We start from the raw sequence: 52,299 nt of genomic DNA, 5'->3' as shown, positions 1-52,299 counted from the left end.
GGGGAGCTTGTGTAATGACCCTGTGCCACAGGACCCCCGCATCCCGCGGGCCACGGTCGGGGGCCGGCCCCCGAACCCCCGCTCCTCAAACGCCGGAGGGGCTGGGTTTGCTCAGGTCGCCGGAGGGGCCGAGGCCGCCAGCAAGGCTGGAGCTGCCCGGGTCACCGGAGAAGCCGAGGCCGCCAGCAAGGCTGGAGCTGCCCGGGTCGCCGGAGAAGCCGAGGGGTGCGGCACACGCGCCCGGAGGGGCTGGGGTGGTGTGCCTCGGGGCGCCGGAGGGGCTGGATCTTGTGCCTCGGGTCGCCTGGAAGGGCTGGGTTTCGTGCCTCGGCGCCGGGCGGAGGCGGTGGTGTGCGCGGGGCCCCGGTGAGGGCAGGCGGCGGCAGGGCTACTCCGCAGGGGCGTGGGCCGGTTTCCTGGGGGCGGGGGGCGCGGGGCGCCCCACCCGGTTCAGGTCGATGTCCCGGGTCTCGCGCATCGCGAGATAGACGACCAGCGAAACCGCCGCACACCCAGCCACATACCAATAGAACCCCGACTCCACCCCGGAATCCTTGAACCACAGCGCCACATACTCCGCCGTCCCCCCGAACAGCGCGTTGGCGATGGCGTACGGCAGCGCCACCCCCAGTGCCCGCACCCCGGTCGGGAACAGCTCCGCCTTCACACAGGCGTTGATCGACGTGTAGCCCGTCACCACCACCAGCGCCAGCAGCGCCAGCCCCAGCGCCGGCCAGAAGGAGTCCGCGTGCTTCAGCATGGTCATGATCGGCACGGTGAGGAAGGTGGAGCCCAGCGCGAAGGTGATCAGCAGCGGGCGCCGGCCGATCCGGTCGGAGAGCGCCCCGGCGAGCGGCTGGAGGCAGGCGAAGACGATCAGGGCGCAGAACGACACCAGGGTCGCGGTCTGCTTCTCCATCCCGGCGGAGTTGGAGAGGTACTTGGTGAGATAGGTCGTGTACGTGTAGTACGCGACGGTGCCGCCCATGGTCAGCGCGATGACGAGGAACGCCTCCCGCTTGTGGACCAGCAGCGCCCTGACGGTGCCGCGCTCGGCGGCCGGGGTGTCGTCGCCGGACTCCTCGTACACCTCCGTCTCCAGCATGTTGCGGCGCAGATAGAAGACGACGGCCGCGCCGAGCGCGCCGATGATGAACGGGATGCGCCAGCCCCAGCTGTGCAGCGCCTCGTCGGACATGGTGCGCTGGAGGACGATCAGCAGCCCCAGGCCGAGGATCTGGCCCACCGTCATGGAGACGTACTGGAAGCTGGAGGCGAGCCCCCGGTGGCGGGGGGCGGAGGCCTCGGTGAGATAGGTGGCGCTGGCGGCGTACTCCCCGCCGACGGAGAGACCCTGGAGGAGCCGGGCGACCAGGAGGACGGCGGCGCCGCCGTACCCCGCGACGGCGTAGGTGGGCGCGATGGCGATGAGCAGCGCGGAGGCCGACATCAGGGTGACGGTGAGGGTCAGCGCGGCCTTGCGGCCCTTGCGGTCGCCGACCCGGCCGAGCAGCCAGCCGCCGACCGGGCGCATGAAGAAGCCGACGGCGAAGATACCGGCGGTGTTCATCAGCTTGGCGGTGTCGTTCCCCTCGGGGAAGAACGCTCCGGCGAAGTAGGTGGCGAAGCTCGCGTAGACGAACCAGTCGAACCACTCGACCATGTTGCCCGCCGAGCCGATCCAGATCTTCTTCCAGTGCTCTCGTCCCATGGGGGGAAACCGTGCCGGGCGGCGCGGGGGGCCGACAAGGGGAGGCGGGGCAACGATCGGGAGTACTTGCGTGCGTTGCGTTCCCGGCGGGGTGCCGGGCTCGGTGCGCGGGGAGCGCGCTCCGGAGCGAGCGCGGCCCGAGTGCTTCAGCGCGCCGGGGCGAAGAGGGTTTCGGCGAGGAATTCGCCCACGTGCGCGAGGACTTGCGGCCGTCCGGTCCCGGGGAGGCCGACCGCGACATGGACGCTGAAGCCGTCGAGCAGCGCCCGCAGCCGGGTGGCGTAGCGGTCCGGGTCGACGGCCCGGAAGTCGCCCCGGGAGCTGCCCTCGGCGAGCAGGGCGACGAGGTCCCGGTGCCAGGCGCCCTCGATGGCCGCCTGGCGGGCGCGGGCGTCCTCCCCCGCGTTCTGGGAGCGGTTCCAGACCTCGAGCCACAGCGCCCAGTGGGGGTCGCCCGGTCCTTCGGGGAGGTAGAGCCCGACATAGCCGGTGAGCCGCTCGGCGGTGGGCGCGGGCCCGGAGAGCAGGGCGGCGCGCTCGGCGCCGAGGCGGCCCTCGCTCCACTCCAGGGTGCGCAGCAGGAGTTCGTCCTTGGTGCGGAAGTAGTAGAGGAGGTGTCCGCTGCTCATGCCGACCTCGCGGCCGAGCCCCGCCATGGTGAGCCGGTCGAGTCCATGGGCCGCGATGGTGGCCATGGCGGCGGCGAGCACGGACTCACGGGGCGGGGCGACATTGCGCCGTCGGGCGGGCGGGGTCATTCGGGTGCCTCCACGCGGGGAGCCGCGGTCGTCCGGGGGTGTGACGGCGGGCCGGGGCGGGCGGGCGTCCGGTGGTCACGGACGGCGCACGGCGGCACGGCCGTCCGCGCGCCGCCGTCCATGCGCTGTCATCCGTACGTTGTACCTGATCCGCCGGGAGACTCAAGGGGCGGGCCGGTCTCCCGGGGTACCCGGGGCTGCTGTTGTGTGATGCAGTGGATGCCGCCGCCGCCCGCGAAGACGGTCCGGGCGTCGACCAGGACCACTTCGCGGTCCGGGTGGAGCCGGCGGAAGATCTCCGCCGCGTGCTCGTCGCGCGGGTCGTCGAAGGCGCAGAGGACGACCGCGCCGTTGCAGAGGTAGTGGTTGATGTACGAGTAGTCGGCCCAGCCGCCGCTCTCGTCGCGCAGGGCGGTCGGGGCGGGGACCTCGATCACCTCGATCGGGCGGCCCCGGGCGTCGGTGCTGCTCCGGAGGAGGCCGACGTTCTCCCGGCAGAGGTCGTGGTCGGGGTGGGCGGGGTCCGGCTGGGTGTGGGCGACGATCGTGCCGGGGCGGGCGAAGGCGGCGACGATGTCGACATGGCCGAGGGTGCCGTAGCCGTGCGGCGGGTAGTCCGCCGTCAGACCGCGCCGGAGCCAGATCGCCTTGGTGGTGCCGAGCCGGGCGTGGATCTCGGCCTCGACCTGCTCCCTGGTCCAGCCCGGGTTGCGCTCGGGGCCGAGCTGGACGGTCTCGGTCAGCAGCACCGTGCCCTCGCCGTCGACATGGATGCCGCCGCCCTCGTTGGTGAGGGGTGAGCTGTGCACGGGGACACCGGCCAGGGCGGCGACATGGCGGGCGAGTGAGGCGTCGTGCTCCCAGCTCGCCCACTCCTGGGCTCCCCAGCCGTTGAAGACCCAGTCCACGGCGGCCAGCCGGGTGCCGTCGGTGACGAAGGTGGGGCCGGTGTCCCGCATCCAGGCGTCGTCCAGCTCGCGCTCCACGATCTCGGTCCCCGGGCCGAGGAGGGCGCGCGCCTCCGCCGTCCCGCCGGGGCCGACGACCATCGTCACCGGTTCGAAGCGCCCCACCACACGGGCGACCTCCGCCCAGGCGCGGCGGGCGGCGGCGAGGTCGTCGCCGGTGAAGGTGGGGTTGGCGACCGGCCAGGCCATCCAGGTGCGCTCGTGCGGGGCCCATTCGGGCGGCATGCGGAACATCGTCCGTCCTAGAGGAGCTAGAGGAGCCAGAGGCGCCAGAGATAAGAGAGATAAGAGAGATAAGAGAGGTACTAGAGGAAGTAGAGGCGGTTGAGGGAGACCGACTCGGCGGGCGAGGAGCGGACCGGGGCGCCGTCGAGGGTGACCGCCCCGGTGCGGGCGTCGACGGCCACCTCGCCGATCCGGGAGTTCAGCAGCAGATCGGCGGGGCCTTTCCCCCGGGTGTTCCGGACGGCGACCCGCCGCCGGCGGGTCGGCATCCGGTCCCCGCCGAGGTCGGCGGCGGCCCGGGCGACAAAGGCGACGGACAGCTCGGCAGGGGCCGCTCCATGGGCGCCGAACTGGGGGCCGAGGAGCAGGGGTTCGCAGGTGTCCGTGGCCGCGTTGGGGTCACCGGTCACTCCGTACGCGGGGAAGCCGGACTTCAGTACGAGCTGGGGTTTGGCCCCGAAGAACTCCGGGCGCCACAGCACGATGTCGGCCATCTTCCCCCTCTCCACGGAGCCGATCTCATGGGCGAGGCCGTGGGCGATGGCGGGGTTGATGGTGAGCTTGGCCAGATAGCGCAGCACCCGGCCGTTGTCGTCGTGGGCGCCGTCGCCCTCCGCGGGGCCGAGTTCGGCCTTCATCTTCCCGGCCATGGCGAAGGTGCGGCGGACGGTCTCGCCCGCGCGGCCCATGCCCTGGGCGTCGGAGGAGGTGATGCCGATCGCGCCGAGGTCGTGCAGCACGTCCTCGGCGCCCATCGTCCCGGCGCGGATGCGGTCCCGGGCCATGGCGGCGTCCCCGGGCAGATCGGTCTTGAGGTCGTGTACGGAGACGATCATGCCGTAGTGCTCGGCGACGGCGTCCCGGCCGAAGGGGAGGGTCGGGTTGGTGGACGAGCCGATGACGTTCGGCACGCCCGCCATTCTCAGGACGTTGGGGACATGGCCGCCACCGCACCCCTCGATGTGGAAGGCGTGGATGGTCCGGCCGTCCAGGACGCGGAGGGTGTCCTCGACGGAGAGGCACTCGTTGAGTCCGTCGCTGTGCAGCGCGACCTGGACATCGTGCTCCTCGGCGACGCGCAGGGCGGTGTCCAGGGCACGGGTGTGGGCGCCCATGTCCTCGTGGACCTTGAATCCGCTGGCGCCGCCCTCGGCGAGGGCCTCGGTCAGCGGGGCCGGGTCGGACGAGGAGCCCCGGGCGAGGAAGCCGATGTTGACGGGCCAGGCGTCGAAGGCGGCGAAGGCGTGCCGCAGGGCCCAGGGGGAGTTGACCCCGACACCCCAGACGGGGCCGAACTCCTGGCCGATGACGGTGGTGACCCCGGAGGCGAGGGAGGCCTCCATGATGCGCGGCGAGAGCAGATGGACATGGGTGTCGACGGCGCCGGCGGTGGCGATCAGGCCCTCGCCGGAGACGATGGCCGTGCCGGTGCCGGTGACGACATCGACCCCGTCGAGGGTGTCGGGGTTGCCGGCGCGGCCGATGCCCGCGATCCGGCCCTCGCGGATGCCGATGGAGACCTTGCGGATGCCCTGGACGGCGTCGATGAGCAGGACGTTGCTGATGACGAGGTCGCAGGTGTCACGGACGGCGGCGGCCTTGAGGTGGAGTCCGTCGCGGGCGGTCTTGCCGAAGCCGGCGAGGAACTCGTCGCCGGGTTTCTGCGCGTCGGACTCGACGCGCACCACGAGCCCGGTGTCGCCGAGCACGACCCGGTCACCGGCGCGGGGGCCGTGGACGGCGGCGTACTCGGCGGGGTCGATTCCGGTCATGGGCTCCGCTCCTTCTTCCGGGGCTGTCCGGGGCGCCCGGGCCGGGCGGGCCGGGCGGGCCGGGCGGGCCGGGCGGGCCGGGCGGTGGCGGCCCTGCGGGCGGCGGTTCCCGCGCGCGGCGAGAGCAGCCCGGTCACCGCGGTCACGGCGGCCACCGCGAGGACGACCGTCAGCAGGGAGTACGAGGGCAGTTGGGGGGCCGGGGAGGTCTGGCCGGGCGGCTCGGGCCGGGCGACCACCGCGATCACCGGAATGACCGCGATCACCGCTCGGCGCCCAGATACCCGCAGGCGGCGGCCCTGCGCAGGGCCTCCTCCCTGGCTCCCGGGGCGTCCAGCTCCCCGTCGACCAGCCCTGCGAAGCCGATGGCGATCCGGGCGCCGCCGATGGGGAGGAGACCCACCTCGGACTCGGCTCCGGGGTCGAAGCGGACGGTGGAGCCGGCCGGGACGCACAGCCGCATGCCGTAGGCGGCGGACCGGTCGAAGTCCAGCCGGGGGTTGGCCTCGAAGAAGTGGAAGTGGGAGGTGACGCTCACCGGTACGGGCGCGGTGTTCCGCACCGTCAGCCGCAGCTCCGGCTCCGGCCCGGGCAGCGCGGGCCCGGGGAGCACCGCGCCGGGGGCGGCGGCGCCCAGACCGCCGCCGCCGATCGGGTCGGCAACCACCGCGAGCCGGGAGCCGTCGTCGAAGACCGCCTCGACATGGACCTCGGTCACCACATCGGCGACCCCGGGCAGCACGTCATCGGGCCCGAGGACGGAACGGGCCGCCTCGATCGCCTCGGCCAGCCGCCGCCCGTCGCGCGCGGCCTCGCAGACGGTGTCCGCGATCAGCGCGGTCGCCTCGGGCACATTGAGCCGCAGCCCCCGCGCTCTGCGGGCCCGCGCCAGCTCGGCGGCGCTGAAGAGCAGCAGCCGGTCCCGCTCGGTCGGGGTGAGTCGCACAGCGTGACCTCCTTCTTGGAACGGCACTCTAATCATGAGGCCCGAAAAGTGGAAGGCCACAGCTTGATTCATTGAACCCGGCTCGAATATCCAACGGCCGGGGGCTCAGTCGACTGCTCCGTCCAGATCCTTGGCACAGGCCGAGACCGCCGCGCGGAACGGACGCGCCGAGGGGTCGTCGTCCCGTTTCCGCTCGGGGTCCTCCCCCCGTGACGCGCCCATGCCCCCGTCCTCACCGAAACGGGAGGACAGGGGCATGGACAGCGGGGCGGAATCGGTCAGCCCAGGTCGTGCATCCAGCCGTGCTCGTCCGGGGTGACGCCGCGCTGGATGTCCAGCAGGGCCTGGCGGAGCCGGAGCGTCAGCTCGCCCGGGCGGCCGTCGCCCTGGGTCCACTCGGCGTTCGCCGACTTCACCGAGCCGACGGGGGTGATCACCGCGGCCGTGCCGCAGGCGAAGACCTCGGTCAGGGTGCCGTTCTCGGTGTCGCGCCGCCAGTCCTCGGTGGAGATCCTGCCCTCCTCCGACTCGTACCCCAGGTCCTCGGCGAGCTTGAGCAGCGAGTCCCGGGTGATGCCGGCGAGCAGGGAGCCGGTCAGCTCGGGGGTGACGATGCGGTTCCCGTACACGAAGTACAGATTCATCCCGCCCATCTCCTCGACCCACCGGTGCTCCAGGGCGTCCAGCCAGACGACCTGGTCGCAGCCCTTCTGGGCGGCTTCGGCCTGGGCGAGCAGGGAGGCGGCGTAGTTGCCGCCGGTCTTGGCGAAGCCCATGCCGCCGGGGACCGCGCGGACATAGTTCTCGGAGAGCCAGACGGAGACCGGCTGGACGCCGCCGGGGAAGTACGCGGCGGCGGGGCAGGCGATCACGATGAAGAGGTACTCGTTGGCCGGCCGGACCCCGAGGCCGACCTCGGTGGCGATCATGAACGGGCGCAGATAGAGGGAGGCCTCGCCGCCGTGCGCGGGGACCCATGCCTTGTCCTGGCGGACCAGCGCGTCACACGCCTCGATGAACAGCTCGGTGGGCAGTTCGGGCATGGCGAGCCGGCGGGCGGAGCGCTGGAAGCGCTCGGCGTTGGCGTCCGGGCGGAAGGTGGCGACGGAGCCGTCGGGGCGGCGGTAGGCCTTGAGTCCCTCGAAGATCTCCTGCGCGTAGTGCAGCGTCATGTTCGCGGGGTCGAGCGAGAGCGGCGCGTACGGGGTGAGCTGGGCGTCGTGCCAGCCGACACCCTCCGACCACTTGATGGTCACCATGTGGTCGGTGAAGTGGCGGCCGAACCCGGGGTCGGCCATGATCGCCTCTCGCTCCGCGTCGGAGAGCGGGTGCGACGAGGGCTTCAGCTCGATCGTGGGCGTCGTCATGAGTGCAAATGTCCTTCACCGTTGATTGTGACGGACCGCGCTCACGCCGCTACTGATGCTAGGACGTCCGAGCATTCCCGTATGCCACGGCCCGGTTCGATTATCGCTCGAAGGTACCGGTGCGAGAAAGCAGGGTGGAACGGGTGAAAGCGGTCCCGGTCAGATGATGCACCCGGGGCCGCACAGGAGGAAGCCGCCGGGTGCGTGTGCGACCCGGCGGCTTCCGTGGAAGCGTCGGGTCAGCCGGCTACTCGTACGGCGAGCGCGTCGCCGATCTCCTCCGTGGTACGGAAGGTGCCATCGCGCTCCGCGAGGTCGGCGGAGACGGCCTGCTCGATGCGCGCGGCCTCGGGCTCGAAGCCGAGGTGACGCAGGAGGAGGGCGACGGAGAGAACGGTGGCCGTCGGGTCCGCCTTGCCCGTGCCCGCGATGTCGGGGGCCGAGCCGTGCACGGGCTCGAACATCGACGGGAAGGCGCCCGAGGGGTTGATGTTGCCGGAGGCGGCGAGGCCGATCCCGCCGGTGACGGCGGCGGCCAGGTCGGTGAGGATGTCACCGAAGAGGTTGTCCGTGACGATGACGTCGAAGCGCTCCGGCTGGGTGACGAAGAAGATCGTCGCCGCGTCGACGTGCAGATAGTCGGTGGTGACCTCGGGGTACTCCTGGCCGACCCGGTCGAAGATGTTCTTCCACAGATGGCCCGCGTAGACGAGGACGTTGTTCTTGTGGACCAGCGTCAGCTTCTTGCGGGGGCGGGAGTTGGCCCGCTCGTACGCGTCACGGACGACGCGCTCCACTCCGTACGCCGTGTTCAGGCTGACCTCGGTGGCCACCTCGGCGGGCGTGCCGGTGCGCAGCGAGCCGCCGTTGCCGGTGTAGGGGCCCTCGGTGCCCTCGCGGACGACGACGAAGTCGATCTCGGGGCGGCCGGCCAGCGGGGTCGCGGTGTTCGGGAAGAGCTTCGACGGGCGCAGGTTGACGTAGTGGTCGAAGGCGAAGCGCAGCTTGAGCAGCAGCCCGCGCTCCAGCACCCCGGAGGGGACGGAGGGGTCGCCGATGGCGCCGAGGAGGAGGGCGTCATGACCCTTGAGGGCCTCCAGCTCCGCGTCGGGGAGGGTCTCACCCGTGCGGTGCCAGCGCTGGGCGCCGAGGTCGTACTCCTTGGTCTCCAGCTTCACATCCTGCGGGAGGACCGAGGAGAGGACTTTCAGGCCCTGGGCCACGACCTCCCGGCCGATGCCGTCACCGGGGATCACTGCGATGTTGAGGCTGCGAGACATGTCGGGCACCCTACTCTTCGTCCCATCCCATGACATCGCGCGTCCAGAATATGGACGCGCCCGGTTACCGGACCCACGGCCGGCGCTCAGCGCGCCCGGGCGCCGGGCGCCGCGGCCCGCCGGTCAGTGCCCGGCGGAGCCTCCGTTGTCGCGGCGGTCCAGGGCGCGCTGGAGCGCCGCCGCGGCGTTCTTCCGGTCGGACTCGGACAGATGGCGGGCGGCGTGGCGGACACGGCGGACGGTCGCTGCGGGCATGGTGATCGACTCCTCGGAGATCGCGGGGATTTCGAAGGCGCCGGGCGGGGCGGGGAGCGGGCCACAGGGGTTGCCTGCGCGGGCACCGGCTCACAGCCGCCATTCGCTGGATCGAGCGATTCGTTCGGCTGCCACCACGCTAAGGCAGCGGCCTCTCACTGTCTCCACAAATAGTCGGACTTCCTAGTATCTGAGACGGAGATCATGGAACCCGCAGGTCACAGAGGTACGTCCAGGGGCCGTCCAGGGCGCTTCCTGGGACCAGGCCGGATCAGGGAGCGGGCCCCCAGGGCGTGCGAGCCCGGCACGATCCACAGGACGCCTCAGGTCCGGGGCGCCCGTGGCTCCCGGCCGGCACGCGCATGCGCCCGCACCCCCTGCACATCGAAGAGAACGAGGAGTTCCGCCGCCCGGCCGTCCGCGCTGCCCATCCAGTGCGGTACGGAGGTGTCGAACTCGACGGCGCTGTCCGCCCGTACGGTCAGATCCCGCTCCCCGACCACCAGCCGCAGGGTGCCGCTGAGGACATACAGCCACTCATGGCCCTCATGGGTCCGCAGGGTCGGCTCCAGCGGTTCCGCCCGCGCCGGAATGATCATCTTGAACGCCTGGGTGCCGCCCGGGCGCCGGGACAGCGGAACGAGCGTCACGCCGAACCGGCTGATCGGCCTCAGATGAATCCGGGGGTCGCCGGCCCGGGGGGCGCCCACGAGATCGTCCAGCGGGATGTCGTAGGCGCCGGAGAGCCGCAGCAGCAGTTCCAGGGTGGCCCGGCGCAGACCGCCCTCCAGCCGGGACAGGGTGCTCTCCGAGACCCCGGTGGCCGCGGAGAGCTCCCCGAGGGTGAGGCCGCGCGAGAGCCGCAGCGCGCGCAGCCTCGGCCCGACCGCGTTCAGTACGTCTTCCCTTGCGGAATGGTCCATGGGGCCAGCTTGCCGAAACAGCAAGGATCGGTGCGACACCGGGGCACCGCCGCCGAGACTGGCCGCCCGGAACCCACCCGGGAGTCCGAAGGCGAGGAAGGGACCTCATGGAGCACTCCGAAGCGGCACGTTACTGGGACCAGGTGTACGCGGAACGGCCCGCGCCGACCGATCCCCGGCCGAACGACCGGCTGGTCGAGACGGTCGGCGCACTGCCCCCGGGGGACGCGCTGGACCTCGGCTGCGGGGGCGGCGGCGACGCGCTCTGGCTCGCGGGCCGGGGCTGGCGGGTCACCGCCCTGGACATCTCGGCCGTGGCGACCACCCGCCTCGCCGGGCTGGCCCGGGCACGCGGCCTCGACGATCTGATCACCGCCGAACAGCACGACATGCGCGCCTCACTGCCCGCGGCGCCCCGCGATCTGGTCACCGCCCACTACTTCCACACCCCGTACGCACAGGACCGGACGGCCATCCTCCGCTCCGCCGCGGAGCTGTTGCGCCCGGACGGACGGCTCCTGGTCGTCGACCACGGATCAACCGCGCCGTGGTCGTGGAACCAGGACCCGGAGGCGCGCTATCCCTCTCCCCACGAGGTGGCCGCCCTGATGGACCTCTCCCCCGCGCGGTGGACGGTCGAGCGCGCGGACGCGGCGCGCCGGATCGCGGCCGGCCCCGACGGCAGCACCGCCGAGGTCGTCGACCACATCCTGCTCATCCGCCGGACCGGGTGACACCCGGGCGGGCCGCCGGTCCGGTCAGGGGTGGGCGGGGCGCTCCCAGACCAGGAGATAGCGCCAGAGCACCAGCCGCCGGTAGCGGCAGCCGGGCAGCGCGGCGGACGCCTCCGCGCGCACCCGGGACCAGCTCATCTCCGCGTCGCGCACGGGCATCCCCGCCGGGCCCCCGTCACCGCCGTGCCGGCGGGCGTGCAGCCGGTGGGCCACCGCTCCCGCCCCGCTGGTGAGCCAGTCGCCCGGTGTCCGGTCCCGGCCCAGACCGAGGACGGCGAGCCGGCCGCCGGGGGCGAGCAGCTCCGACAGTCTGGTGAGGGCGGCGGTGAAGGGGACATGGTGGAGCACGGCGACCGCGCTGATGAAGTCATAGCCCGCCGAGGGGAGGCCGGAGCCCGCCGGGTCGAGGAAGTCCGCCTCCCGGAAGGTGAGTCCGGGCACCCCCGCGCCGCGCTCGCGGGCGAGACGGATCATCTCGGGCGAGCGGTCGATCCCGGTGACCGCCCCGGCCCGCCGGGTCAGCCGGTGCGCCAGTAATCCGTCGCCGCAGCCGATGTCGAGGGCGGTACGGGCACCCGGCGGCACGGCGGCCAGGAGTCGCGGGTGATAGTGGACGTTGTGGTTCCAGTAGTCGGTCATCGGATCACCGTAGACAGCGGGGTCCCCGTAGCCGGCCATCGGGTCACCGTGGACAGTGGGGCGGCGCCGTCGCGAGCCATCGGCGCCCGCCCCGGGCCCTGCCCCCCGGCGCCCAACCACCCGGCGCCCAACCACCCGACCGCCCGGCCGCCGCCCCCGCCCCCGCGCCCGGGTACCCGACCGCCCGGCCGCCCGCCCCCGCGCCCGGGTCCCCGGCCGCCCGGTGTCCGATCCGGTCGCTCACACATACTCAGGAACGGTTGAGTATCCGGCCCGTGGTGGGGATTCGGCCACCGGACGAGAGTGAGCGCCATGAACGGCCTCTACGCTCTCAAGCCCTGGTACGCGGCCCGGCTCTCCGGAGTCCGGGGCGCGCTCGTCCGGCGGCAGGTGTCGCCCGACACCCTCACGGTCGCGGGTGTGGTGTGCGCGGCCGGTGCCGCCGCTGCGCTCGCCTGGCTGCCGGCGCCCCTCGCCGCCGCGCCGGTCGCGGTGCTGCTCGCCGCGCGGCTCGCCTTCGCCAATCTCGACGGCGCGCTCGCCCGGGACACCGGCCGCGCCACCCGGCGCGGCTCGGTGCTCAATGAACTCGGCGACCGGGCGGCCGATCTGCTGGCCCTGGCCGGATTCCTCAGCCTCGCGCCGCTGTGGCTGGTGGCCGTCGCCGGACTCGCCGCGACGCTGCCCTCCTGGGTGTCGCTGGCGGGCGCGGCGGCCGGCGGTCCCCGGCTCAACGGCGGCCCCGTGGGCAAGACCGAGCGCTGTCTGCTGGTGGTCGTGGCCGCGGCCACCGGCTGGGCGGTCCCCGTGCTGGCCGTCATCGCCGCCGGGTCCGCGCTCACCGCGCTGCTCCGGCTGGGACGGCTCCGGAAGGAGCTCGCGCGATGAGCGGGGTGATGGTCGCGGGCGACGCGGTGGGGCGGGCCCTGCCGCTGGTGGCCGGGGCGCTGGGGGCGGGCGGGATCGCGGTCGCCGCACTGCCCGCGCGGATACGGGCGCGGGCCGAGCTGCGCCGTCGCTGGCGCACCTGGGCGCTGGCCGCCCCGGTCTTCCTGGGGGCGCTGTTCCTCGGCGGGGGCGGGGCGTTCGCCCTGGCCGCCGGGCTCGGGGTGATCGCGGTGGGCGAGTACGTCCGGATGGCGGGGCTGCGCACCGCCGATCACGCGGTGCTCGTGGTGGCGTCGGTGCTGCTGCCGGGGCTCGCCTGGCTCGCGCCACAGGCCCTGGATTCGCGGACGGCGGGCCTGCTGCTGCTCGCCGCCGCGCTGCCGCCGCTGCTGTCGGGGGACACCGGCGCGGGCTTCACCCGGGCCGCCCGCTCGGTCTTCGCCCTGCTGTGGATTCCGGTCGCGCTGACGGGTCTGGTGACGCTCGGGGAGACGGCGGTCGCGGTGGGGCTCGCGGTGGCGCTCGGCGATGTGGGCGCGTGGTGCGGGGGTACGGCCCTGGGCCGGCGCGGCCCGCTCGCCCGGCCGCTCTCCCCGCTCTCCCCCAACAAGACCTGGGCGGGTGTGGTGGGGGCCGCCGCGGCGACGGCCCTGGTGCTGGTCGCGGTCGGTGCCTTCGGCTGGCTGCTGTGGGCGGCGGTGCTGGCGGGGGGCGTGCTCGGGGATCTGCTGGAGTCGATGGTGAAGCGCGAGTCGGGTGTGAAGGACGCCGGGACCTGGCTGCCGGGGTTCGGCGGCCTCCTGGACCGGATCGACTCCCTGCTGCCGGCGCTGCTGCTGACGATGGTGGTGACGGTCCGATGACCCCGGTCACCGCCGGCGGCGGCGCGCCGTCCCCCGCCGGGCGGCGGCGCCCCGAGGTCCCGGCCGGGGCCTCCGGCCCGGGTGCCGCCGGACGCGGGCGCGGTTCCCTGGGCGGGGCGCTGCTGCGGCGGGCGCTGTGGTGGCTGGTGCTCACCCTCACCGGAGGGATCGAGCGGCGCGGGCGGCTGCCGCGCGGGGGGTGCGTGGTGGTGGCCAACCACGCCTCGCACGCCGACACCGCCGCCCTCCTCGCCGCCCTCGACGCCCGCCACACCCCCGCGATCGGCGCTGCCGCCGACTACTGGTTCGCCTCGCCGTGGCGGAGCCGGATCTGCGGCAGGCTCGCGGCCGGCTTCCCGGTGCGGCGGACCGGCGGCGGGATGGACGATCTGCTGGCGATGGCGGACGGGCTGCGGGCCGGGCGGGCGGTCGTCCTCTTCCCCGAGGGCACGCGCGGCGGCGACGGCCCGGTGGGCGCCTTCCACCGGGGGGCACTGGTGCTGGCCGCCGAGGCGGGGGTTCCGGTGATCCCGGTCGGCATCGCGGGGACGGACCGGCTGCTGCCCAAGCACGGGCGGCTGCGCTCCTCGCTGGTCAGGGTGCGGATCGGCGTACCGCTGCCGCCGTCGGCCACGCCCGGGGAGGCGCGCGCGGCCGTCACGGCGCTGCACCGCAGGACGCGTGCCGAGTCGCTGCGGGACTCGGCGGCCCGGCGCCGGGTCGCCGCGTGGGCCGTCTCCCGGCTGGGGCTCCTGACCGCCTTCGTCTGGGCCTTCGCTGAGGCGCTGAGCTGGCCCCTGATGCCCGAACTGCTGCTGGGCGCGGCCTGTGTGGCGGCGCCCGGGGCCGCTCTGCGGCTCTCGGTGACCGCTCTCGCGGGCAGCCTCGCGGGCTCGCTGCTCGCGCTCCAGCTGGCGGGCGCCGGTCTCGCGCCGCCGGCGCCGCTGACGACGGACCGGATGCGGAGCGAGGTCCGGCGGCACATGTCGTCCGAGTCGGCGGACGCGGTGCGCCGGCAGCCCTGGAACGGCATCCCGTTCAAGGTGTACGCGGCCGAGGCGGGCCGGGCGGACATCCCGGCGGGCGAGTGGCTGGCGTCATCGGCCGCGGCGCGGGGCTCGCGGACCCTGACGGTGGGTCTGGGATTCGCGGCGCTGGGGCTGCTGCTGCGCCGCTGGCGGCGGTGGTACGGCGGATATCTGGTGCTGCTGGGCGGTGTCTTCGCGGTGGGCCTCGCCCTGATCGTCCGCGGCTGGCACTGACCGCCGGATTCGCGCAACCGACCGGTTGCGGATGGATCGGCCAGGTGCAACCCTGGAGTAGCACGTCACGAGAGATCCACCGAAGGAGGCGGCCACCATGACCGCGGACCGCATCGAGAAGGAGATCACCATCGCCGCGCCCGTCCAGCGGGTGTGGGCGGTCCTCACGGAGCCGGAGCACGTCGGCGCCTGGTTCGGCCAGGGCGAGCCGACACCCGTGGACCTGCGCCCCGGCGGGACGATGTTCCTGGACCACGGCGAGTACGGACAGTTCCCCACCACCATCGTGACGGTGGAGCCCCCGCACCGCTTCTCCTACCGCTGGGCGGCCGGATTCCCCGGCGAGCAGGCCACCGAGTCCAACTCCACCCTGGTCGAGTTCACCCTGACCCCCGAGGGCGACGGCACCCGGCTGCGGGTGGTGGAGACCGGCTTCGCCTCGCTCACCGTCCCCGAGGAGCGGCGGCAGAACGCCTCGTACGAGAGCCACGACGCCGGCTGGGCCGACCAGGTGGTCAACATCCGGACGTACGCGGAACGACCGGCGGCATGACGGAGGAGCCGATAGCCGCGACGGAGCGGTCCGGCGCCGACGGGACGGCGGAGGCCGCGGTCTCCGCCGTCCTGTCGGCGCTGGCCGACCCCACCCGCCGCCGGATACTGGACGCCCTCGCCGCCCGCGGCCGCGCCACCGCGACCGTGCTCGCCGGCGAGATGCCGGTGAGCCGGCAGGCCGTCGTCAAACATCTGGCCGTCCTCGCCGCCGCGGGGCTGGTCTCCGGCCGCCGGGAGGGCCGGGAGACGCTCTACACGGTCCTGCCCGCCCCGCTCGGGGTCACCGCCCGGTGGATGGAGCGGGTCGCGTCCGACTGGGACTCCCGGCTGGCGGCCGTCAAACGGCTGGCGGAGGCGGAGCGGGAACGGGACAGCCCCGCGGGAGCGCCGGGCGGCCGGGATGACCGGGGGTGACCGGACGGCCGGGGGTGACCGGGTCACCGGGTCACCGGGTCACCGGGTCACCGGGTCACCGGGTCACCGGGTCACCGGGTCACCGGGTCACCGGGTCACCGGGTCACCGGGAGCATGGAACCGCCCCCGTTCCGGCGTGGGGGCCGGAACGGGGGCGGGATCAGGGGGGCGGCCCGAGGGCTCAGCCCATGTGCGGGTAGCCGTACTCGGTCGGCGGCACCAGCGTCTCCTTGATGGCGCGGGTCAGCGTCCAGCGCATCAGGTTCTGCGGCGCGCCCGCCTTGTCGTTGGTGCCCGAGGCCCGGCCGCCGCCGAAGGGCTGCTGGCCGACGACGGCACCGGTCGACTTGTCGTTGATGTAGAAGTTGCCCGCGGCGAAGCGGAGCTTCTCCATCGTGTGCGCGGCGGCGGCGCGGTCGTTGGAGATGACCGCACCGGTCAGCGCGTAGTCCGAGACCGACTCCATCTGGTCCAGCATGGCGTCGTAGCGGTCGTCCTCGTAGACATGGACCGCGAGGATCGGACCGAAGTACTCCGCCTTGAAGACCTCGTTCTCCGGGTCGGAGCACTCGATGACGGTCGGGCGGACGAAGTAGCCGACCGAGTCGTCACAGGTGCCGCCGGCGATGATCGTGCACGCCGGGTCGGCGGCGGCACGGTCGATCGCGGCCTTGTTCTTGGCGAAGGAGCGCTCGTCGATCACGGCGCCGATGAAGTTCGACAGATCGGTGACATCACCCATGGCGATGCCGTCGACCTCGGCCGCGAACTCCTCCTTGAACCCGTCGTTCCAGATGGAGGCCGGAACGTACGCACGCGAGGAAGCGGAGCACTTCTGGCCCTGGAACTCGAAGGAGCCGCGGGTCAGCGCGGTCTTCAGCACGGCGCGGTCGGCGCTCGGGTGCGCGACCACGAAGTCCTTGCCGCCGGTCTCGCCGACGATCCGCGGGTAGGAGCGGTACTTCTCGATGTTGTTGCCGACCGTCCTCCACAGGTGCTGGAAGGTCCGGGTCGAGCCGGTGAAGTGGATACCGGCCAGGTCGCGGTGGTTCAGCGCCACCTCGGAGACGGCGATGCCGTCACCGGTCACCAGGTTGATGACGCCCTTGGGCAGGCCCGCCTCCTCCAGGAGCCGCATCAGCAGCACGGCGGAGTGGGTCTGGGTCGGGGACGGCTTCCACACCACGACATTGCCCATGAGGGCGGGGGCGGTGGGGAGGTTGCCCGCGATGGCGGTGAAGTTGAAGGGCGTGATCGCGTAGACGAAGCCCTCCAGCGGGCGGTGGTCCATGCGGTTCCACACACCCGGGGAGTTGGCCGGGGGCTGCTCGGCCAGGATGTCGCGGGCGTAGGCGACATTGAAGCGCCAGAAGTCGATCAGCTCACAGGGAGTGTCGATCTCGGCCTGCTGGGCGGTCTTGGACTGGCCCAGCATGGTGGAGGCGGCCAGCGTCTCGCGCCAGGGGCCGGAGAGCAGCTCGGCGGCGCGCAGAATGATCGCGGCGCGGTCGTCGAAGGACATGGCGCGCCAGGCGGGGGCCGCGGCCAGGGCGGCGTCGATCGCGTCCTGGGCGTCCTGCTCGGTGGCGCCGGCGAAGGTGCCGAGCACCGCGCCGTGGTTGTGCGGCTGCACGACGTCGACCCGCTCGCCGCCACCCATCCGCCGTACGCCGCCGATGGTCATCGGCAGGTCGATCGGGTTCTCGGCCAGCTCCTTGAGCCTGGCCTCCAGACGGGCGCGCTCGGGGGAGCCGGGGGCGTAGCCGTGCACCGGCTCGTTGACCGGCGCGGGAACCTTGGTCACAGCGTCCATGGGTGCCGAATCTCCTTAAGCAGTAGGTCGGTTGTGGGGGTTCAGCCGCGGCTGACCAGCGAGCGCAGGAAGAACGCCAGGTTGGCGGGGCGCTCCGCGAGGCGGCGCATGAAGTAGCCGTACCAGTCGGTGCCGTACGCGATGTAGACGCGCACGCGGTGGCCCTCGGCCGCCAGCCGGTGCTGCTCGGCCTCACGGATGCCGTACAGCATCTGGAACTCGTACTCGTCGAGCTTACGTCCGGCGCGGCGGGCCAGCTCCTGGCTGATGGAGATGATGCGCGGGTCGTGGGACCCGATCATCGGGTAGCCCTCGCCCTCCATCAGGATCTTCAGGCAGCGGATGTACGCCTTGTCGACCTCGGCCTTGTCCTGGTGGGCGACGGTCTCGGGCTCCTTGTAGGCGCCCTTGACCAGCCGGACCCGGGAGCCCGCGTCGGCGAGCGCGCGGCAGTCGTCCTCGGTGCGGAAGAGGTACGACTGGACCACGGCGCCCGTCTGGGGGAACCGCTCGCGCAGCTCGGCGTGGATCGCCAGGGTCGAGTCGACGGTGGTGTGGTCCTCCATGTCGAGGGTGACCGTGGTGCCGATCTCGGCGGCGGCCTCGACCACCGGAGTGACATTCCGCAGCGCCAGCTCGTGGCCGCCGGTGAGGGCCTGGCCGAAGGAGGAGAGCTTCACCGACATCTCGGCGCGGACCCCGAGGTCCAGCGGCTTGAGGGCCTCGATCAGCTCCAGATAGGCGTCACGGGCGCGCAGCGCCTCGGCCGGGTCGGTGATGTCCTCGCCGAGGACATCGAGCGTGATCTCCAGACCCCGGGCGGCGGTCTCCTGGACGACGGGGACCGTCTCCAGGACCGACTCACCGGCGATGAAACGGTTCACCACGGGCTTGGTGACCGGAGCGGCCGAGACAATCCGGCGCATCTGGTCGCTGCGCGAGGCGGCGAGGATCACGGGACCCAGCACGGGGACCTCCATCGAGAAGTACGGACGGCGCCGGGCACGGATCACGGGAAACGCGTCCGGAACGGCACGAAGAACCACCGTGAAATCTAAGGATCGCTCCGGCGCCCGGCCATCGACAGCTGTCACGCATCCGTGGCCGGGATCTCAGACATATGTCTGAGAGACATGCCAGAATGTCCTGATGAAGGGCGATTACCAGGATCTCGTCGATGAGATCTCCGGTCTGCTGGAGGCCCCGGCGACACTGGAGAACCGCGATTTCGGGCTGATCGCCTTCGGCGCGCACGACAGCGACGACGACAGCGCGATGGACCCGGTCAGGACCCGCTCGATCCTCACCCGGAAGTCCGCCCCCGCCGTCCGCGCCTGGTTCGAGGGGTTCGGCATCGCCCGCGCGACGGGCCCCGTCCGCATCCCCGCCGCCCCGGACGCCGGGGTGGTCCGGGGCCGGATCTGTCTCCCGGTACGGCACCGGGGCGTCGTCCTCGGCTATGTCTGGCTGCTCGACTCCACCCCCGGCCCCACCGACGACCGGCTGGCGGCGGCGATGGAGGTCGCCGAGCGGATCGGGAGCCTGCTGGCGGACGAGGAGCGGGCGGGCGCGGATCTCTCCCGGGAGCTGCGGGCGGTGCTGACGGCCCGGCGCGGCTGGCAGTACGACATGGCGGTGGCCGCGCTGCGGACCGCGCTCGGCGGGGACGAGCGGGGGGCGGACGGGCCGCACGCCGTGGTCTGTGTGACCCCGTGGCCCTCGGCCGACGCACCGCCGGCCCGCTCGCTGCCGGGTGCGGCGGCCGTCTGCACCATGCCCCTGCCCGGCCCCGGCGAGCCGGAGCCCGCCGGCCCGCCGCCCGCGCCGGGGGCGGCGGGACCGGCCGGCGGCGCCCCTCCCGGGGCGGCTCCCACCGGCCCCGGGGCATCCGGATCTCCCGGCTCCGGGGACCGTCCGGCCGGGCACACGGCCCACGCCCTGGCCGTGCTGGTGCGCCTGCGCGCCGCCGACACCCCCGCCCCCGCGCTGGCGGCGGCCGAACGCCTGCGCACCACGGCGGGCGGCCCGGCGACCGGAGGCGTCGGCGCCTCCCGGCGCGGGCTCACCGGGCTGGGCGAGGGCTGGCGGGAGGCGCTGGCGGCGGCCCGGGCGGCCCGGGCCCAGCCCCGGCTCGGCCCGGTCGCCCCGTGGTCGGGCATCGGCCCCTACCGCCTGCTGGCCGCCCTCCCCCACGGCGCCCCGCCGGACCGCTCCGTACGGGAGCTGCTGGAGCGCTCCCACACGGAACTGGCCCGCACCGCCGAGGTGTTCCTCGACTGCGCGGGCCAGGCGGGCCGCACGGCGTCCGCGCTCGGCATCCACCGGCAGACGCTGTACTACCGGCTCTCCCGGGTGGAGCAGCTGACCGGTCTCGATCTCGCGGACGGCGAGGACCGGCTGCTCCTCCACATGGCGCTGAAGGCCGCCCGTCTGTAGCGGGACCGGCCGGTACGGGTGAGGGCCCGGCGCGCCGGGAGGCCCGAGCCTCCGGTGCGCCGGGCCCTCACCCGTACGGTCGTGCGCCGTGCGGCGGGAACGGCTCAGTCGGTGAGGTTCACCGAGCGGGCCGAGACCGCGCCGATCTCCTCGGCGATCTCCGTGAGCACGGACTGGGGCACGGTGTCGTCGACGGTCAGCACGACCAGCGCCTCCCCGCCCTCCTCCGCGCGCGAGACCTGCATGCCCGCGATGTTCAGCCCGGCCTCGCCGAGAATCCGGCCGACGGTGCCGACGACACCGGGGCGGTCCTCGTACCGCAGCACGGCCATGTGGTCGGCGAGCGCCAGATCCACGCCGTGGTCACCGATGGCGACGATCTTCTGGTGGTTCTTGGGGCCGGCGAGGGTGCCGGAGACCGAGACCTCCTCGCCGCCGGAGAGCGTGCCGCGCACGGTGACGACATTGCGGTGCTCCGGGGACTCGGAGCTGGTCGTCAGCCGCACCTCGACACCGCGCTCCTGGGCGAAGAGCGGGGCGTTGACATACGAGACGGTCTCGTCGACGACGTCCTCGAACACGCCCTTCAGCGCGGAGAGTTCGAGCACCTTCACATCGTGCTGGGTGATCTCGCCGTAGACCTCGACATCGAGGCGGACCGCGACCTCGCCGGCGAGCGCGGTGAAGATCCGGCCGAGGCGCTCGGCCAGCGGCAGTCCGGGCTTGACGTCCTCGGCGATCACTCCGCCCTGGACGTTGACCGCGTCCGGGACCAGCTCGCCGGCGAGCGCGAGCCGCACCGAACGGGCGACGGCGACGCCGGCCTTCTCCTGGGCCTCGTCGGTGGAGGCGCCGAGGTGCGGGGTGCAGACGACCTGGTCGAACTGGAAGAGCGGGGAGTCCGTGCAGGGCTCCTTGGCGTACACGTCGAGACCGGCGCCCGCGACCCGGCCCTCCTTGAGTGCCGAGTACAGCGCCTCCTCGTCGACGATCCCGCCGCGCGCGGCGTTGACGATCCGCACGGTCGGCTTGACCTTGTGCAGGGCGTCGTCGCCGATCAGCCCCAGGGTCTCGGGCGTCTTGGGGAGGTGGACCGTGATGAAGTCCGCGACTTCGAGCAGCTCGTCGAGGGAGAGCAGCTTGACGCCCATCTGCGCGGCCCGGGCGGGCTGCACATAGGGGTCGTACGCCACGATCTTCATGCCGAAGGCGGACATCCGCTGGGCGACCAGCACACCGATGCGGCCGAGGCCGACGACACCGAGGACCTTCTCGCTCAGCTCGACACCGGTGTACTTGGAGCGCTTCCACTCGCCGTTCTTCAGCGCGGTGTTGGCCTGCGGGATATTGCGCGCGGTGGCGACCAGCAGACCGCAGGCCAGCTCGGCGGCGGTGACGATATTGGAGGTCGGGGCGTTGACCACCATCACGCCGGCCTTGGTGGCGGCGGAGACGTCGACATTGTCCAGGCCGACGCCCGCACGGGCGACGACCCGCAGTTTGCGGGCGGCGGCGATGGCCTCGGCGTCGACCTTGGTGGCGGAGCGGACCAGGATGGCGTCGACATCGGCGATGGCGGGGAGCAGCTCCGCGCGGTTCGCGCCGTTGCAGTGCCGGATCTCGAAGTCGGGGCCGAGCGCGTCCACAGTGGCGGGCGACAGCTCTTCAGCGATGAGTACCACTGGCTTCTTGCTGGGGTTCGAGCTCACGTGAGTCCTCACATGTCCAGTGCGGACGGCCGTCCCGACGGCCGCAGGCGGTGGAGGGGGCAAGCCGCGTGGAAGACGCACGACACTGTGGGCCTGACGCGTGTGTTGTCGAGAAGTGTAGTGGTGCTTTGGGCCATGTCTTGCGCCTGAGAGGCAGGATCACCCGTCCGTGGCCGGACGAAGTGGAGCACTGCCCGCCCCCGGCGGTGCCGGTCCCGACCGGGCCGGGATACGGCGAAGGGCCGGGACCCCTGCGTCCCGGCCCTCGCCCACGACTCACGCGTCGTCGTTGTCGACCCAGCTCATGAGCTTGCGCAGCTCCTTGCCCGTGGTCTCCAGCAGGTGGTTCTCGTCCTGCTTCTTGTACTCGTTGTACTTCTTCAGACCGCCGTGGTACTCGTCCATCCAGTTGCGGGCGAAGGTGCCGTCCTGGATCTCGGTGAGGACCTTCTTCATCTCGGCCTTGGTCTGGTCCGTGATGATGCGGGGGCCGGTGACGTAGTCGCCCCACTCGGCGGTCTCGGAGACCGACCAGCGCATCTTCTCCAGGCCGCCCTCGTACATCAGGTCCACGATCAGCTTCAGCTCGTGGAGGCACTCGAAGTACGCGATCTCCGGCTGGTAACCGGCCTCGACCAGGGTCTCGAAGCCGGCCTTGACGAGCGCCGACGCACCGCCGCACAGCACGGCCTGCTCGCCGAAGAGGTCGGTCTCGGTCTCCTCGGTGAAGGTGGTCTTGATGACGCCGGCGCGGGTGCCGCCGATGCCCTTGGCGTACGAGAGGGCGAGCGCGAAGCCGTTGCCGGTGGCGTCCTGCTCGACGGCGGCGATACACGGAACGCCGCGGCCCTCCTCGTACTGGCGGCGGACCAGGTGGCCCGGGCCCTTGGGGGCGACCATGGCGACGTCGACACCGGCCGGCGGCTTGATGAAGCCGAAGCGGATGTTCAGGCCGTGGCCGAAGAACAGCGCGTCGCCGTCCTTGAGGTGCGGAGCGATGGACTCCTCGTAGACCTGGGCCTGGATCGGGTCCGGGACCAGGACCATGACGACATCGGCCCAGGCCGACGCCTCGGCGGGGGTGACGACGGTCAGGCCCTGCTCCTCGGCCCTGGCCTTGGACTTGGAGCCCTCGTGCAGACCGACGCGGACGTCGACACCCGAGTCACGGAGCGACAGCGCGTGGGCGTGGCCCTGGCTGCCGTATCCGATGACCGCGACCTTGCGGTTCTGGATGATGGTCAGGTCGGCGTCGTCGTCATAGAACAGCTCGGCCACTGGAATGTCTCCTTGGTGTGCAGGTGTGCGTCCCACCGTACGGCGGGGATGGATGGACAAGTCTTCCGGTCTCGCTATGCGAGCACAGGTCACGGTGCGGTGCGGGCACAGGTCACGGCGCCGCTCCGCGAGCGCGTCCCACAGCACCGCTGTGGGGCGCGCGGGTGGGTCAGGCGCTGCGGTCCAGGGCCCGCAGGGAGCGGTCCGTGATCGAGCGGGCGCCGCGCCCTATGGCGATGGTCCCCGACTGCACCAGCTCCTTGATACCGAACTGCTCCAGCATCTTGAGCATCGCGTCGAGCTTGTCGCCGGAGCCGGTGGCCTCGATGGTGACCGCGTCGGGTGAGACATCGACCGTCTTGGCGCGGAAGAGCTGGACGATCTCCACGATCTGGGAGCGGGTCTCGTTGTCCGCGCGGACCTTCACCAGCACCAGTTCGCGCTGGATCGCCGAGCCCGGCTCCAGTTCGACGATCTTCAGAACGTTGACCAGCTTGTTGAGCTGCTTGGTCACCTGCTCCAGCGGCAGGTCCTCGACCGTGACCACGATGGTGATGCGGGAGATGTCGGGGTGCTCGGTGACGCCGACGGCGAGGGAGTCGATGTTGAAGCCCCGGCGGGAGAACAGGGCGGCGATCCGGGCGAGGATGCCGGGGGTGTTCTCGACCAGAACGGAGAGCGTGTGCTTGGACATGGGTCGGTCTCTCGTCTCTCTCTGCTCGGTCAGTCGTCTGCGCTGTCGCCGAAGTCGGGGCGGACGCCCCGCGCGGCCAGGACCTCGTCGTTGGAGGTGCCGGCGGCGACCATCGGCCAGACCATGGCGTCCTCGTGGACGATGAAGTCGATCACCACGGGGCGGTCGTTGATCGCGTTGGCCTCGGCGATGACCTTGTCCAGGTCGTCCGGGGACTCACAGCGCAGTGCGACACAGCCCATGGCCTCGGAGAGCTTGACGAAGTCGGGGACGCGGGTGCCGGCGCTGGGCTCCTTGCCGCTGGCTCCGGGGCCGGAGTGCAGCACGGTGTTGGAGTACCGCTGGTTGTAGAAGAGGGTCTGCCACTGGCGGACCATCCCGAGCGCGCCGTTGTTGATGATGGCGACCTTGATCGGGATGTTGTTGAGCGCGCAGGTGGTGAGTTCCTGGTTGGTCATCTGGAAGCAGCCGTCGCCGTCGATGGCCCAGACGGTGCGGTCGGGGGCCCCGGCCTTCGCGCCCATGGCGGCGGGGACCGCGTACCCCATCGTTCCGGCGCCACCGGAGTTCAGCCAGGTGGCGGGCCGCTCGTAGCTGATGAAGTGGGCCGCCCACATCTGGTGCTGGCCGACGCCGGCCGCGTAGATGGTGTCCTCGGGGGCGAGCTGTCCGATGCGCTGGATGACCTGCTGCGGGGAGAGGCTGCCGTTCTCGGGCTGGTCGTAGCCGAGGGGGTAGGTCTCGCGCCAGCGGTTGAGGTCCTTCCACCAGAGGCTGTAGTCGCCGGTGTGGCCGTCGCTGTGCTCGGCCTGGACGGCCTGGACCAGGTCGGCGATGACCTCGCGGGCGTCGCCGACGATCGGGACGTCGGCGGTGCGGTTCTTGCCGATCTCCGCCGGGTCGACATCGGCGTGGACGATCTTCGCGTACGGGGCGAAGCTGTCGAGCTTCCCGGTGACGCGGTCATCGAAGCGGGCTCCCAGGGCGACGATCAGGTCGGCCTTCTGGAGTGCGGTGACGGCGGTGACCGAACCGTGCATGCCCGGCATTCCGACGTGCAGCGGGTGGCTGTCGGGGAATGCGCCCAGCGCCATCAGGGTGGTGGTGACGGGGGCTCCGGTGAGTTCCGCGAGGACCTTCAGCTCGGCGGAGGCGCGGGCCTTGAGGACCCCGCCGCCGACGTAGAGGACCGGGCGCCTGGCCTGGACGATCAGCTTGGCGGCCTCCCGGATCTGCTTGGCGTGCGGCTTGGTGACCGGGCGGTAGCCGGGCAGATCGAGGGCGGGGGGCCAGCTGAAGGTGGTCCGGGCCTGGAGGGCGTCCTTGGCGATGTCGACCAGGACGGGCCCGGGGCGGCCGGTGGAGGCGATGTGGAAGGCCTCGGCGATGGTGCGCGGGATGTCCTCGGCCTTGGTGACGAGGAAGTTGTGCTTGGTGATCGGCATGGTGATGCCGACGATGTCCGCCTCCTGGAAGGCGTCGGTGCCGATCGCCTTGGAGGCGACCTGGCCGGTGATCGCGACCAGCGGGACGGAGTCCATGTGCGCGTCGGCGATCGGGGTGACCAGATTGGTGGCGCCGGGGCCCGAGGTCGCCATGCAGACCCCGACCTTGCCGGTGGCCTGGGCGTATCCGGTGGCCGCGTGGCCGGCGCCCTGCTCGTGGCGGACCAGGATGTGACGGACCCGGGTGGAGTCCATCATCGGGTCGTACGCCGGGAGGATGGCCCCGCCGGGAATGCCGAAGACGGTGTCGGCGCCCACTTCCTCCAGAGAGCGGATGAGCGACTGCGCGCCCGTGACGTGCTCAACTGCGGCGGTCGGGTGTCCGCCGTTACGGGCCCGCGGCTGCGGATGGTGGGCCCCGGTGGCCTGCTCGGTCATCGGCATTCTCTTCTCGAAGCTGAGGGCTGAAGCTGAGGGTTGGAGCTGAGGAGCGGACTGACGTTTTCGCGTGGTTTCTTGCGGCTTGGGCGGGGTGCCGGTGCAACAAAAAACCCCTCGTGCCGTGAGGCAAGCGAGGGGAGCGCGTCGGGAGGGTGTCAGCGGGGGCCTGGTGAGGTCCCCGCTCAGCCGACGCGCTTTCCAAGTACGAGAATTCGGGTGCGCATGGCATTGACCCTCTCCCCGACCCGCCATGACTGTCAAGCGGGTGGGATGCGCGTCTCACTATCTGAGCCATGCGCCTACTTGGTCCACTGCGGATGCTCCACCCTCCAGCGGTGCGGAACGGGCAGGGCCAGACCGCCCGGCACCGGGAAGTCGTCCCGGACCAGGGCGCGGCGCAGCCGGTACTCGTCGAGCAGTCCGGAGAAGGCCATGCCCTGGCCATGAGTGCAGCCCATGGCGCGCAGGGCGATCACCTGCTCCGGCGCGTCCACCCCGTCGGCCACGGACTGGAGACCGAGGTCTCCGGCGATCCGCAGCAGCCCGTTGGTGATCTTGTGCAGCCGGGCGGACTCCACGATGCCCTCGACCAGACATCTGTCCAGTTTCAGTATGTCGACGGGGAGCCTGCGCAGCGCCGTGAAGGCGGCGTGGCCGGTGCCGAAGCCGTCGAGAGCGATCCGCACGCCGAGTCTGCGCAGGGCCACCAGCCGCTGCTCCAGCTCGTCGAAGGAGATCCGGGGGTCGCTGTCGGCCAGCTCGACGATCAGCGCCCCGGACGGCAGCCCGTGCCGGTTGAGCAGGGCCTCGACGGTGCCCATCGGCAGGGATCTGTCCAGCAGCCGGCGGGCGGAGAGCCGGACCGACACGGGGACCCGGTGGCCGAGCCGGTCCCGCTCGGCGGCCTGCTGCACGGCCTCCTCCAGCAGCCAGCGCCCCAGGTCGGCGGTGCGGTCGCTGTCGGCCGAGACCCGGAGGTACTCGGCCGGGGTGAAGAGGATGCCCTGGGTCGAGCGCCAGCGCGCCTGGGCGGTGACGGACTCGATCCGGCCGGTGGTGAGCGAGACCACCGGCTGGTGGAGCAGGGCGAACTCGCCCTCGTGGAGCGCGCTGCGGAGCCGGGCGGCCAGCTCGGTGCGGCGCACCACCTCGGCCTGCATCTGGGGCACGTACAGCTCGACCCGGTCCTTGCCGGCTGCCTTGGCCCGGTACATGGCCAGATCGGCGTTGCGCATCAGATCGGTGGGGGTGATCCCCTTCTCCGCGAAGGCGACCCCGATGGAGGCGGCCACCCGTACGTCGTTGCCGTCGATGCGGTAGGGCTGGGAGAGGGTGAGGCGGAGCCGGTCGGCGATCTCGACGACCTGGCTCTCCCGGTCGGTCTGGTCGCGGATGCCCTCGCCGAGGATGAGGGCGGCGAACTCGTCGCCGCCGAGCCTGGCGGCGGTGTCGCCGGAGCGGACGGAGTCCTCCAGCCGGTGGGCCGCCTGGATCAGCAGATTGTCCCCGGCCTGGTGGCCGAGGCGGTCGTTGACGCCCTTGAAGCCGTCGAGGTCGATGAAGAGCACGGCGGTGCCGGGGTCGCCGGCGCGCCGGCCGGTGAGCGCCTGCCGGACCCGCTCGGTGAACAGGGCCCGGTTGGGCAGATCGGTGAGCGGGTCGTGCTCGGCGCTGTGCTGGAGCTGGGCCTGGAGCCGCACCCGGTCGGTGACATCGCGGCTGTTGAAGATCAGCCCGCCCTGGTGGCGGTTGACGGTGGACTCCACATTGAGCCAGGCGCCCCCGCCGGACTTGAAGCGGCACTCGATGCGGGTGGTGGGCTCGTCCGCCGGCGGGGCGGCCAGGAAGCGGCGCACCTCGTGCAGGACCCGGCCGAGGTCGTCGGGATGGATGAGGGAGGAGAGCGGGGAGCCGACCAGCTCCTCGGCGTCGCGTCCGTAGACACCGGAGGCGGCGGGGCTGACATAGTGCAGCATCCCGCTGGGGGCGGCGATCATGATGACATCGCTGGAGCCCTGGACCAGGGAGCGGAAGTGGTTCTCCTTCTGGGCCAGCTCGTGGGTGAGGGCGACATTGTCCTGGAGCATGATGCCCTGCCGTACGACGAGGGCGAGGACCACCGTGCAGCCGGTGAGGACGACGACGCGGTCGGGGGTGCGGCCCTCGACAACGTTGTAGAGGATGCCGAGGGTGCAGACGGCGGCGGCGAGATAGGGGGTCAGGGCGGCCAGCGATCCGGCGACCGGCCGGCCCGCGGGGTGGCGCGGTGCGCGCTGGACCCGGACCACTTCGACGCAGCGGCGGGCCCCCCAGGGGGCGTAGGCGAGCAGCAGGGAACCGGCGAACCAGCCCGCGTCGAGGAGCTGTCCCGACCGGTAGGTCTCCCGCAGCAGCGGTGAGGTGAAGAGCGCATCGCAGACGACGGTCAGCGCGAGGGCGCCGATCGCGGTGTTGACGGCGGAGCGGTTGGTGGCCGAGCGCCGGAAGTGCAGCGCGAAGACCATGCTGACCAGGACGATGTCCAGCAGCGGATAGGCGAGCGCGAGCGCGGCGGGAGCCACGCTCTCGCCCTGCACCCGGGTGGTGTGGGCGAGCGCGAGGCTCCAGGAGAGGGTCAGCAGGGAGCCGCCGATCAGCCAGGCGTCGAGACCGAGGCAGACCCAGCCGGCCCGGGTGACCGGGCGCTTGGCGAGCACGAGCAGGCCGATGATGGCGGGCGGGGCGAAGCAGAGGAAGAAGAGATCGGCGATGGACAGATCGGGCACCTTGCGCTGGAGCACCACCTCGTACCACCCCCAGACCGCGTTTCCCGCGCAGGCCATGGCGGAGGAGAGGGCGAAGAGCAGCCAGGCGGGGCGGACCCGGGGAGGGCTGCTACGGGCGTAGAGAAAACAGGAGACGGCGGCGATCAGGGCACCGGCGCTGAGGCCGAAGTCGCCCATGATGAGGGCCAGCTCGCGGGAGCCCCAGCCGAGGGCGGCACCGACGGCATAGCCGGCGCAGACGAGGGCGAGGAAGAGCTGGGTGAGCAGTCCGGTGCCGGCGGAGACGGACTCTCGGGCCAGGAGCGCCCCCGGCGCGCTCACCGGGTCGCTCCCCGGGGTGTCGGCACCGGACAGCGGCGCACCGCCGGGTCCGTGGCGGCGCCGGCGGGGTGGTACGGGGAGGGCGAGGGTCGTCGTCGGCGTCCTCGCCGTGTCGGATCTTTGGTCCATTGGCCGTGCATCGCCCGTCGCCCCCCTCGAAGTCCGATCGGCAGTCAGGTCGCATCACCGCACCGCCCCTTGCTCCGGCGCGGCCCCCAGGACCGGACGATACACCAGGATCGTCACTCAGGGACATAGGCCCTCTACTCTCAGTGACCACCATTCGCCACGCAGGCACGCGGAGCGATCGGATGACTTCGCAGAGTTTTCGCCTGTGACGGTTTCGCGCCGGGGCGCCGGAGTCATGGTGCCGGTGCACGGGGCGGCTCCGGAAGGCCGGGGCTATTCGGTGGTGAGTACGAGATTGTCGAGCGGCTCGCCCGCGACAAAACGGGCGATCTGGCGGATGAGAAGCCGCTCGGCGCGCGGCCGGAACGCCGAAGTGGAACCGCCGACATGCGGACTGATCAGCACTCCAGGAGCGTGCCAGAGGGGATGTCCGGAGGGCAGCGGCTCGGGGTCGGTGACATCGAGGGCCGCGGTGATGCGCCCGGTCGTCACCTCGGCGAGCAGCGCTTGGGTGTCCACCACCTGTCCCCGGGCGACATTGACCAGAAGTGCCCCGTCCTTCATCTGTGCCAGGAACTCCGCGTCCACCAGCCCCTTCGTCCGCTCGGTCAGTGGGGTTGAAAGGATCACGACGTCGGCGTTCGGGAGCAGAGAGGGCACATCGGCGAGACCGTGCACCTCCCCGCGCGCCGTTGTGCGAGCGGCGCGCGCGACGCGCGCGACCCGCGCGCACTCAAAGGGCGCGAGCCGGTCCTCGATGGCCGCGCCGATCGATCCGTACCCGACGATGAGGACGGACTTGTCGGCGAGCGAGGGATAGAAGCCGGCCCGCCACTCCTCGGCGTCCTGGCCCCGGACGAAGGAGGGCAGGGCCCGCAGGGAGGCGAGGGTCAGGGCGAGGGCCAGCTCGGCGGTGGAGGCGTCGTGGACCCCCTTGGCGTTGCAGAGGCGTACGCCGGGGTGGAGCGACGCCAGGCCCGGCGCGAGGTGGTCGGTGCCTGCGGAGAGTGTCTGGATGACCCGCAGCGAGGTCATCTCGGACAGCACACGGACCGAGATCTCGGCCGGCTGGAGATACGGATAGGTGTAGAAGACGCACTCCGCCGGGTCGGCGGGGAAGTCCGGACCGCCGTTCCAGTAGCGGTAGCGGTAGCCCGCCCCGGCGACCGGGGGAAGATCTTCGAGCTCGTCGGGCGGGAGGGAGAGCCATATGTCTGCGGTCATGGCCAGCAGGCTAATTGGTTAGTTTGGTGGACGGCTGAGGGAGGGGTACGGGCAGGTGGAGCGCAGGACACTCGGTGCGGCGGCTCTGGAGGTGGGCGCGGTCGGGCTCGGCTGTATGCCGATGAACTGGGCCTACACCACCTCCCAGCAGCGCGGGGAACGATCACTGCGGACGGTGCACGCCGCGCTGGACGCGGGCTCCACCCTGCTGGACACGGCCGATATGTACGGTCCCTTCACCAATGAGCTGCTGCTCGGCCGGGCGCTGAAGGAGCGGCGGCGGGACGCGTTCGTCTCGACCAAGGTCGGGCTGCTCGCCGGTGAGCAGCATGTGGTGGCCAATGGGCGGCCCGGGTATGTGAAGCGGGCCTGTGACGCGTCGCTGCGGCGGCTCCAGACCGATGTGATCGACCTCTACCAGCTGCACCGCGCCGATCCCGAGGTCCCGGTCGAGGAGACCTGGGGCGCGATGGCGGAACTGGTGGGCGCGGGGAAGGTGCGGGCGCTGGGGATGTGCGCGATGGAGGTGCGCAGGCCGGGAGTGCGCCGCTCACGCCGGGCCGACGGACATCTGTACGAGGGAACGATCCGGCAACTGGAGCGGATGCAGCAGGTGTTCCCGGTCAGCGCGGTGCAGGCGGAGCTGTCGGTGTGGTCGCCGCAGGCGCTGGAGCGGCTGCTGCCCTGGTGCGAGGCCCGGGGGGTCGGCTTTCTGGCCGCGATGCCGCTCGGGAACGGGTATCTGAGCGGGACGCTCACTCCGGGGCAGGGCTTCGAGCCGGACGACATCCGGGCCCGGCACCCCCGGTTCACGGCGGAGATGATGGCGGCGAACCAGCCGGTGGTGGCGGGGCTGCGGCGGATAGCGGAGCGCCACGGCCCGGGGATCACCCCGGCGCAGGTGGCGCTGGCGTGGGTGCTGGGGCGCGGCCGGAACGTGGTGGCGGTGCCGGGCACCAAGCGGGTGGAGTGGGCGGTGGAGAACGCCTCGGCGGTGCGGCTGGGGCTCTCGCCGAGGGATCTGTGGGAGATAGCGGGGCTGCCGGAGGCGCGGGGCTCCTGGGACTGAGGGGGGGCGGGGGCTCGGGGGCGCCGCGGGGCGCCGGGGGCTTGGGGCTTGGGCCTCGGGGGCGCCGGGCGCTCGGGGCTCGGGGCTCGGGGCTCGGGGCTCGGGGCGAAAGATCGTCCGGATCGGGGACCCGGGGGCCCCGGGCGGTGTAGGAAGGACAGTCAGGCGGCTCGATCGGCCTGCCGGGAAGGAACGGAACTGTGCAACGTCCCGCTGTGACGGCCGCGCTGGCCACCGTGGTGGCCCTGCTGGCCACCGGATGCTCGTCGGACGGGGACGGGACGCCGAACGGCCTGCCGGGGCTGACCACCTCGGCCCCCGCCGCCTCGTCCCCCGCCGCCTCCGCCTCCCCCGGTGGCTCCCCGAAGCCGTCCCCGCCGCCCGCGAAGGGCTCGGCGGAGGTGGTGTCCACGCTGACGGAGGGGCTGAAGTCGCCCTGGGGGGCGGCCGTGCTGCCCGGGGGCGATCTGCTGGTCTCCTCGCGCGACGAGGGCACGATCACCCGGGTGGACGCCGAGGACGGGAAGAAGACCGGGATCGGCTCGGTGCCGGGGGTCGCCCCGGCCGGTGAGGGCGGACTCCTCGGGATCGCGCTCTCGCCGTCCTTCGCCTCGGACCGGATGGTCTACGCCTACTTCACCACCGAGTCCGACAACCGCGTCGCCCGGATGCTCTTCGACGAGCGGAAGCCCGCGGGCCGGCAGCTGAGCGCGCCGGACACGATCCTGCGGGACATCCCCAAGGGCTTCACCCACAACGGCGGGCGGATCGCCTTCGGCCCGGACCGAATGCTCTACGCGGGCACCGGCGAGATCGGCGAGACCGGGCTGGCCCAGGACCCGAAGTCGCTGGCCGGAAAGATCCTGCGCATGACGCCGGACGGCCGGCCCGCGCCGGGCAACCCGGACCCGGCGTCGCTGGTCTACTCCCTGGGCCACCGCAATGTGCAGGGGCTGGCCTGGGACTCCGAGAAGCGGCTGTGGGCGGCGGAGTTCGGCCAGAACACCTGGGACGAGCTGAATCTGATCGAGCCGGGGAAGAACTACGGCTGGCCGGAGGTGGAGGGGAAGGGCGAGGGCGGCGACTCGCGGTTCGTCGACCCGGTGACCGTCTGGTCCACGGAGGAGGCGTCCCCGAGCGGTATCGCCTGGGTCCGGGGCTCCATCTGGATGGCGGGCCTGCGCGGCGAGCGGCTCTGGCGCGTCCCGCTGGCGGGGACCGGGCTCGCCGCCGAGCCCGAGTCCTTCCTGAGCGGAGAGTACGGCCGGCTGCGCACCGTCCTGGCGGCGGGCCCCGACACCCTCTGGCTGATCACCAGCGAGACCGACACCCGGGGCACCCCCGGGCCCGGGGACGACCGCGTCCTGCGGCTGAAGGTCGGCTGAGGCGCTCCCGGCGGGTTCACGCCGTGATCTGGTCCTCGACGGCCGGGGGGAAGAGGCGCAGCCGGTGGGCGAGGGCGGCGGCCTCACCCCGGCCCGAGACGGAGAGCTTGGCGAGGATGTTGGAGACATGGACGCTCGCCGTCTTCGGCGATATGTACAGGGTGTCGGCGATCTGACGGTTGCTCCGGCCGGCCGCGACCAGCCGGAGCACATCCTGCTCGCGCGGGGTGAGGCCCAGGGCCGGCGCCTGCTGGACGGCGGGATCGGCGGCGTCGGCCGCGCCGGGGGCCAGGGAGATCCTGGCGCTCTGGGCGCAGCGCGCGATGTCCTGGACGAGGGGGTGGGCGCCCAGATCACGGGCGGCGCGGTCGGCGAGACGGAGCAGTTCCGCCGCGCGCGGGCGGTCCGATGCCAGCAGGGCCAGAGCCCAGCGCATCCGTACCATCGCGTGTTCGTAGGGGAAGCCGGTGTTCTCGAAGGCCTCGGCGGCCTCCGCCCAGTCGGCGGCCGTGTCGGCGCCCTCGGCGCGGAGCAGTTCGGCGCGGACCCAGCGCTCATGGGCCGCCCAGACCGGCACGGCACCGGCGAGCGGGCCGGCGGCCCTGCGGATCAGCGCCAGCGCTTCGGCCCGGCCGGCCTCCGCCTCGGGCAGCCCCCGGGCGTCGGCCTCCAGGGTGACGGCGGCGCGCACCAGCGGCCAGGAGTACCGCTGGGTGCCGGGCGGGAAGCCGGCCTCGGCGGCCCTGCGGAACTCGGCTCTGCCGTCCGCCACCCGGCCATCGGCCGCCGCCGTCCCGACCGCGAGGGCGGCCAGCGGCAGGGAACTCTGGTGCAGGGGGTCGTGGGGGCCGAAGTGGGCCCTGGCGGCGGTCAGCCGCGCGGCGGCGCCGGCCCGGTCGCCCCGGGCGAGGGCGAGGACCGCGAGGTGGAGCGCCGCGTATCCCCGGGGTTTGGGGCTGAGCCCGGTGCGCAGCGCCTGCTCGGCGGCGGCGTGCGCCTCGCCCCAGCGGCCGAGGGAGTAGTACGACTCGGAGAGGTTGCACAGCATCCAGGCCCGGGAGTCCAGCAGGCCGTAGTGGTGGAGGATGCCGGCGCCCTCGGTCATGACCTCCACGGCCTCGCGGGAGCGCCCGACGCTCTCCAGGGCGGTCGGCAGATTCACATAGGCCCGGCCGATCAGCGAGGGCAGACCGAGGGCGACGCTCCGCTCGCGGACCGCGTACATCTCGGCGAGGCCGGTGTCGATGTCCCCGGCGTCGACCAGCAGGCCGCCGAGGATCAGCCGGGAACGCAGCTCGATCTCCTCCTCGCCGACCATCCGGGCGTACTCCACGGCGCGCTCGGCGGTCTCCAGGCTGCCGGGGCCGGGGGCGTGCAGCCGGTGCCAGCCGGCGGCCTCGGCGAGCACCTCGGCGTGGACGGCGGACGGCGGCAGTCCGCGCACCAGGGCCTGGGCCTCGGCCAGCTCGGCCCAGCCGTCGCCCCGGCTCAGCGCGGAGACCAGCCGGGAGCGCTCCACGGAGAACCAGGCGGCGCGCAGCGGGTCGTTCTCGGCGACGGCGAGGCGCTGACCGCGCTTGGTGATCTTCAGGGCCCGCTCGCGCTCACTGCTGAGCCGGCCCGCGACGGTGGCCTCCGCCATCAGGTCGAGGAAGCGCAGCGGGGTGGTGTCGGGGTCGCAGCCGCACGCCGGGTAGGCCTCGGCGTAGTCCAGCGGGCGCAGGGCGGCCCGGATCTCGTCGGGGACGGCGTCCCACAGCTCCATCGCGCGCTCCAGGAGCCGCAGCTGCTCGGCATAGGCGTGGCGCAGCCGGGCGGCGACGGAGGCCCGCAGCACGGCGGGGAGGGCCTTGGCGGGCACATGGGCGTGGTACCAGTAGCTGGCGAGGCGGGTGGCCCGCTCGTCCTCCCGGACGAGGGCGGGATCGGCCTCCAGCACCTCCGCGTACCGCCGGTTGATGCGGGAGCGCTCGCCGGGGAGCAGATCGTCGCTCACCGCCTCGCGGGCGAGCGAGTGGCGGAAGCGGTAGCCGTCGCCGTCCGGGGAGGGCAGCAGGATGTTGGCGCCGACGGCGGCCCGCAGCGCCTCGATGAGGTCGTCCTCGCAGAGCCGGGCGACGGCGAGGAGGAGGCCGTACTCCACGGTGGAGCCGCCCTCGGCGACGATCCGGGCGACCCGCTGGGCGTCCTCGGACAGCTCCTCGACCCGGACGAGCAGCACATCGCGCAGGGAGTCGGAGAGCCCGCAGGTGCTGCCGTCGGCCATGCTGCGGGCCAGCTCCTCGACGAAGAAGGCATTGCCGTCGGAGCGTTCGAAGACCCGGTCGACCATGGCCGGTTCGGGTTCGGCGTCGAGGATGCCGGCGAGCTGGCGGTGGACCTCGGGGCGGGTGAAGCGGGTCAGCTCGATGCGCTGGACGGTGCGCATCCGGTCCATCTCGGCGAGGAAGGGCCGCAGCGGGTGACGGCGGTGGACGTCGTCGGAGCGGTAGGTCGCGATGGCGACGAGCCTGCCCCGGCCCACGGTGCGGAAGAGGTACGACAGGAGGTGGCGGGTGGAGGCGTCGGCCCAGTGCATGTCCTCCAGGACCAGGACGACCGTCCGTTCGGCGGAGATCCGCTCCAGGAGCCGCACGGTCAGCTCGAAGAGGCGGGCCATGTCCTCCTCGTCGTAGCGGCTGTGCTCGCCGCGCGGGCGCTCGCCCAGCTCGGGCAGGAGCCGGGCCAGCTCGTCCTCCTGGCCGGCGGCGGCTGCCGCCAGCTCGTCGGGGAGCCGGAGCTTGAGGGCCCGCAGGGCGGTGGAGAACGGTGCGAACGGCAGCCCGTCGGCGCCGATCTCGACGCAGCCGCCGACGGCGACGACCGCGCCCCGGCGCCCGGCCTCGATGAGCAGCTCCTCGATGAGCCGGGTCTTGCCGACCCCGGCCTCCCCGCCGATGAGCAGGGCCTGAGGGGCCCCCGGGGCACGGCCGAGCGCGTCGGTGAGCGCGGACAGCTCACCGGCGCGGCCCACGAACACGGGACTGACTGACCTGGTCTCCACGCTGGTGAGCATCGCACAGCGGTCTGACAGCGCGACAGCTGCCGGTGGCGTGCCCATGGCCCCGGGCACCGCTCAGGCGGCCCGTGCGTACTGTTCCGGCCCGCCGTCCGCCGGGCCCTCCGGGTCCTTGCCGGACCGCTTGGCGGCCCGGCGCTCCCGGCGGATGCTGCGGGCGATCCGGTGGGCCTCGGCCTCCTGGATCAGTTCCGCCCTGCGCAGCTCCTGAAGCCTGTACTCGTACATGTCGTGCCCCCTGGTGGATGGTGATCGACCGGCGCTGTGCCGTGTCACCAATCTCGTCTCCCAGGGGGGCGCGGCACATCGGGAGAGTGCCGCATTCCCCCGGGGGGCGGGTCCTTAGGCCGGGCCCCGGACCCGGGGCGGGAGGCCGGGGGCGCCCTAAGGCCCCCCGGCGGGCGTCTGAGCGGGGGGCTCAGGGGGCTCGGGGTGTACGGAGCCGCGGGTGCGGGGCGGGGGCGGCGAGGGCCGTGCGCCCGCCCGGGTCTCCGGCGGATCGGCCGGCTCGCGGCCCGGCGGCGGTGCCCCGGGCCGCCGCCCCCGGGGCGCGGTTATCCGGCCTTCGGGAGGTCGAGGATGAGGTCGAAGTACATCCCGGTCGCCGTGAGCAGCCCGATGCCGCCGAGCACGGCCCCGCCGACGGCGACGGCGCGGACCCAGCCCGGCTTGTTCGGGCGGGTGAGCACGGTGAGGCCGACGATCAGGGCGAGCAGCGCGAAGATCCCGTTCACCAGGGCGGTGGCGTGCCAGGCGTCGCCCCACATCGCGGAGATCTGGTCGGCCGGGCTGCCGCCCTGGGAGGTCTGGATCTGGCCGAGCAGGGTCTGCCGTTCGGCGGCGATCCTGCTGACCCAGCTGCCGCTGAGACCGACGACCCCGAGTCCGGCGGCGACGACCGCGGCCGAGGCCGAGAGCAGCCCTGAGGACTCCCGGGGGGTCTCGGTCAGCTCCTCGGTCCCGTCGACGCCCTCCACCTCGCCGATGGCCTCCGCCGCCTCCCCGGAGTCCGCGTCGGCGGGCGGCCGGGAGGTCTCGTCGGCGGGGCTCTTCTCGATGGTCACGGCCGGTTCGGTGCTCTGCGGCGCCGTCTGGCCGGTGGCCTCGCCGGTCGTCTCCCCGGCGGTCTTGTCGGTGGTCTTGTCGGTCTCGGTGGGGTTCATTGGGCGCACGGTAGGCGGCCTGTCTGAGAGTCTTCTGAGAGCCCCTCGGGGACGGCCCGGAGCCGGCCTCAGACCCCGGCCGGGCCCTCGCGGCGGGCGCGCCACTCGGGGGCCAGCGTCGACCAGACCTCCATGTCGTGCCGTACGCCCCGGTAGAGGTAGGTCTGCCGCATGACGCCGTCCAGCCGCATCCCCAGCCGCTCGGCGACCCTGATGCTCGCGCTGTTGCCCGAGGAGACCACCCACTCCACCCGGTGAATCCCGCGCCGCTCGACCGCCCAGTCGATCAGCACCGATGCGGCGCGGGTGACCAGACCGTTGCCCACGGCGGCGGGTTCGAGCCAGCAGCCGACCTCGCAGGTGCCCGCGTCCGCGTCGAAGAGCCGGAACAGCACCCCGCCGACGAGCGTGCCGTCCAGCCAGATGCCGTGCAGCCCGCCGCTGTCGGCGGCCCGCTTGCCGGCGTACGCCTGGAGGTAGGCGCGTACCGATGCGAGGTCCGTGGTGACGTCCGGGAGGCCGACGTACGTACCGATGTACTCCCGCCCCCGGTCCATGTGGGCGAGGAACTCCTCCGCGTGCCACGGCTCCAGGGGGCGCAGCTCGGCGCTGGTGCCGCCGGGGGACTCCAGGGGGATCGCGTACATCGTGGCCTTTCCGCCGGGCTGGTGACGGCGGGGCTGTCCTTGTCGCCCGGGTGCCGTCCGGAAATCCTCGCACATGCGTGGCATTCCGCTGTTTCCTGCCCTGATGCGGCGCCGTCCGCCGTCCGCGGTCGTCCGCCGTGGCCGGCCGGCGGTCCGCCCGGGCACCGTCCGCCCGGTGAATGACCCTGTCCGCCGCGCCCGTTGTCGGTCCCGGCTGGCACGATGGACGGCATGGAGACGACGGGGACCAACCAGCCGACCCTGACGCCCGGCGAAGCCGCGGAGTTCGCTCTGACCCTGCACGAGGCCACCGGGGCCGTGGCCGGGAGCGGCCCCGTGCCGGTGCTCGCGTACGAGCCGGGCGCCTCGCTCCGGGAGCGGCGGGAGGCCTTCGGCGCGGTCTACGCGGCGATCGTCGCCCGGATCGGCCGGCCCACGCTCTACGGGGGCTCCGCCCACGGGCCCAATGTCCGCTGGCGGAGCGCCGAGCGGATCGTGCTGCTCTCCGGGAGCCGGCAGCGGGCCCAGCTCTCCGTCCACGGCACCGACGCGCTGGAGGCCGAGGAGCTGTCGGTCTTCGCCTGGGGCGGCGCCTGGTCGGCGGAGGAGCCGCACGACTTCGATCTGCTGCCGTACATCTGGCAGCTGGACCGCACGGGCCCGGGCGAGCCCCCGGTGGAGCGCACCGGCGGCCGGATGGCCTCGTCCCTGGAGCACTTCGGGAGCGCGCTGGAGCTGATGCTCGCGGCCTGGGTGGAGCAGTTGCCGGTGCAGGTCGGCGGCGACTGGGCCGGGTTCTCGCTGACGAGCTGCGCCGACCGGGGCCGCCGGCTCCAGCTCACCTACGCCCTGGGGGACGGGCTGCACGTCTCGGTGGACGACCGGGACGGCGAGGACACCCCGGAGCGCGCCCGGCTGATGCGCTCACGCGGCTGGCACTCCCGGGACCGGGGCTGGTGGCAGGCGGAGTTCCCCGATCCGGAGCAGCCCGAGACGGCGGAGGCGGCCCGGCTGGCGATGGCCGAGCTGAGAGCGCGGGGCACCAGGGAGCCGAAGGACCTGCGGGCGCGGGACGTGAGCTGCAAGGACCGCGGCGAGCTGCTGCTGCCGGGGCTCGGCGTCCGGCACTAGGGAGTCCCCCCCGGATCGGGCCGGGTCGGTGAGCGGGGTCCGGTGCCGTGGAGCGCGGGGCGATCGCGGGGCGGAGGAGGGAGCCCGCGGAGCGCCGGCGACCGACGACGACGCGGCGGGCGGCGGCCGGGCGCCCCGACCTGGCGTGGAGGCGGAGCCTGGGGCGGAACGGCGCGGCGGCCCGTACGCGCCCCGGAAGGGCGTACGGGCCGTCGCGGCCGGAGGCACGGGGGCGCGGGAGGGATCAGCCCTCGCTCACCCCGAGCCTCTCCAGGATCAGCTCCTTGACCCGGGCGGCGTCCGCCTGGCCCCGGGTGGCCTTCATGACCGCGCCGACGAGCGCGCCGACGGCCGCGACCTTGCCGCCGCGGATCTTGTCCGCGATGGCCGCGTTGCCCGCGATGGCCTCGTCCACGGCCGTGCCGAGCGCGCCCTCGTCGGAGACGACCTTGAGACCGCGCTTGTCCACGACGGTGTCCGGGTCGCCCTCGCCGGCGAGAACGCCCTCGATGACCTGGCGGGCCAGCTTGTCGTTGAGGTCGCCGGCGGCCACCAGCGCGGTGACCCGCGCGATCTGCCCGGGGGTGATGGGCAGCTCGTCCAGCGCGCGGCCGGACTCATTGGCGTTGCGGGCCAGCTCGCCCATCCACCACTTGCGCGCCTGGTCGGCCGGGGCGCCCTCCTCGATGGTGGCGGCGATCAGCTCGACCGCGCCCGCGTTGAGGATCGACTGCATGTCGTGCTCGGAGACGCCCCACTCCTCGCGGAGCCGGTTGCGGCGCAGCCGCGGCAGCTCGGGCAGGCCCGCGCGCAGCTCCTCCACCCACTCCCGGGAGGGAGCGACGGGGACGAGGTCGGGCTCCGGGAAGTACCGGTAGTCCTCGGCGTTGTCCTTGATCCGTCCGGAGGTGGTGGAGCCGTCGTCCTCGTGGAAGTGACGGGTCTCCTGGACGATCGTGCCGCCGGTCTCCAGTACGGCGGCGTGCCGCTGGATCTCGAACCGGGCGGCGCGCTCGACCGAGCGGAGCGAGTTGACGTTCTTGGTCTCGCTGCGGGTGCCGAACACCGTGGTGCCCTTCGGCATCAGCGAGAGGTTGACGTCACACCGCATCTGGCCCTTGTCCATCCGGGCCTCGGAGACGCCGAGCGCCTTGATCAGCTCGCGCAGTTCGGCGACGTACGCCTTGGCGACCTCCGGGGCCCGCTCGCCCGCGCCGACGATCGGCTTGGTGACGATCTCGATCAGCGGGATGCCGGCCCGGTTGTAGTCCAGCAGGGAGTGGGACGCGCCGTGGATACGGCCGGTGGCGCCGCCGACGTGGGTCGACTTGCCGGTGTCCTCCTCCATGTGGGCGCGCTCGATCTCCACACGGAAGACCTCGCCGTCCTCCAGCTGGACGTCCAGATAGCCGTTGAAGGCGATCGGCTCGTCGTACTGGGAGGTCTGGAAGTTCTTCGGCATGTCCGGATAGAAGTAGTTCTTCCGGGCGAACCGGCACCATTCGGCGATCTCGCAGTTGAGGGCGAGACCGATCTTGATGGCGGACTCGATGCCGATCGCGTTGACGACCGGGAGGGAGCCGGGCAGGCCGAGGCAGGTCGGGCAGGTCTGCGCGTTGGCCGGGGCACCCAGCTCGGTGGAGCAGCCGCAGAACATTTTCGTTCTGGTGCCCAGTTCGACATGGACCTCAAGGCCCATGACGGGGTCGTAGCCGGCGAGAGCCGCCTCGTACGACACCAGTTCAGTGACGGTCACGGTGAAAACTTTCCCTCTCAGCCGAACAGGACGTCGTCGTCGCCGATGCGCTTCAGCTCGCGCACCAGCAGGGCGATGCCCGTGACAATGGCGGCACCGGTGACCGCGGCGTCGATCAGCCGGAGCGTGTCGTGCTCGGTGCGGGCCTTCTTCGCCGCCTTGAGGACGCCGAGCGCCCCGAAAGCGGTGGTGCCGATCGACAGGTAGGTGCCGGCCTTCGACTTCTTGAAGCCCTTGGCCTTGGTCAGTGCGCTCACAGTGACGGTGCCTCCTCCAGCAGCGGGTGCCCCCACCTTCGCACGAAGGCGGCCTCGACGGCGGCGCCGACCTTGTACAGCCGGTCGTCCTTCATGGCGGGAGCGATGATCTGCAGCCCGACCGGGAGGTTGTCCTCCGGGGCCAGGCCGCACGGCAGCGACATCGCCGCGTTGCCGGCCAGGTTGGTCGGGATCGTGCACAGGTCGGCGAGGTACATCGCCATCGGGTCGTCGGCGCGCTCGCCGATCGGGAACGCGGTGGTGGGGGTCGTCGGCGAGACGATCACATCCACCTGCTCGAAGGACCGGTCGAAGTCCTGCTGGATGAGCGTGCGGACCTTCTGGGCGCTGCCGTAGTACGCGTCGTAGTAGCCGGAGCTGAGCGCGTAGGTGCCGAGGATGATCCGGCGCTTGACCTCGTCGCCGAAGCCGGCCTCACGGGTGAGGGCGGTGACCTCCTCGGCCGACCTGGTGCCGTCGTCGCCGACCCGCAGGCCGTACCGCATGGCGTCGAAGCGGGCCAGATTCGAGGAGCACTCGGAGGGTGCGATCAGGTAGTACGCGGAGAGGGCGAGGTCGAAGGAGGGGCAGTCCAGCTCGACGATCTCGGCGCCCAGCTCCTCCAGCAGGGTGACGGCCTCGCCGAAGCGCTGCATCACTCCGGCCTGGTAGTGCTCGCCGCGGAACTGCTTGACGACACCGACGCGCATGCCCGTGACGCTGCCGTTGCGGGCGGCCTCGACGACCGGCGGGACCGGGGCGTCGATGGAGGTGGAGTCCAGCGGGTCGTGGCCCGCGATGACCTCGTGCAGCAGGGCCGCGTCCAGGACCGTGCGGGCGCAGGGGCCGCCCTGGTCCAGGGAGGACGAGAAGGCGACCATGCCGTAGCGGGAGACGCCGCCGTAGGTCGGCTTGACGCCGACCGTGCCGGTGACGGCGGCGGGCTGGCGGATGGAGCCGCCGGTGTCCGTGCCGATGGCGAGGGGCGCCTCGTAGGAGGCGAGGGCGGCGCTGGAGCCGCCGCCGGAGCCGCCGGGAATCCGGGTGAGGTCCCAGGGGTTGCCGGTGGGGCCGTAGGCGCTGTTCTCGGTGGAGGACCCCATGGCGAACTCGTCCATGTTGGTCTTGCCGAGGATGACGACGCCGGCCTCCTTCAGCCTGCGCGTCAGGGTGGCGTCGTACGGGGGAATCCAGCCTTCGAGGATCTTGGAGCCCACGGTGGTGGGGACGCCCTCGGTGGTGAAGATGTCCTTGAGCGCCAGGGGCACCCCGGCGAGGGGGCCGAGCGGCTCGCCGGCGGCGCGCTTGGCGTCCACGGCACGGGCCTGGGCGAGGGCGCCCTCGCGGTCGATGTGCAGGAACGCGTGGACCTTCTCGTCCACGGCGTCGATACGGGCGAGGTGGGCCTCGGTGACCTCGACCGCGGTGAGCTCGCCGGAGGCGATGCCCGCGGCGATCTCGGCGGCGGTGAGCTTGATGATGTCCGTCATGGTGGTGTTAGTCCTCCCCCAGGATCTGCGGCACCTTGAAACGCTGCTGCTCCTGGGCAGGGGCGCCGGAGAGCGCCTGCTCGGGGGTGAGCGACGGACGGACCTCGTCCGCGCGCATGACGTTGGTCAGCGGCAGCGGGTGGGAGGTCGGGGGTACGTCTTGGTCGGCGACTTCGGCGACGCGGGCGACCGCGCCGATGATGTCGCCGAGCTGACCGGCGAAATGGTCGAGTTCGTCGCCGGACAGCTCCAGACGCGCCAGCCGGGCGAGGTGGGCGACCTCCTCGCGCGTAATGCCAGGCATGCAGCGATCCTCAGGGGTGAGTGTGTGTGTTGTGACGCAATCCTATGGGCCTTCCCCCCTCGACCACGAAACGGAGCCCCCCGGCCCCCCGGGGACCGCTCGCCGGGGGCACCCGATCCCGACGCCCCCCTCGGCTGGACGAAGCCCCCCGGCCACGGGCACCCCGACCACCCCCATCCCGCCCGGCCACCCGAGCACACCGGTCCATGGGCAGCCCGAGCACACTCAGCCCGTCCGGCGCTTGAGGACGGACCCTGTGCCACAGGCCCCCGCACAAACCCAGCCCGTCCGGCGCTTGAGGACGGCCCCCGTGCCACGGGGAGCCCGAGCACACTCAGCCCGTCCGGCGCTTGAGGACGGACCCTGTGCGACAGGACCCCGCATCCTGCGGCCCCGGTCAGGGAACCACCTGGGTGGAGGGGGACTCCGTGGAGTCGGGCGCGGGAGGGGCCGGCTGAGGGTGGCGGTGCCAGCCGCGCTCACCACGAGCCCGCAGCCACGCGGTGGTCTCCTGCGGCGGCATAGCGGCAGCGACCAACCACCCCTGCACCGCGTCACACCCCAGATCCCGCAGCCGCTCCCACGTCTCGTCGTCCTCCACCCCCTCCGCCACCACCAGCAGCCCCAGCGAGTGCGCCAGGTCCACCGTGCAGCGGACGATCTCCGCGTCCTCGGTGTCCACCGCGAGGCGGGCCACGAACGAGCGGTCGATCTTCAGCTCGCTCACCGGGAGCCGGCGCAGATGGACGAGGGAGGAGTACCCGGTGCCGAAGTCGTCCAGCGACATCTTCACGCCGTGGTCGGTCAGCCCCGCCAGGGTGTCCGCGGCCCGCTGCGGGTCCTCCAGCAGCACATGCTCGGTGATCTCCAGCTGGAGCGCGCCCGGCGGCACCCCGTGCCGGGCCAGCCGGGCGGCCACGGACCCGGCGAAACCGGGGGTGTGGACATCGCGCGGGGAGACATTCACCGCGACCGGGACCTTCAGCCCCTGCGCCCGCCACTTGGCGACCTGCGCGAGCGCCGTGTCGAGGACGTACTCCGTGAGGTGGGGCATCAGCCCCGAGGACTCCGCGATGGCGATGAACTCGTCCGGCGGCACCCGCCCCCGGTCCGGGTGGACCCAGCGGACCAGCGCCTCCAGGCCCGCCACATGCCCGTCGAAGCGGACCTTGGGCTGGTAGTGCAGCTCCACCTCGCGCGCGTCCAGCGCACGGCGCAGATCGCCGAGGAGGCCGAGCCGGTCGGGGGTGTTGCTGTCCCGCTTCGACTCGTACACCTCCACTCCCGTGCGGTCCCGCTTGGCCTGGTACATCGCCACATCGGCGCGGCGCAGCAGCCCCTCCGCGTCGAGGGCGTGCTCCGGGAAGACCGCGACGCCCGCGCTGGCCTCCAGGACGAGGGTGAGCCCGTCCAGGTCCAGCGGCGAGGACAGCTCCACGGCGAGCTGCCGGGCCACGCGCTGGGCGCTGGTGATGGAGTCCGCCGTCGGGAGCAGCACCGCGAACTCGTCGCCGCCGAGGCGAGCGGCCTCGGCGCCGCGCGGCAGGGCGTGCCGGAGGCGGTGGGCTATCTGCAACAGCAGCCGGTCCCCCGCCAGATGGCCGAGGGTGTCGTTGACCGAGCGGAACCGGTCGAGGTCGATGAGGACCAGCGCGGCGCGGGTGCCGCCCGCCTCGGCCTCCTCCAGCGCGGACCAGGTCCGCTCCAGCAGCCACTGCCGGTTGGGGAGGCCGGTGAGCGGGTCGCGGAGCTGCTCCTCGGCCCGGGCGCGGGCGATCCACAGGGTGGAGTCCAGGGCGATCAGCGGTATCGCGAAGAGCGGGAGCAGCACCGGCAGCGCCGCCGCGACGACACAGATCAGCGGGGCGATACCGAGCAGTGCCACAGCGACGAGGCCCTGCCGCAGCAGGGCCGTACGGGCGATGGTGGGCAGTCCGCCGCCCTGGGGCGCGAGCACGTACCACAGAAGCAGCCGGGTGACCCCGAGGTAGACGGTGGCCGCGAGGATCAGTTCGGGCGCGGCCTCGATGCCCCAGTCGAGTGGCTCCCAGGGGTGCTCGACGCTGGGGGACGCCCCGAACGCCGCGAGGACGAGGGCCGCCGCCCCGATGCCGAGGATGTCGACGGAGCCGTGGAGCACACCGTGCCGCCAGCGGTGTTTGCGGACGGTGCCCACGAGGGCGACGACGGCGAGGCTGACGAGCCCGGCGGGCACCCAGCCGTAGAGCAGCAGGACCGCGATGGTCAGGGCGGCGCCGGAGCCGGTCCCGCCCCACCAGCGGTCCCGGCCGAGCGCCACCAGATGCCCGACGATGATCCCGGTGAGCACGGCGAACGCCCACCCCACCGTGGAGCCGGGGAAGAGCGCGCGGTCGTCCCGGAACGCCCCGCTGATTCCGGTGGCGAGGACGAGCGCGGCTCCTGTGACGACGGCGATGTGCAGCCCGGGTGTCATGCCCGCGAGGCCCGCGAGGGCTGCGAGCCCGCGCGGCCGTGGGACAGGGGCGGCGCTCTCGGTCGGTTCCATTCCCGTCCCTCTCACAGCCGGCGGTGCCGATGCCTGGCGATGGTTCCCTTTTGTCATGCCACCACGACGGAAATCCCACCACGCGGCCGTGCACGACAGGCGCACATCTCAACAGTAGGCGGCGGGACGCTCCGACGGGCAGCGCTCTACTGCTCTTGCCCGAATGCGACCGGACCACCCTTATCCATCTGCTATGCGCCGAACGGGTGACCTGTACCAGTCGTTCCCCCGGCGCGGAAGTCGTCTTGTTCCCGCTCCGGCAGCGCCTTTCGGATGCCGGGGCGAGCCCCTTCCAACTCCCGCGCACGCCCCCCTCCGTCACGCCTCAGCAGGCACTGCCGCCTCACGGGCCGCCTCAGGACCCTCCGCGAGCAGAATTCCGAATCCCTCCTCATTCAGAACCGGCACCTTCAGCTGCATCGCTTTGTCGTACTTGGAACCCGGGTTGTCTCCGACAACCACAAATCCAGTCTTCTTGGAAACAGATCCGGTCACTTTCGCACCGAGCCTCTGAAGGGCCTCTTTTGCGCCATCCCTGGTGTGGTTCTCCAGGGTTCCGGTGACGACCACGGTGACCCCTTCGAGCGGCCGGGGACCGGTCTCCTCACCCGCGCCCTCGTCCTCCATGCGCACCCCGGCCGCCCGCCACTTGCGCAGGATCTCCTGGTGCCACTCCTCGGCGAACCACTGCTTGAGGGAGGCGGCGATGGTGGCGCCCACCCCCTCGGTGGCGGCCAGCTCCTCCTCGGTGGCCTCCTGGATGCGCTGCACGGAGCGGAACTCCCGGGCCAGCGCCTCGGCCGCCACCGGACCCACATGGCGGATGGAGAGCCCGGTGAGAATCCGGGCGAGCGGGCGGGTTCTGGCCGCCGCGATGTTCTCCAGCATCGCCACGGCGTTCTTCCGGGCCTCGCCCTCCTGGTTGGCGAAGACGGTGGCGATCTTGTCCTCGCCCGTCTTCGGGTCCCGCTTGGGCAGCTTGCTGTCCTGGTCGAGGACGTACGCCCGGATGGGGAGCAGCTGCTCCATCGTGAGGTCGAAGAGGTCGCCCTCATCCCTCAGCGGGGGCTGCGAGGGCTCCAGCGGCCTGGTGAGGGCCGCCGCCGCCACATAGCCGAAGTGCTCGATGTCGAGCGCCTTGCGGCCCGCGAGATAGAAGAGCCGCTCGCGCAACTGGGCCGGGCAGGAGCGGGCGTTCGGGCAGCGCACATCGATGTCGCCCTCCTTCATGGGCCGCAGCGCGGTGCCGCACTCCGGGCACTCGGCGGGCATCACGAACTCCCGCTCGGTGCCGTCCCTCAGCTCGGCCACCGGCCCCAGGATCTCCGGAATGACATCACCGGCCTTGCGCAGCACCACCGTGTCGCCGATGAGGACGCCCTTGGCCTTCACCACGTCCTGGTTGTGCAGGGTGGCGAACTCGACCTCGGAGCCGGCCACCTGCACCGGTTCCACCTGGGCGTAGGGGGTGACCCGGCCGGTGCGGCCGACGCCGACGAGGATGTTCACCAGCTTGGTGTTGACCTCCTCCGGCGGGTACTTCCAGGCAATGGCCCAGCGGGGCGCCCGCGCGGTGGAGCCCAGCCGCCCCTGGAGCGGGATCTCGTCGAGCTTGACCACCACCCCGTCGATCTCGTGCTCCATGGAGTGGCGGTTCTCGCCGAAGTGCGCGATGAACCGGCGCACACCCTCCAGGGAGTCCACCACCTCGTTGTGCCGGGCGGTGGGGAGGCCCCAGGAGCGCAGCAGGTCGTAGGCGTGGGAGAGGCAGTCGATGGTGAATCCCTCGCGCGCGCCGATGCCGTGGACCACCATGTGCAGCGGGAGGGTCGCCGTGACCTTGGGGTCCTTCTGGCGCAGGGAGCCGGAGGCGGAGTTGCGCGGGTTGGCGTAGGGCTGCTCGCCGGCGGCCACCCGTCTCTCGTTCAGCTCCAGGAACTTGTCCATCGGGAAGTAGACCTCGCCGCGGATCTCCACGAAATCCGGGACGTTGTCGCCGTGCAGCCGCTCGGGGATGTCGGCGATGGTGCGGATGTTCGGCGTGATGTCCTCGCCGACGCGTCCGTCGCCCCGGGTCGCGGCGCGGGTCAGCCGGCCCTTCTCGTACGTCAGGTTCACGGCGAGGCCGTCGACCTTCAGCTCGCACAGGAAGTGGAAGCCGGAGGCGCCGACCTCGCGCTCGACCCGCTCGGCCCAGGCGGTCAGCTCCTCCTCGTCGAAGGCGTTGTCCAGGGAGAGCATGCGCTCGCGGTGCTCGACCTTGGCCAGGTCGGTCTCGTACTGCCCGGCGACCTTCTGGGTCGGGGAGTCGGGCGTCCGCAGGGCGGGATGCTCCTCCTCCAGGGCTTCGAGCGAGCGCAGCAGCCGGTCGAAGTCGCCGTCGCTGATGACCGGCTGGTCCTTCACGTAGTACCGGAAGCGGTGCTCCTCGATCTGTTCGGCGAGGTCGGCATGGCGCTCGCGCGCCTGCGCGGGCAGCCCCGACTCCTCCTGCGCGGACAGGTCCGTCCGCTCTTCGCCAGCCACCGTAGTGTCCTCCCGGCCCTCGGCACCCATTACTCAGGGTTGTCTGCGAGCGATCTCGCGGCGCTGACGCAGTGGGCGAGCGCCGCCCGTGCGTACGCCGGTGACGCGCCCGCCAGACCGCAGGCGGGAGTGATCACCACGGACTCGGCGAGAGTCCCCGGATTCAGCCCCAACCTGCGCCACAGCGTCCTTACCCCCATGACGCTACCTGCCGGGTCTGACAATGCGGTGTCGGTGGCCGGCACCGTTCCGGCGAAGAGCCGGGTGCCGCCCTCGACGGCCTCACCGATCACCTCGTCGTCACGCTCGGTGAGGAGCTGGAAGTCGAAGGAGACTCCCGCCGCGCCGGCCCGGCGCAGCAGGGCGAAGGGCACGTCCGGGGCGCAGGAGTGGACGACCGCCCGCTCCCCCGCCATCAGGTCCCGGAGCACGGACTCCACGGTCTGCCGGTCCACGGCGCGGTGGGTGCGGTAACCGCTGGCGCTGCGGATCTGCCCGCGCAGCACGGCGGTGAGGGAGGGCTCGTCCAACTGGAGCACGACCCGCGCGCCCGGGACGCGGCGGCGCACATCGGCCAGATGGGTGCGGAGCCCCTCGGCGAGCGAGGCGGCGAGGTCGCGGCACGCCCCGAGGTCGGAGAGAACGGACTCCCCATTGCGCAGCTCCAGTGCGGCGGCGAGTGTCCACGCGCCGGCGACCTGCACCTTCAGCGGTCCTTCGTACCCTTGTGTGAACTCCTCCAGGGCGTCGAGGTCCTCGCCGAGCCAGGAGCGGGCGCGCCGGGTGTCGCGGCCCGGCCGGTCGCTGATCCGCCACCCGCTGGGCTCGACATGGGCGTACATCTCGACGAGCAGTCCGAGGCTCCGGCCGATCATGTCGGCGCCGGGCCCGCGCGCGGGAAGCTCGGGGAGGTACGGAAAGCCCTCGAAGGAGCCGGTGACGGTGCGGGCCGCCTCCCGGGCGTCACTGCCCGGCATGGACCCGACACCGGTGGCGGGGCCCCAGCCGGTCTGCTCTGTCTCGCTCTTGTCGCTCACCCGGGAAGGGTACGTGCCCCTCCCGGCGCTCCCCGGGGAAGGCCCCCGCCCGGGGAGCCGCCGGGGCGGGGAGCGCGGGACCTCCGGGGGAGCCGCCGGAGGACCCTCGGGACGGGGAGCGGGAACGAGGCCGGGAGCCGCGGGGAGCCGGTGCGGGAGCGGGCGCGGAGCCGCGGGCCCTCAGCGACCCGGGCGGACGCTCAGATTGTCGATCTCGGCGTCGCGCGGCAGATCGATCGCGGTGATGATCGCGGTCGCCACCGACTCCGGGTCGATCCAGCGGGACACCTCGTACTCCCGGCCCTCCTGGGAGTGCACCTTGGCCTGCATGGGGCTCGCCGTGCGCCCAGGGAAGACCGAGGTGACCCGTACGCCGTTGCCGTGCTCCTCCTCGCGGAGGGAGTCGGCGAGGGCCTTGAGCCCGTGCTTGGAGGCCGCGTACGCGCTCCACTGGGCGTGGGCGGCCAGCCCGGCACCCGAGTTGACGAAGACCACATGGCCGCGGGCGGCCCGCAGCTGGGGCAGCATCAGCCGGGTCAGCTCGGCGGGGGCGATCAGATTGGTGTTGAGCTGCTGGTGCCAGGTCTTGGGCCGCAGATCGCCGACCGGGCCGAGGTCGACGACGCCCGCGATGTTGAGGAGGGAGTCCAGCCGGTCGGGCATCGGCTGGTGCGAGAAGGCCCAGGAGATCCGGTCGGGGTCGGCGAGGTCGGCGACGAGCGTACGGGCGCCGGGGTGGGCGGCGGCCAGCTCCTTCGCGCGGCCGGCGTCACGCGCCAGCAGAATCAGGTCGTCACCGCGCCCGTGGAGCCGGCGGGCGACAGCCGCGCCTATGCCGGAGCCCGCTCCGGTGATCAGATGTGTTGCCATGGGGCCATGGTCGCACTCCGGACACGGGCGGTCCTCCGCGCCGCCCGCCGGGCGCCGCCCTCACCGGATACCGGCCTGCTCCTCCAGGTGGGCGAGGGCCGCGACACCGTCCTCGGCGAAGAACACCAGTTCGGTGAGGGGCAGCGGAAGAAATCCCTCGTCCTCCATCCGCCGGAGCTGTTCCTTGAGCCCGTCGTAGAAACCCGCGGTGTTCAGCAGGACCACCGGCTTGGTGTGTTTGCCGTGCTTCTTCAGCTCCAGGATCTCGGTGGCCTCGTCCAGTGTTCCCATGCCGCCGACCATGACGACGATCGCGTCGGCCCTGGCGAGCAGCAGCGCCTTCCGCTCGGCCAGATCCCCGGCGACCACCAATTCATCGGCGTCCGCCCGGGCCACATGGGAGAGGAAATCGACGGACACCCCGACGAGCCGCCCGCCGCCCGCCCGCACCCCATCGGCGACGACCTTCATCAGACCGCTCTCGGAACCGCCCCAGACCAGGGTGTGACCCCCTTTGCCGAGCAGCGCCGCGAACTCCCGGGCGGGCCCGGTGTAGCGGTCGTCCAGATCGGCGGCGGAGAGAAAGACACAGATGTTCATGGAATCACCGTACGGGTCGTCGCTGACATCCGTGAACACTCCGCATGTCAGCGGGGGTTCGGCCCGTTCCGGCGGAAAAATCTTCCGGCCGGACGATGAGTTCGGGGAACGGCACCGGTCAGCACTGCCATGGACAATATGAGCCGGACGCTCAGCAAGGCGCGGTCGGGAGACGGCACGCTCATCGCGTACGAGCGGTGGGGTGAGGGGCCGCCCGTGGTGCTGGTCGGCGGGGCGCTCTGCACGGCGGCCACGGACGCGCCGCTCGCCGGGCTGCTCGCACCCCGTTTCGGTGTCGTCACCTACGACCGGCGCGGCCGGGCGGCGAGCGGGGACACCGCCCCCTACGCGGTGGAGCGGGAGATCGAGGACCTGGCGGCGGTGATCGAGGAGGTGGGCGGCAGCGCCTCGGTGCACGGTATGTCGTCGGGCGGCGCGCTCGCCCTGCGGGCCGCGGCGGCGGGTCTGCCGATCACCCAGCTCTCCGTCTACGAGCCGCCGTTCAATCCGGCGGTACGGGCCGGTCAGCGGCCCGCGACCGACCTCCCCGGAATGCGGCGGACGCTGGCCTCGGGCAGACGCTCGGAGGTGCTCGCGGCCTTCCTGGGCGAGGCGGGGATGCCCGGCGAGACGGTGGCCCGGATGCGCCACTCCCCCCTGTGGGCCGGGCTGGAGTCGGTGGCGCACACCCTTCCGTACGACCACGAGGTCATGGGCAACGGAGCGGTGCCCACCGGGCTGCTGCGCTCGGTCGGCGTCCGGGTCATGGTGGTCGACGGCGGCGCGAGCCCGCCGTGGACGCGCGAGGCGGCCCGGCTCACCGCCCAGGCCCTGCCGCGCGGCCGGCACCGCACCCTGACGGGACAGACCCACGAGGTGGCGCCGCATGTGCTGGCCCCCGTGGTGGAGGATTTCCTGGCGGCGTGAAGGGCCGGGGAGGGAGGAGAGGGGCTGGGGGCGGAGGGGGTGCCGCACCGTGTGCGGAAGGGGTACGGAGTGCGCGGCCCGGGCCCTCGTACCGCACGGGCCGTTCCCGTGCCACCGCCCTCACCGGAACGAGTGGTCTGTGGGGAAGGGGCGGCCGGGGCGGGCGGCGGGGTCGGCAAACTGTGCGCGCGAGCGAGGAGTTGCCCCATGGCCCCCAGGCACAGCCCCACCATCCGCCAGCGCCGGTTCGGCGCCGAACTGCGCAGGCTGCGCGAGAGCGCCGGGCTCTCCGCGCCCGTGGCGGCGGACCGCCTCGGGGCGGACCGCACGATGATCTCGAACATCGAGGCCGGACGATTCGGGATCAGCGAGGAGCGGCTGCGCCGGCTCGCGGGCATCTACGACTGCGGGGACGCCGGACTCGTCGACGCGCTGGCGGCGATGACCGGCGGTCGGGCGAAAGGGTGGTGGGACGAGTACCGCGGAAAGATCCCACCGGATTTCCTGGACGTCGCGGAACTGGAACACCACGCGTCGGCGCTCACCACGCTGCAGACCGCCCATATTCCCGGTCTGTTCCAGACGGAGGACCATGCCCGCGCGCTCTTCGGGCTCTTTGTCCCGGCGCTGCCCCGGCTGGAGATCGAATTGCGGATCGCGCACCGGCAGGCCCGGCACGAAGTGATCACCCGGACACCCGCGACCCCCTATGTGGGAATGATCCACGAGACGGCGCTCAGCATGTGTGTCGGAGGGCGCGCGGTGGCCAGGGCGCAGTTGGAACGGCTGCTGGAGGAGAGCGACCGGCCGAATGTCCGGCTGCTGGTCATCCCTTTCGCGACAGAGGGATTTCCGATGGCCGGGGACACGATGATGTACGCGTCGGCGGAGAATGCGCATCTGGACACCGTGGAAGTGGACTCGCCGATCGGGGCGGTCTTCTTCGACTCACCCACGCAATTGGCCAACTTCCGGAAACGCCTGGACGTCGTCGAGCGGGTCGCGTTGAATCCGGAGCGGTCGAGGGACCGCATCCTCGCCATCGCCGGGAGTCTCTAGCGCTTCTCAAGAGGTACCGCTTGTCCACGCTGAGCTGGTTCAAGTCCTCGTTCTCCGAGGCGTCCGGCAATGCCTGCATCGAGGTGGCGGCGGACGGCGGAGCGGGAATCGCCATCCGGGACAGCGGCTGTCCGGCACAGGTGATCACAGCGGGGCGCTCGGTCTTCGCCGTCTTCGTGACCTTCGCCGCGAGGGCCCCGGCCCCGGTGTCGGCACGGGCCGCTCCGGCACCGGTTCCGGCTCATGCTCCGGGGCCGGTTCCGGGGCCGGGGCCGGCGGTGCGCTCCGGGGCGCCCCGCCGGTGACCACGCCCGGGCCTCAGGCCACCGAGGCGGCCGAGGCGGCGGCCGGGGCCCTGCGGGTCGCGGAGATCGTCGCCGAGCCCACCACACGGGTGCCGTCGTAGAGCACGATCGCCTGGCCGGGGGCGACACCCCGGACCGGCTCGGCGAAGTCCACCAGCAGCTCGCCGCCGTCCAGCCGGGCCGTCACGGCGGTCTCCCCGCCGTGGGCGCGCAGCTGGGCCGTGTAGGCGCCGGGGCCCGCCGGGGCAGCGCCGCACCAGCGGGGCCTGATCGCGGTCAGGGAGACCACGTCCAGCGCCTCGACCGGTCCGACCGTCACGGTGTTGTTCACCGGTGAGATGTCCAGCACATAGCGGGGCTTTCCGTCGGGCGC

At 72.6% G+C, this 52,299-nt stretch carries 46 protein-coding genes (1 of these 46 cut by a window edge); 13 read left to right on the top strand and 33 right to left on the bottom strand.

Translation table 11 applies throughout. The features are described 5' to 3' along the window. Positions 1–388: 388 nt before the first annotated feature. From ABT122_RS11510 to ABT122_RS11465, 10 genes are all read right to left on the bottom strand, one after another. On the bottom strand, positions 389–1,711 hold the full coding sequence (locus tag ABT122_RS11510; protein ID WP_351548930.1) for an MFS transporter: 1,323 nt from the start codon (positions 1,709–1,711) through the stop codon (positions 389–391). Between the two features lie 146 nt (positions 1,712–1,857). Then, positions 1,858–2,469, bottom strand: a complete 612-nt coding sequence (locus tag ABT122_RS11505) for a TetR/AcrR family transcriptional regulator (protein ID WP_351548927.1) — start codon at positions 2,467–2,469, stop codon at positions 1,858–1,860. Positions 2,470–2,597: 128 nt separating this feature from the next. Beyond that, complete coding sequence (locus ABT122_RS11500; RefSeq protein ID WP_351548924.1) at positions 2,598–3,671, bottom strand: agmatine deiminase family protein; 1,074 nt, start codon at positions 3,669–3,671, stop codon at positions 2,598–2,600. Positions 3,672–3,742: 71 nt separating this feature from the next. Further along, on the bottom strand, positions 3,743–5,434 hold the full coding sequence (locus ABT122_RS11495) for an urease subunit alpha (protein ID WP_351548921.1): 1,692 nt from the start codon (positions 5,432–5,434) through the stop codon (positions 3,743–3,745). Next, a complete protein-coding gene (locus tag ABT122_RS11490) occupies positions 5,431–5,700 on the bottom strand; it encodes a hypothetical protein (protein WP_351548918.1) in 270 nt (89 codons plus the stop codon). Before ABT122_RS11490 ends, ABT122_RS11495 begins: the two co-directional genes overlap by 4 nt. Then, positions 5,697–6,380, bottom strand: a complete 684-nt coding sequence (gene ureA / locus ABT122_RS11485; RefSeq protein WP_351548915.1) for an urease subunit gamma — start codon at positions 6,378–6,380, stop codon at positions 5,697–5,699. The genes ABT122_RS11490 and ureA overlap by 4 nt, the downstream gene beginning before the upstream one ends. Positions 6,381–6,658: 278 nt before the next feature. Then, positions 6,659–7,747: a branched-chain amino acid aminotransferase gene (locus ABT122_RS11480; RefSeq protein WP_351548912.1), complete on the bottom strand. Its 1,089-nt coding sequence runs from the start codon at positions 7,745–7,747 to the stop codon at positions 6,659–6,661. Between the two features lie 239 nt (positions 7,748–7,986). Further along, positions 7,987–9,027 (bottom strand): 3-isopropylmalate dehydrogenase, encoded by a 1,041-nt coding sequence (locus ABT122_RS11475; RefSeq protein ID WP_351548909.1) that lies wholly within the window; start codon positions 9,025–9,027, stop codon positions 7,987–7,989. A gap of 123 nt (positions 9,028–9,150) precedes the next feature. Beyond that, complete coding sequence (locus ABT122_RS11470) at positions 9,151–9,282, bottom strand: hypothetical protein (RefSeq protein ID WP_351548906.1); 132 nt, start codon at positions 9,280–9,282, stop codon at positions 9,151–9,153. Positions 9,283–9,605: 323 nt separating this feature from the next. After that, positions 9,606–10,205: a helix-turn-helix domain-containing protein gene (locus ABT122_RS11465; protein WP_351548903.1), complete on the bottom strand. Its 600-nt coding sequence runs from the start codon at positions 10,203–10,205 to the stop codon at positions 9,606–9,608. A 107-nt stretch (positions 10,206–10,312) separates the two neighbouring features. Between ABT122_RS11465 and ABT122_RS11460 the strand changes: the two genes are divergently transcribed. Continuing rightward, positions 10,313–10,939: an SAM-dependent methyltransferase gene (locus ABT122_RS11460; RefSeq protein ID WP_351548900.1), complete on the top strand. Its 627-nt coding sequence runs from the start codon at positions 10,313–10,315 to the stop codon at positions 10,937–10,939. Between the two features lie 24 nt (positions 10,940–10,963). Here ABT122_RS11460 and ABT122_RS11455 read toward each other — a convergent pair whose 3' ends face one another. Then, positions 10,964–11,578: a class I SAM-dependent methyltransferase gene (locus ABT122_RS11455; RefSeq protein WP_351548897.1), complete on the bottom strand. Its 615-nt coding sequence runs from the start codon at positions 11,576–11,578 to the stop codon at positions 10,964–10,966. Between the two features lie 312 nt (positions 11,579–11,890). On the opposite strand from ABT122_RS11455, the gene ABT122_RS11450 reads away from it, so the two are divergent. The 5 genes from ABT122_RS11450 (at position 11,891) to ABT122_RS11430 (ending at position 15,560) form a co-directional block, all read left to right on the top strand. Further along, positions 11,891–12,466 carry a CDP-alcohol phosphatidyltransferase family protein gene (locus tag ABT122_RS11450; protein WP_351548894.1) on the top strand — a complete coding sequence of 192 codons (576 nt, stop codon included), beginning with the start codon at positions 11,891–11,893 and terminating at the stop codon, positions 12,464–12,466. Continuing rightward, on the top strand, positions 12,463–13,329 hold the full coding sequence (locus ABT122_RS11445; RefSeq protein WP_351548891.1) for a phosphatidate cytidylyltransferase: 867 nt from the start codon (positions 12,463–12,465) through the stop codon (positions 13,327–13,329). Before ABT122_RS11450 ends, ABT122_RS11445 begins: the two co-directional genes overlap by 4 nt. Further along, entirely contained in the window at positions 13,326–14,591 is a 1,266-nt protein-coding gene (locus tag ABT122_RS11440; RefSeq protein WP_351548888.1) for a lysophospholipid acyltransferase family protein, read from the top strand. Before ABT122_RS11445 ends, ABT122_RS11440 begins: the two co-directional genes overlap by 4 nt. Positions 14,592–14,688: 97 nt before the next feature. After that, positions 14,689–15,144 carry an SRPBCC family protein gene (locus ABT122_RS11435; RefSeq protein WP_351548885.1) on the top strand — a complete coding sequence of 152 codons (456 nt, stop codon included), beginning with the start codon at positions 14,689–14,691 and terminating at the stop codon, positions 15,142–15,144. Then, complete coding sequence (locus ABT122_RS11430; protein ID WP_351548882.1) at positions 15,141–15,560, top strand: ArsR/SmtB family transcription factor; 420 nt, start codon at positions 15,141–15,143, stop codon at positions 15,558–15,560. Before ABT122_RS11435 ends, ABT122_RS11430 begins: the two co-directional genes overlap by 4 nt. Before the next feature lie 181 nt (positions 15,561–15,741). On the opposite strand, the gene pruA is transcribed toward ABT122_RS11430, so the two are convergent. Further along, entirely contained in the window at positions 15,742–17,373 is a 1,632-nt protein-coding gene (gene pruA / locus ABT122_RS11425; RefSeq protein ID WP_351548879.1) for an L-glutamate gamma-semialdehyde dehydrogenase, read from the bottom strand. Positions 17,374–17,414: 41 nt separating this feature from the next. Continuing rightward, positions 17,415–18,341 (bottom strand): proline dehydrogenase family protein, encoded by a 927-nt coding sequence (locus ABT122_RS11420; RefSeq protein ID WP_351548939.1) that lies wholly within the window; start codon positions 18,339–18,341, stop codon positions 17,415–17,417. Between the two features lie 181 nt (positions 18,342–18,522). On the opposite strand from ABT122_RS11420, the gene ABT122_RS11415 reads away from it, so the two are divergent. Then, entirely contained in the window at positions 18,523–19,809 is a 1,287-nt protein-coding gene (locus ABT122_RS11415; protein ID WP_351548876.1) for a PucR family transcriptional regulator, read from the top strand. Between the two features lie 104 nt (positions 19,810–19,913). Here the strand turns inward: ABT122_RS11415 and serA are convergent, their stop codons facing one another. The 6 genes from serA to ABT122_RS11385 all read right to left on the bottom strand — a co-directional run bounded on the left by serA (position 19,914) and on the right by ABT122_RS11385 (position 29,815). Then, positions 19,914–21,518, bottom strand: coding sequence for a phosphoglycerate dehydrogenase (gene serA, locus ABT122_RS11410; protein ID WP_351548873.1), 1,605 nt, complete (start codon positions 21,516–21,518; stop codon positions 19,914–19,916). Between the two features lie 276 nt (positions 21,519–21,794). Then, on the bottom strand, positions 21,795–22,796 hold the full coding sequence (ilvC, locus tag ABT122_RS11405; protein ID WP_351548871.1) for a ketol-acid reductoisomerase: 1,002 nt from the start codon (positions 22,794–22,796) through the stop codon (positions 21,795–21,797). 169 nt (positions 22,797–22,965) lie between these two features. Further along, positions 22,966–23,490, bottom strand: coding sequence for an acetolactate synthase small subunit (ilvN, locus tag ABT122_RS11400; protein WP_351548869.1), 525 nt, complete (start codon positions 23,488–23,490; stop codon positions 22,966–22,968). Between the two features lie 29 nt (positions 23,491–23,519). After that, on the bottom strand, positions 23,520–25,379 hold the full coding sequence (locus ABT122_RS11395; RefSeq protein WP_351548866.1) for an acetolactate synthase large subunit: 1,860 nt from the start codon (positions 25,377–25,379) through the stop codon (positions 23,520–23,522). Between the two features lie 296 nt (positions 25,380–25,675). Further along, positions 25,676–28,462, bottom strand: coding sequence for a putative bifunctional diguanylate cyclase/phosphodiesterase (locus ABT122_RS11390; protein WP_351548935.1), 2,787 nt, complete (start codon positions 28,460–28,462; stop codon positions 25,676–25,678). 402 nt (positions 28,463–28,864) lie between these two features. Beyond that, positions 28,865–29,815, bottom strand: a complete 951-nt coding sequence (locus ABT122_RS11385; protein WP_351548863.1) for a 2-hydroxyacid dehydrogenase — start codon at positions 29,813–29,815, stop codon at positions 28,865–28,867. A 55-nt stretch (positions 29,816–29,870) separates the two neighbouring features. Here ABT122_RS11385 and ABT122_RS11380 point away from each other — a divergent pair, with 55 nt between their 5' ends. Together ABT122_RS11380 and ABT122_RS11375 are read left to right on the top strand one after the other, a co-directional pair. Further along, complete coding sequence (locus tag ABT122_RS11380; RefSeq protein ID WP_351548860.1) at positions 29,871–30,884, top strand: aldo/keto reductase; 1,014 nt, start codon at positions 29,871–29,873, stop codon at positions 30,882–30,884. Positions 30,885–31,084: 200 nt separating this feature from the next. Continuing rightward, positions 31,085–32,269 carry a PQQ-dependent sugar dehydrogenase gene (locus ABT122_RS11375; RefSeq protein ID WP_351548857.1) on the top strand — a complete coding sequence of 395 codons (1,185 nt, stop codon included), beginning with the start codon at positions 31,085–31,087 and terminating at the stop codon, positions 32,267–32,269. Between the two features lie 16 nt (positions 32,270–32,285). On the opposite strand, the gene ABT122_RS11370 is transcribed toward ABT122_RS11375, so the two are convergent. The 4 genes from ABT122_RS11370 to ABT122_RS11355 all read right to left on the bottom strand — a co-directional run bounded on the left by ABT122_RS11370 (position 32,286) and on the right by ABT122_RS11355 (position 37,137). Further along, a complete protein-coding gene (locus tag ABT122_RS11370) occupies positions 32,286–35,324 on the bottom strand; it encodes a helix-turn-helix transcriptional regulator (protein WP_351548854.1) in 3,039 nt (1,012 codons plus the stop codon). Between the two features lie 60 nt (positions 35,325–35,384). Next, positions 35,385–35,555, bottom strand: coding sequence for a hypothetical protein (locus ABT122_RS11365; RefSeq protein ID WP_351548851.1), 171 nt, complete (start codon positions 35,553–35,555; stop codon positions 35,385–35,387). Positions 35,556–35,881: 326 nt separating this feature from the next. Beyond that, positions 35,882–36,490 carry a hypothetical protein gene (locus ABT122_RS11360; protein WP_351548848.1) on the bottom strand — a complete coding sequence of 203 codons (609 nt, stop codon included), beginning with the start codon at positions 36,488–36,490 and terminating at the stop codon, positions 35,882–35,884. 68 nt (positions 36,491–36,558) lie between these two features. Further along, a complete protein-coding gene (locus ABT122_RS11355; protein ID WP_351548845.1) occupies positions 36,559–37,137 on the bottom strand; it encodes a GNAT family N-acetyltransferase in 579 nt (192 codons plus the stop codon). A 231-nt stretch (positions 37,138–37,368) separates the two neighbouring features. Here ABT122_RS11355 and ABT122_RS11350 point away from each other — a divergent pair, with 231 nt between their 5' ends. Continuing rightward, positions 37,369–38,268 (top strand): hypothetical protein, encoded by a 900-nt coding sequence (locus ABT122_RS11350; RefSeq protein WP_351548842.1) that lies wholly within the window; start codon positions 37,369–37,371, stop codon positions 38,266–38,268. A 244-nt stretch (positions 38,269–38,512) separates the two neighbouring features. Here ABT122_RS11350 and gatB read toward each other — a convergent pair whose 3' ends face one another. From gatB to ABT122_RS11305, 9 genes are all read right to left on the bottom strand, one after another. Then, positions 38,513–40,024 carry an Asp-tRNA(Asn)/Glu-tRNA(Gln) amidotransferase subunit GatB gene (gene gatB, locus ABT122_RS11345; RefSeq protein WP_351548839.1) on the bottom strand — a complete coding sequence of 504 codons (1,512 nt, stop codon included), beginning with the start codon at positions 40,022–40,024 and terminating at the stop codon, positions 38,513–38,515. A gap of 17 nt (positions 40,025–40,041) precedes the next feature. Then, positions 40,042–40,281, bottom strand: coding sequence for a hypothetical protein (locus ABT122_RS11340; RefSeq protein ID WP_351548836.1), 240 nt, complete (start codon positions 40,279–40,281; stop codon positions 40,042–40,044). Further along, positions 40,278–41,771 carry an Asp-tRNA(Asn)/Glu-tRNA(Gln) amidotransferase subunit GatA gene (gene gatA / locus ABT122_RS11335; protein WP_351548833.1) on the bottom strand — a complete coding sequence of 498 codons (1,494 nt, stop codon included), beginning with the start codon at positions 41,769–41,771 and terminating at the stop codon, positions 40,278–40,280. The genes ABT122_RS11340 and gatA overlap by 4 nt, the downstream gene beginning before the upstream one ends. 7 nt (positions 41,772–41,778) lie before the next feature. Then, positions 41,779–42,075, bottom strand: coding sequence for an Asp-tRNA(Asn)/Glu-tRNA(Gln) amidotransferase subunit GatC (gatC, locus tag ABT122_RS11330; protein WP_190125320.1), 297 nt, complete (start codon positions 42,073–42,075; stop codon positions 41,779–41,781). 397 nt (positions 42,076–42,472) lie between these two features. Beyond that, positions 42,473–44,602 (bottom strand): putative bifunctional diguanylate cyclase/phosphodiesterase, encoded by a 2,130-nt coding sequence (locus ABT122_RS11325; RefSeq protein ID WP_351548830.1) that lies wholly within the window; start codon positions 44,600–44,602, stop codon positions 42,473–42,475. 318 nt (positions 44,603–44,920) lie between these two features. Then, complete coding sequence (gene ligA, locus ABT122_RS11320; protein ID WP_351548827.1) at positions 44,921–47,158, bottom strand: NAD-dependent DNA ligase LigA; 2,238 nt, start codon at positions 47,156–47,158, stop codon at positions 44,921–44,923. After that, on the bottom strand, positions 47,158–48,165 hold the full coding sequence (locus ABT122_RS11315; protein ID WP_351548824.1) for a methionine synthase: 1,008 nt from the start codon (positions 48,163–48,165) through the stop codon (positions 47,158–47,160). The genes ligA and ABT122_RS11315 overlap by 1 nt, the downstream gene beginning before the upstream one ends. Before the next feature lie 180 nt (positions 48,166–48,345). Further along, positions 48,346–49,035, bottom strand: coding sequence for an SDR family oxidoreductase (locus ABT122_RS11310; protein ID WP_351548821.1), 690 nt, complete (start codon positions 49,033–49,035; stop codon positions 48,346–48,348). 60 nt (positions 49,036–49,095) lie between these two features. Further along, complete coding sequence (locus ABT122_RS11305) at positions 49,096–49,635, bottom strand: LOG family protein (protein WP_351548818.1); 540 nt, start codon at positions 49,633–49,635, stop codon at positions 49,096–49,098. A gap of 129 nt (positions 49,636–49,764) precedes the next feature. Between ABT122_RS11305 and ABT122_RS11300 the strand changes: the two genes are divergently transcribed. The 3 genes from ABT122_RS11300 (at position 49,765) to ABT122_RS11290 (ending at position 51,926) form a co-directional block, all read left to right on the top strand. Next, the gene (locus tag ABT122_RS11300; protein WP_351548816.1) at positions 49,765–50,562 is read left to right on the top strand and encodes an alpha/beta fold hydrolase; all 798 of its coding nucleotides are present in this window, start codon (positions 49,765–49,767) and stop codon (positions 50,560–50,562) included. Positions 50,563–50,769: 207 nt separating this feature from the next. Beyond that, a complete protein-coding gene (locus ABT122_RS11295) occupies positions 50,770–51,621 on the top strand; it encodes a helix-turn-helix domain-containing protein (protein ID WP_351548813.1) in 852 nt (283 codons plus the stop codon). A 20-nt stretch (positions 51,622–51,641) separates the two neighbouring features. Further along, entirely contained in the window at positions 51,642–51,926 is a 285-nt protein-coding gene (locus tag ABT122_RS11290) for a DUF397 domain-containing protein (protein WP_351548810.1), read from the top strand. Positions 51,927–51,939: 13 nt separating this feature from the next. On the opposite strand, the gene mnmA is transcribed toward ABT122_RS11290, so the two are convergent. Continuing rightward, positions 51,940–52,299, bottom strand: partial view of a tRNA 2-thiouridine(34) synthase MnmA gene (gene mnmA / locus ABT122_RS11285; protein ID WP_351548807.1) — the final stretch only. Its footprint extends 780 nt past the window's final position; 360 of the gene's 1,140 nt are visible here — the last part of the coding sequence; its start codon lies beyond the right edge, outside the window; its stop codon occupies positions 51,940–51,942.

Origin of the sequence: Streptomyces sp. NPDC001985, assembly GCF_040296845.1 — a bacterium.
GTDB lineage: Bacteria > Actinomycetota > Actinomycetes > Streptomycetales > Streptomycetaceae > Streptomyces.
Note: the sequence above shows the minus strand (reverse complement) of the source record. Positions and strands in the feature narration are given on the sequence as shown.

What these genes read in the sequence shown, in the direction of transcription:
- ABT122_RS11510 (WP_351548930.1), bottom strand. Translation starts at nt 1,711, where the DNA reads ATGGGACGAGAGCACTGGAAGAAGATCTGGATCGGCTCGGCGGGCAAC.
- ABT122_RS11505 (WP_351548927.1), bottom strand. Translation starts at nt 2,469, where the DNA reads ATGACCCCGCCCGCCCGACGGCGCAATGTCGCCCCGCCCCGTGAGTCC.
- ABT122_RS11500 (WP_351548924.1), bottom strand. Translation starts at nt 3,671, where the DNA reads ATGTTCCGCATGCCGCCCGAATGGGCCCCGCACGAGCGCACCTGGATG.
- ABT122_RS11495 (WP_351548921.1), bottom strand. Translation starts at nt 5,434, where the DNA reads ATGACCGGAATCGACCCCGCCGAGTACGCCGCCGTCCACGGCCCCCGC.
- ABT122_RS11480 (WP_351548912.1), bottom strand. Translation starts at nt 7,747, where the DNA reads ATGACGACGCCCACGATCGAGCTGAAGCCCTCGTCGCACCCGCTCTCC.
- ABT122_RS11475 (WP_351548909.1), bottom strand. Translation starts at nt 9,027, where the DNA reads ATGTCTCGCAGCCTCAACATCGCAGTGATCCCCGGTGACGGCATCGGC.
- ABT122_RS11470 (WP_351548906.1), bottom strand. Translation starts at nt 9,282, where the DNA reads ATGCCCGCAGCGACCGTCCGCCGTGTCCGCCACGCCGCCCGCCATCTG.
- ABT122_RS11465 (WP_351548903.1), bottom strand. Translation starts at nt 10,205, where the DNA reads ATGGACCATTCCGCAAGGGAAGACGTACTGAACGCGGTCGGGCCGAGG.
- ABT122_RS11460 (WP_351548900.1), top strand. Translation starts at nt 10,313, where the DNA reads ATGGAGCACTCCGAAGCGGCACGTTACTGGGACCAGGTGTACGCGGAA.
- ABT122_RS11455 (WP_351548897.1), bottom strand. Translation starts at nt 11,578, where the DNA reads ATGACCGACTACTGGAACCACAACGTCCACTATCACCCGCGACTCCTG.
- ABT122_RS11450 (WP_351548894.1), top strand. Translation starts at nt 11,891, where the DNA reads ATGAACGGCCTCTACGCTCTCAAGCCCTGGTACGCGGCCCGGCTCTCC.
- ABT122_RS11445 (WP_351548891.1), top strand. Translation starts at nt 12,463, where the DNA reads ATGAGCGGGGTGATGGTCGCGGGCGACGCGGTGGGGCGGGCCCTGCCG.
- ABT122_RS11440 (WP_351548888.1), top strand. Translation starts at nt 13,326, where the DNA reads ATGACCCCGGTCACCGCCGGCGGCGGCGCGCCGTCCCCCGCCGGGCGG.
- ABT122_RS11435 (WP_351548885.1), top strand. Translation starts at nt 14,689, where the DNA reads ATGACCGCGGACCGCATCGAGAAGGAGATCACCATCGCCGCGCCCGTC.
- ABT122_RS11430 (WP_351548882.1), top strand. Translation starts at nt 15,141, where the DNA reads ATGACGGAGGAGCCGATAGCCGCGACGGAGCGGTCCGGCGCCGACGGG.
- pruA (WP_351548879.1), bottom strand. Translation starts at nt 17,373, where the DNA reads ATGGACGCTGTGACCAAGGTTCCCGCGCCGGTCAACGAGCCGGTGCAC.
- ABT122_RS11415 (WP_351548876.1), top strand. Translation starts at nt 18,523, where the DNA reads ATGAAGGGCGATTACCAGGATCTCGTCGATGAGATCTCCGGTCTGCTG.
- ilvN (WP_351548869.1), bottom strand. Translation starts at nt 23,490, where the DNA reads ATGTCCAAGCACACGCTCTCCGTTCTGGTCGAGAACACCCCCGGCATC.
- ABT122_RS11395 (WP_351548866.1), bottom strand. Translation starts at nt 25,379, where the DNA reads ATGCCGATGACCGAGCAGGCCACCGGGGCCCACCATCCGCAGCCGCGG.
- ABT122_RS11385 (WP_351548863.1), bottom strand. Translation starts at nt 29,815, where the DNA reads ATGACCGCAGACATATGGCTCTCCCTCCCGCCCGACGAGCTCGAAGAT.
- ABT122_RS11370 (WP_351548854.1), bottom strand. Translation starts at nt 35,324, where the DNA reads ATGCTCACCAGCGTGGAGACCAGGTCAGTCAGTCCCGTGTTCGTGGGC.
- ABT122_RS11365 (WP_351548851.1), bottom strand. Translation starts at nt 35,555, where the DNA reads ATGTACGAGTACAGGCTTCAGGAGCTGCGCAGGGCGGAACTGATCCAG.
- ABT122_RS11360 (WP_351548848.1), bottom strand. Translation starts at nt 36,490, where the DNA reads ATGAACCCCACCGAGACCGACAAGACCACCGACAAGACCGCCGGGGAG.
- ABT122_RS11355 (WP_351548845.1), bottom strand. Translation starts at nt 37,137, where the DNA reads ATGTACGCGATCCCCCTGGAGTCCCCCGGCGGCACCAGCGCCGAGCTG.
- ABT122_RS11350 (WP_351548842.1), top strand. Translation starts at nt 37,369, where the DNA reads ATGGAGACGACGGGGACCAACCAGCCGACCCTGACGCCCGGCGAAGCC.
- gatA (WP_351548833.1), bottom strand. Translation starts at nt 41,771, where the DNA reads ATGACGGACATCATCAAGCTCACCGCCGCCGAGATCGCCGCGGGCATC.
- gatC (WP_190125320.1), bottom strand. Translation starts at nt 42,075, where the DNA reads ATGCCTGGCATTACGCGCGAGGAGGTCGCCCACCTCGCCCGGCTGGCG.
- ABT122_RS11325 (WP_351548830.1), bottom strand. Translation starts at nt 44,602, where the DNA reads ATGGAACCGACCGAGAGCGCCGCCCCTGTCCCACGGCCGCGCGGGCTC.
- ligA (WP_351548827.1), bottom strand. Translation starts at nt 47,158, where the DNA reads ATGGGTGCCGAGGGCCGGGAGGACACTACGGTGGCTGGCGAAGAGCGG.
- ABT122_RS11310 (WP_351548821.1), bottom strand. Translation starts at nt 49,035, where the DNA reads ATGGCAACACATCTGATCACCGGAGCGGGCTCCGGCATAGGCGCGGCT.
- ABT122_RS11305 (WP_351548818.1), bottom strand. Translation starts at nt 49,635, where the DNA reads ATGAACATCTGTGTCTTTCTCTCCGCCGCCGATCTGGACGACCGCTAC.
- ABT122_RS11300 (WP_351548816.1), top strand. Translation starts at nt 49,765, where the DNA reads ATGGACAATATGAGCCGGACGCTCAGCAAGGCGCGGTCGGGAGACGGC.
- ABT122_RS11295 (WP_351548813.1), top strand. Translation starts at nt 50,770, where the DNA reads ATGGCCCCCAGGCACAGCCCCACCATCCGCCAGCGCCGGTTCGGCGCC.